We start from the raw sequence: 57,671 nt of genomic DNA on the forward strand, positions 1-57,671 counted from the left end.
GCACTCGCCGCTGCGGTCGACGACGCCGGCGGAACGGTCATCAGCGGACTGTCGATGCTGCTCAACCAGGCCTACGGGCAGGTAGAGCAATTCACCGGTATGTCGGCACCCCGATCGGCCATGCGAGAGGCGCTCGGCGTCGTTCTGTAGCCGCGTCTGTCGTCGCCCGACCGGCAACCTCCATCGGCACCCGTCGATCATCGGCTGTGCACAGGGCATCGGCTGTACACAGGGCGGCGGTTGTCCACAGGTCTTTTCGTGACCTGGACTGTTCGCGCAACTCGGTTCGTCTCGGTGCGACGCTTCGAGCCATGTGGAGTCTGGGTGTTGCGGTCACGGTCGGTGCTGTCGCCGGTGTGGTGCTGCGCGTCGTGTTGCGTCGATGGGAGCCGCGTTTTCTACCGGCGCTGTGTGTCCTCGGATCCGGGTGGGCGTGGTGGAGGTTCGGGGACAGCCCGCATGCCGCGTCGTGGGGGCTGATCACCTGGTGCGTACTGACGTGGTGGTTCGCAGCGCTGATCGCCGTCGACGTGCGGTGTCGCCGGCTGCCGAACGTGTTGACCGTTCCCGGTGCGGTCGTGGTTCCGGCAGTGCTGGTGGCGACGGGTTCGGCTCAGGCTCTGCTGGGCGGCGGGCTGCTGTTCGGCATCTACCTCGTGGTTCATCTCGGTGCGCCGAGGGCGTTCGGCGCGGGTGACGTCAAGCTCGCCTGGTCGGTGGGTTCGATCGCTTGCCTGGGCGGTACAGCCGGGTGGACCGTCGCGGCGTTGGCGGCGCCGGTGGCCACAGCCGTGGTGGGGTCGATCGCGGCGGTCTGCGGATACCCCGGTGCGCGCATCGCGCACGGGCCGTCCATGTGCGCGGCCACCCTGCTGGCAGTTGCGGCGGCCACGACGTGAAAAGATGTTCGAGTGCTGCGCTGGATAACTGCCGGAGAATCCCACGGACCCGCTCTCGTCGCCATCCTCGAAGGAATGGTCGCGGGAGTCGAGGTGACCTCGGACGACATTGCTCGCCAACTCGCTCGCCGCCGCCTCGGTTACGGCCGCGGTGCTCGCATGAAGTTCGAAGCGGACAAGGTGACCCTCACGGGCGGCGTTCGTCACGGCCGGACCATGGGCGGGCCGGTGGCGATCGAGGTCGGTAATACCGAATGGCCGAAGTGGGAACAGGTGATGTCGGCCGACCCCGTCGACGAGGCCGTCCTCGCCGATCTGGCTCGCAACTCTCCACTGACTCGACCACGACCCGGGCATGCCGACTTCTCCGGGATGCTCAAGTACGGTTTCGACGACGCACGTCCGGTGCTCGAGCGTGCCAGTGCGCGTGAAACCGCGGCGCGGGTGGCGATCGGAACGGTCGCGCGGCTGTTCCTGAAGCAGGCGTTCGGCATCGACGTCGTCTCGCACGTGATCTCCATCGGTGCCTCGGATCCCTACGTCGGCCCGCCGCCCGCGGGCGCGGACATCGATGCCATCGACGAGTCTCCGGTGCGGGCCTTCGACAAGGCCGCCGAGGAGTCCATGATCGCCGAGATCGAAGCCGCCAAGAAAGACGGCGACACCCTCGGCGGCATCGTCGAGGTCGTCGTGCACGGACTGCCGGTCGGCCTCGGCTCGTTCGTCTCGGGTGAACGCAAGCTCGACGCCAGACTGGCGGCTGCGCTGATGGGCATCCAGGCGATCAAGGGTGTCGAGGTGGGCGACGGTTTCGAGACCGCGCGCCGACGCGGCAGTGTCGCACACGACGAGATCAAGCCGGGGCCAGACGGAGTTCTCCGCTCGACGAACCGTGCGGGCGGGATCGAAGGCGGAATGACCAACGGTGAGGCTCTGCGGGTGCGTGCCGCGATGAAGCCCATCTCCACGGTTCCCCGCGCCCTGTCGACGGTGGACATGTCGACCGGCGACGAAGCGGTCGCCATCCACCAGCGCTCGGACGTATGCGCTGTTCCGGCCGCCGGGGTCGTGGCAGAGACGATGGTTGCCCTCGTGCTCGCGCAGGCAGCGTTGGAGAAGTTCGGTGGGGATTCGCTGGCGGAGACGACGAGCAACGTCGACCACTACGTGAAGGGCACCGCCGCCCGACCTCCGCGATGAGCCCGTACGCGGTCCTCGTCGGACCGCCGGGTGCAGGAAAATCGACCATCGGACGGCGACTGGCCCAGGCGTTGAATCTGGATCTGTTCGATACCGACGTGGCCATCGAACGAAAAACCGGGCGAACCATTGCGGATATCTTCTCGCACGACGGTGAGCCTGCATTTCGCGAGATCGAAGAGCGGATCGTCGCCGATGCCCTGGCCTCGCACGACGGCATTCTTTCCCTCGGCGGCGGAGCCGTGTTGTCGGCTGCAACCCGGAAGCTGCTTGCTGCGCACACTGTGGTCTATCTGGAAATCAGTGTGTCGGAGGGGCTTCGGCGAACGGGAGCCAACACGTCTCGGCCACTGCTCGCGGGCCCGGACCCGCGCGCCAAGTACCAGGAATTGATGCGTCACCGCCGCCCCCTCTATCGCTCGGTTGCCACCGTGCGAGTGCGGACGGACAGTCGTAGTCCGGCCCGAGTCGTGAATCAGTTGGTGGCCAAGCTCACTGCTCTCGCACCGGTGCCCGTTCGCGAAGTGAACGACGAAACCCCCAGTAGATGAAGGTGATTCGATGACAGAGCCCGTACGCGTCCAGGTCGAGAGTGCCAACCCGTACCCGGTGATCATCGGCCGAGGCCTGTTGACGGACCTCGTCGACGAGCTCGCCGGAACCGCGACGGTCGCGATCTTCCATCAGCCACCCCTGGCCGAGACGGCCGAAGCAGTGCGAGCAGCATTGGCGGACAAGGGGATCGATGCACACCGCATCGAAATTCCGGACGCCGAGGACGGCAAGGACCTCGCGGTCGCCGGATTCTGCTGGGAGGTGCTGGGACGCATCGGCCTGACCAGAAGTGACGCCATCGTCTCGCTCGGCGGCGGCGCGGCCACCGATCTCGCCGGTTTCGTTGCGGCGACGTGGATGCGCGGCGTTCGAATCGTCCACGTTCCGACGACTCTGCTGGCCATGGTCGATGCCGCCGTCGGTGGAAAGACCGGAATCAACACCGATGCCGGCAAGAACCTGGTCGGCTCGTTCCACGAACCGGCCGCGGTGCTGGTCGACCTCGCGACACTCGAGACAGTGCCGAAGAACGAGATCGTGTCGGGCCTGGCCGAGGTGATCAAGACCGGCTTCATCGCCGACCCGGTGATTCTGGACATCATCGAATCAGACCCCGCTGCGGCGCTCGATCCGACCGGCGACGTACTGCCGGAGCTCATCAGACGGTCCGTGGAAGTCAAGGCCAGGGTTGTGGCCGCCGATCTGCGGGAATCGAATCTACGGGAGATCCTGAACTACGGGCACACCCTCGCCCACGCCATCGAGCGACGCGAGCAGTATCGCTGGCGGCACGGAGCTGCGGTGTCGGTCGGGCTCGTGTTCGCCGCCGAGCTCGGTCGTCTGGCGGGCCGGCTCGACGACGCGACCGCGGACCGCCATCGGGCGATTCTCGAATCGGTCGGGCTGCCGGTGACCTACGACGAGCACGCGTTCGCGGATCTGCTCAAGGGAATGCAGACGGACAAGAAGAACCGCGCAGGTCTGCTTCGATTCGTCGTCCTCGACGGATTGGCCAAGCCCGGTCGACTCGAGGGCCCGGACCCGGCTCTGCTCGTCGCGGCTTTCTCGGCTGTGGGGCGCGAGGCTCCGGCGGCCGGTGGTTCCGCCATCATGTTGTAGATCCAGGTGTTGTACGCCTGCGACACACTTTGAACACACAACGGGCGGTGGTCGATGCATCGGTGCATCGACCACCGCCCGTTGGACGTGTGCCGCGTGGATCAGGAGCCGTCGGCGCTCCCGTGACGGTTGCCGCGCTTGTCCATCCGGGGCTTGCCGTCGGCGTCGACAGCCGAGAACACCTCGGTGTCGGCCTCGCCGTGCTCGGGTGCCCATTGCGGTTCGGCCTGCGACCGTGTGCCCGCCTGGTCCGCCCGCTCGGCCGAGCCCGCGTTCACCAGCTGGCGCTCGTGTGCTCGCTCGGCGTCGGAGGTGGCCAACTTCTTCTTCGCCTCGCGGTTGACGATCTGCCTGCCGACGAACATCGCGATGCTCGCGACGACGAACACCGTCAGGATCGTGAACGCTGCGCCCGAGGTCAGCTCGAAGATCAGTCCGTTCTGGCCCAGGCTGAAGTCGACGAAGAAATCGATGATCCAACTGATCAATCCGGCAAGCAGGCCGCCGACCACAGCAGCCTTCAGCCAGACCATCGTCAGGTCCTCGCCCTTGTCCGGGTCGGGGTTCCTGCGTCGGTCGCGGATCCCGTCGATGCCGGCCCAGACGGCGATGACGAGCACGACGAGGGCATACGCCACCCATCGCAGCGCCGAACCGCTCAGAGGCCACATCGACACCGCTGCCCCCAGCAGCAGTCGAGCGACGACGTTGATCAAAGCCATACCTATGCCACGCACTGCCCACCCAGTCATGCGGCACAGCATATCCGCACGTGGCCGATTGTGTGTCGGGGCCCACAGGTTCGCCGTGGGGGCGGCGCAGCCGAGGCTCCCGATCCGTTGACGGCCGACCAGTAATGTCGGGAACATGTCTGCTGATTTCGGCGCCCGCCGCGGTGCCTTGCGAGAGCTGTTGATCCAGGACGGCCTCGACTCGATTCTGATCACCGACCTGCTCAATGTGCGCTATCTGACCGGCTTCACCGGCTCGAATGCCGCGCTGCTCGTGTCGACCGGAGGTGACGAGCGAACAGTGATCTGCACCGACGGCCGCTACGTCACCCAGGTCGCCGAGCAGGTTCCCGATCTGCGCGCAGAGATCGACCGCGCGTCGGCGCTGCACCTGCTCGGTGCTGGTATTTCCGGTCGCGGCACCCGTGTCGGCTTCGAGAGTCATGTGGTCACGGTCGACGCCCATCGCGCGTGGGCCGAGCTCGACGGCGGCCTCGAACTGGTGCGCGCGCCGGGAGTCGTGGAATCGCTGCGCATGGTCAAGGACGAGTACGAGGTGGGTGTGCTTCGAGACGCGTGCCGCGCCGCCGACGACGCGCTCGCCGAGCTTCTGAGCGGCGGCGGGATTCGCGCGGGCCGGACCGAGCGTGAGGTGGCTCGCGAGCTCGAATCGCTGATGCTCGATCACGGTGCCGACGCCGTCTCGTTCGAGACCATCGTTGCCGCCGGGGCGAACTCCGCGGTGCCGCATCACCGCCCGACCGACGCCGTCCTGGCCGAGGGGGACTTCGTGAAGCTGGACTTCGGCGCGCTGGTGGCCGGGTACCACTCGGATATGACGCGCACCTTCGTCATCGGTGCGCCGGCGCAGTGGCAGCGCGAGCTGTACGACCTGGTGCAGCGGTCGCAGGCTGCAGGCCGAGAGGCGCTGGCACCCGGTATCGAGACCGCTTCGGTCGACGCCGCATCGCGGTCGGTCATCGAGGAGGCAGGGTACGGCGAGTACTTCCTGCACGGGCTCGGTCACGGAGTCGGCCTCGAAATTCACGAAGCGCCGGGAATCGCGAAGTCGAGCACCGGTACACTGCTGAGCGGTGCAGCGGTCACCGTCGAACCGGGTGTCTACTTCTCCGGCCGCGGCGGCGTTCGGATCGAGGACACACTCGTCGTTCGCGACGAGGGTCCGGAACTGCTCACCCTGACAAGCAAGGAACTCACGTCCGTCTAGCGCGCGGGCGGGAGCGAATCCCGCACGTGACCGACGGCGCGTCACGCGCACAAACGATTGAGGAGACGCGAAGCAAGTGGCTTCCACCAGCGATTTCAAGAACGGACTGGTTCTCAACCTGGAGAACCAGCTGTGGTCGATCATCGAATTTCAGCACGTCAAGCCCGGTAAGGGGCCTGCGTTCGTGCGAACCAAGCTCAAGAACGTGCTGTCGGGCAAGGTCGTCGACAAGACGTTCAACGCCGGTGTGAAGGTCGAGACCGCAACGGTCGACCGACGCGACATGACGTACCTCTACCACGACGGTAGCGACTACGTGTTCATGGATGCCGACACCTACGACCAGCTTTCCATCGGTGAGGCGACCGTCGGCGACGGCGCGCGATTCCTGCTCGAGAACCTTCGCGTCCAGGTCGCGATGCACGAGGGCGTCCCGCTGTACGTCGAGCTTCCCGTCACCGTCGAGCTCGAGGTCAAGCACACCGACCCCGGCCTGCAGGGAGACCGCTCGACCGGTGGCACCAAGCCGGCCACGCTCGAGACCGGAGCCGAGATCTCGGTGCCGTTGTTCATCAACACCGGCGACAAGCTCAAGGTCGATTCCCGTGACGGCAACTACCTCGGGCGTGTGAACTCCTAACGTGTCATCGAAGAAGTCGACATCCTCCGGTTCGCAGAACGGCGTCCCCGGCGCGAAGAAGCTGGGTGCGCGCCACAAGGCCCGCAAGCGTGCCGTGGATTTCCTGTTCGAGGCAGAAGCGCGCAACGTCGACCCGGTGAATCTGACCAGCGAACGGATCGAACTCGCGCGCGGCGACGACACGATCGCACCGGTCAGTGAGTACACCTCCGCGCTGGTCGAGGGGGTGGCAGAGAACCTGGACCGACTGGACGGCGTGATCGCCGATCATCTCAAGGACTGGACGATCGGTCGCCTGCCCGCAGTCGATCGGGCGATCTTGCGGGTCGCGGTGTGGGAGCTCTTCCACGCCACCGACGTCCCACCGGTCGTTGCTGTCGACGAGGCCGTCGAGCTGGCCAAGCAGCTGTCCACCGACGATTCGCCGGGCTTCGTCAACGGTGTACTCGGCCAGATCGTGCTCGTGGCACCGCAGGTTCGCGCCGCTGCGGCTGCTGTGTCGTCGCGTCCCCAGGCCGCAGGCCCGGACGATGCGACGGTCGACTCCGATCTGTGACACACCCGTCCACGGCAGTGTGACCGAACGCTCTGCGAGCCTGGTGGGTTCGGTTCGCAGAGCGTTGCTAGGCTTTACGCAGTTCTAGTGCCAGACATCCTTTAACGATCCGTCCAGAGAGGCGGAGAAGGAGGTCGTAGTTTGCCTGCGCCCGAAAGTTCATCCGCCGATTCTGCCGTCCGTGAGCTGCTGTCCGCAGCCGATGTAGGTCGGACCATCTCTCGCATGGCTCACCAGATCATCGAGAAGACCGCGCTCGACGCTCCCGACTCGCCGCGTGTCGTGCTACTGGGCATTCCCACTCGCGGTACCACCCTGGCCGAGCGTCTCGCCGAACGTATCGAGGCGTTCTCCGGCGTGCGGCCCCCGCTCGGCTCGCTCGACATCACCCTGTACCGCGACGATCTGCGCAACAAACCGCACCGTCCACTCGAACGCACCTCGGTGCCGACCGGCGGAGTGGACGATGCCCTGGTCGTTCTGGTCGACGACGTGCTGTTCTCCGGCCGTACCGTCCGGTCGGCGCTCGACGCGCTGCGCGATCTCGGACGCCCTCGCGCCGTCCAACTCGCGGTCCTGATCGATCGCGGCCACCGCGAACTTCCCCTCCGGGCGGATTACGTGGGCAAGAACGTGCCCACGGCCCGCTCCGAGGACGTCTCGGTGCTGCTCTCCGAGCACGACGGGCGGGATGGCGTCAGCTTGTCCGAGGGAGGATCGACGCGATGAAACACCTGCTGTCGGTCGCCGACCTCACTGCGGAATCCGCCACCGAACTGCTCGACGAGGCCGAGCGTTTCGAGCAGGCACTGCTCGGTCGCGAGGTCAAGAAGCTGCCGACGTTGCGCGGCCGGACGATCATGACCGTCTTCTTCGAGAACTCCACCCGAACTCGGGTGTCGTTCGAGGTCGCGGGCAAATGGATGAGCGCCGATGTGATCAACGTCAGTGCCAGCAGTTCGTCGGTATCCAAGGGGGAGTCCCTCCGCGACACTGCGATGACCCTGCGCGCGGCCGGTGCCGACGCACTCATCGTTCGCCACCCTGCGTCGGGTGCCGCGCACCAGATCGCCCGGTGGACCGCCGACCAAGGGGCTGGCCTCGATGGTCGTTCCACCGGTGCCGGTCCGGCGGTCATCAATGCGGGCGACGGTACCCACGAACACCCCACACAGGCGTTACTCGATGCCCTGACGGTTCGGCAACGCCTGGGCGATATCTCCGGTCGCCGGATCGCGATCGTCGGCGATGTTCTGCACAGCCGGGTAGCGCGATCGAATGCGATTCTCCTGTCCACCCTCGGAGCCGACGTCGTGCTGGTAGCGCCGCCGACTCTGCTGCCGGTCGGTGTCGAGGGCTGGCCGGTTCGGGTCTCGCACGACATCGACGCCGAGCTACCCGGGTTGGACGCGGTGTTGATGCTTCGGGTGCAGGCCGAGCGGATGAACGGCGGGTTCTTTCCGTCGGCGCGGGAGTACTCGATCACGTACGGACTTTCGCAGCGCCGACTCGACTTGTTGCCCGAGCACGCCGTGGTGCTGCATCCGGGGCCGATGCTGCGCGGTATGGAGATCGCGTCCTCGGTGGCCGACTCACCCAAAACTGCAGTCTTGCAACAGGTTACGAATGGAGTTCACGTGCGGATGGCAGTCCTGTTCCGATTGCTGGTCGGTTCGGACGGGGGAGCATCATGACCGCTCCGGCACCGTCGGTACTGCTGCGTGGAGTCCTGCTGTACGGCGAGGGCCCCGAAACGAACGTCCTGATCACTGGCGAGGAGATCGTCGAGATCGGGCCCGACGTCGACGCCGACGGCGCCGACGTGGTCGAGGCGCGCGGCCAGGTTCTGCTGCCCGGCTTCGTCGACATGCACACCCATCTGCGGGAGCCCGGTCGGGAAGACACCGAGACCATCGAAACCGGCTCCGCCGCAGCCGCTCTGGGTGGGTACACCGCCGTGTTTGCCATGGCCAACACCTCGCCGGTCGCGGATTCGGTCGTCGTGACCGACCATGTGTGGCGCCGCGGACAGGAAGTCGGGCTCGTCGACGTGCACCCCGTCGGGGCCGTCACCGTAGGGCTCGAAGGCAAGCAGTTGGCCGAGATGGCCACGATGGCTGCCGGGGTCGGTCGGGTCAAGATGTTCTCCGACGACGGCCACTGCGTCGACGACCCACTGATCATGCGTCGCGCACTGGAGTACTCGAGTTCGCTCGGAGTGTTGATCGCCCAGCATGCGGAAGAACCGCGATTGACCGTCGGTTCGGTCGCTCACGAGGGTCCCAACGCCGCCCGGCTCGGTCTCACCGGCTGGCCGCGTGCCGCCGAGGAATCGATCGTCGCGCGCGATGCCCTGCTCGCTCGGGACGCGAATGCGCGGGTGCACATCTGCCATGCCTCCACTGCCGGCACCGTCGAGTTGCTGAAATGGGCTCGGGGGCAGGGAATTTCGATCACCGCCGAGGTAACGCCCCATCACCTGCTCCTCGACGACTCGCGTCTGGAGACATACGACGCCGTCAACAAGGTGAACCCGCCGTTGCGCGAGAAGTCCGACGTGGACGCGTTGCGCAAGGGTCTGGCCGACGGCGTGATCGATTGCGTGGCAACCGACCACGCACCGCATGCCGAGCAGGACAAATGCTGTGAGTTCTCCATCGCCCGGCCCGGGATGCTCGGACTGGAGACCGCGCTGTCGATCGTCGTCGACACGATGGTGAACCCGGGTCTGCTGGACTGGCGCGGTGTGGCGAGGGTCATGAGCGAACGTCCGGCCGAGATCGTCGGCCTGGCCGATCAGGGCCGTCCGATCGAGGTGGGCGAAATCGCCAACCTGACGCTGGTCGATCCGAAGGCCGACTGGACGGTGTCGGGCAAGAAGCTCGCCAGCGTCGCACACAACACACCGTTCGAGGACATGAGCTTCTCGTCCAAGGTGACCACCACCGTGTTCCGTGGACGTATCACCGTCCGCGACGGAGTCGTGGCGAACAGGGCAGGGGAGTAGAGCCGTGGACAGAGTTCTCATCGTCATCGGCTTCATCCTGTTCTGGGCGCTGATGATCGCGCTGATCTTCTGGGGTTGGCGCGGGCGTCAGAAGCGTCAGGAAGGACGCATCGGCGAGTTCCCGGCCGTGCCGGACGACCTGGGTGCCAACCGAATCCAGCCGGCCACCGGGCTCTACGTCGGCAGCACCATTGCGCCGAGTTGGCAGGACCGGATCGCCGTGGGCGACATCGGCCACCGCGCCACCGGCGAGCTGTCACGACACGAGAAGGGAATCCTCCTCGATCGGGACGGCGAGTCACCCATCTGGATTCCGAACGAATCGATCCGGGCGATCCGTACCGAGCGCGGACTCGCAGGCAAGGTCATGACCAAGGACGGTCTCCTGGTGATCCGATGGGAGTTGCCGACGGGGACCGAAATAGACACCGGCTTCAGGGCCGACGACAAGCAGATCTACCCGGTGTGGACAGAGGGTTTCACCGGAGAAACCAAGGAGGAAACCGCGTGAGCAGCGCAGTTCTTGTTCTGGAGGACGGCCGGACGTTCCGCGGCACCACGTTCGGGGCCCAGGGGCGCACGCTCGGCGAAGCCGTCTTCTGCACCGGTATGACCGGATACCAGGAGACGCTGACCGATCCGAGCTACCACCGCCAGATCGTGGTGGCCACGGCTCCGCAGATCGGCAACACCGGCTGGAACCAGGAGGACGGCGAGGCGGCCAGTGCCCAGGATCCCAACAAGATCTGGGTCGCCGGTTACGTCGTCCGAGATCCAGCGCGCCGGACGTCGAGCTGGCGCTCGACCGGAACGCTGCAAGACCAGCTCGAGGCGCAGAACGTCGTCGGCATCGCCGGAATCGACACGCGCGCTCTCGTCCGCCACCTGCGTACGCGCGGCTCGATGCGAGCGGGAGTGTTCTCGGGCGACGCACTCGGCACCTCGGACGAGATGCTCGAGCAGGTGACCGGTCAGCAGTCCATGCTCGGCGCGGACCTCGCCGGCGAGGTGACCACCGGTGCCGGGTACACCATCGAACCGACCGGCGACGCTCGATTCACCGTCGTGGCAGTCGATCTCGGCATCAAGACCAACACTCCGCGAATGTTCGCCGAGCGCGGTATCCGCGTGCACGTGGTGCCGTCGAACACCAGCATCGAGCAGGTTCTCGAACTGAACCCGGACGGTGTGTTCCTGTCCAACGGCCCGGGAGACCCGGCCACGGCAGACACGAGTGTCGCGCTGACCAGGCAGGTACTCGAACGAGAGCTGCCGCTGTTCGGCATCTGCTTCGGCAACCAGATCTTCGGGCGGGCACTCGGTCGCGGCACGTACAAGATGAAGTTCGGCCACCGCGGCATGAACATCCCGGTCATCGAGCACACCACCGGTCGCATCGCGATTACCGCGCAGAATCACGGGTTCGCACTCGAAGGTGAAGCAGGCGAGGAATTCGACACCGACTTCGGTCGAGCACGAATCAGCCACACCTGCGCCAACGACGGCACCGTCGAGGGCGTCGAGCTGATCGGCGGCAGCGCCTTCTCGGTGCAGTACCACCCCGAGGCCGCGGCCGGCCCGCACGACGCCGCCTACCTCTTCGACCGTTTCACCAGCGTCCTTCAGGAGAAGAAGTAATGCCACGCCGCACAGACCTGAACCACGTCCTGGTGATCGGATCCGGCCCGATCGTCATCGGCCAGGCCTGCGAGTTCGACTACTCCGGCACCCAGGCGTGTCGAGTGCTTCGTGAGGAAGGACTGCGGGTCAGCCTCGTCAACTCGAACCCGGCCACGATCATGACCGACCCGGAGTTCGCCGACGCGACGTACGTCGAGCCGATCACCGCGGAGTTCATCGAGAAGATCTTCGCTCGCGAGGCCGAGCAGGGCCACCCCATCCAGGCCGTGCTCGCGACCCTGGGCGGACAGACGGCTCTCAATGCAGCTGTCGCTCTGCACGATCAGGGCATTCTCACCAAGTACGGCGTCGAACTGATCGGTGCCGACTTCGACGCGATCCAGCGCGGCGAGGATCGCCAGAAGTTCAAGGACATCGTCGCCAAGGTCGGTGGAGAATCCGCCAAGTCGGCCGTCTGCTACACGATGGACGAGGTACGCGAGACCGTCGCCGAGCTCGGTTTCCCGGTCGTCGTCCGGCCGTCGTTCACGATGGGTGGGCTCGGTTCGGGATTGGCCTACAACGACGAGGATCTGACCCGGATCGCGGGAGGCGGCCTGGCGGCGTCCCCGACGGCCAACGTGCTGATCGAGGAGTCCATCCTCGGCTGGAAGGAATACGAGCTCGAGCTCATGCGTGACGGCCGCGACAACGTGGTCATCGTGTGTTCCATCGAGAACGTGGATCCCGTCGGCGTGCACACCGGCGACTCGGTCACCGTTGCGCCGGCGATGACGCTCACCGACCGCGAGTACCAGAAGATGCGCGACCTCTCCATCGACATCCTGCGTGAGGTGGGCGTCGACACCGGCGGCTGCAACATCCAGTTCGCGATGGATCCGGCCGACGGCCGACTGGTCGTCATCGAGATGAACCCGCGAGTGTCACGCTCGTCGGCTCTGGCGTCCAAGGCCACGGGCTACCCGATCGCCAAGATGGCCGCCAAGCTGGCCATCGGGTACACCCTCGACGAGATCGTCAACGACATCACCAAGGAGACGCCGGCCTGCTTCGAGCCGACGCTGGACTACGTGGTCGTCAAAGCACCGCGATTCGCGTTCGAGAAGTTCCCCGGTGCCGACGGCACACTGACCACGACGATGAAGTCCGTCGGCGAGGCGATGTCCATCGGCCGCAACTTCACCGAGGCCTTCGGCAAGGTGATGCGCTCGCTCGAAACCAAGCGCGCGGGCTACTGGACCGGCCCCGAGGTCGAGGCAGAAAGTCTGGACGCGTTGCTGAAGGACCTGTCCGTACCGCAGGACGGTCGGATGTACGGGATCGAGAAGGCATTCGCTCTCGGTGCCACCCTCGAGCAGCTGTTCGAGGCGACCAAGATCGACCCGTGGTTCCTCGACCAGTTCCAGCAGATCCACGAACTCGGCGTCCAGGTTCGCGAGGCGGCCGAATTCGACGAGGCGCTGCTGCGTCAGGCCAAGTACCACGGTCTGTCCGATCGCCAGATCGCCGCTCTGCGACCCGAACTCGACGGTGAGGACGGAGTGCGGGCGCTGCGCGACGAGCTCGGTGTGCACCCGGTCTACAAGACTGTCGACACCTGTGCGGCGGAGTTCGAGGCCAAGACCCCGTACCACTACGGCACCTACGAGCTCGACCCCGAAGCCGAGACCGAGGTTGCCCCGCAGCCGGACCGGCCCAAGGTCCTGATCCTCGGATCCGGTCCCAACCGCATCGGTCAGGGCATCGAATTCGACTACAGCTGTGTGCATGCGGCGCTGACGCTGTCCGAGGCCGGCTACGAGACGGTCATGGTCAACTGCAACCCCGAGACCGTCTCCACCGACTACGACACCGCCGATCGCCTGTACTTCGAGCCGCTGACGTTCGAGGACGTGCTCGAGGTGTACCGGGCCGAGGCCGCCTCGGGAACGGTGCGCGGGGTCATCGTGCAGCTGGGCGGACAGACCCCGCTCGGTCTGGCGAAGCGACTGAAAGCCGCAGGCGTACCCATCGTCGGAACCTCTCCCGAGGCCATCGACCTCGCCGAGGACCGCGGAGAGTTCGGCAAGGTACTGGACGCGGCAGGACTGCCGGCAGCCAAATACGGCACCGCGACGACGTTCGACGGGGCCCGTGAGATCGCCGCAGGAATCGGTTACCCGGTGCTGGTGCGCCCGTCGTACGTGCTGGGCGGACGCGGTATGGAGATCGTCTACGACGAGGCATCCCTGGCGACCTACATCTCCAATGCGACGGAGATCTCGGACGACCGACCGGTGCTGGTCGACCGGTTCCTGGAAGATGCCGTGGAGATCGACGTCGACGCGCTGTGCGACGGCACCGAGGTGTACATCGGCGGCATCATGGAGCACATCGAGGAGGCCGGCATCCACTCCGGCGACTCCGCATGTGCACTCCCGCCGATCACGCTCGGCAAGACCGACCTGGAGAACGTGCGTCGATCGACCGAAGCCCTCGCGAAGGGAATCGGTGTCCAGGGCCTGCTGAACGTGCAGTACGCCCTCAAGGACGACATTCTGTACGTCCTCGAGGCCAACCCTCGAGCCAGCCGGACGGTGCCGTTCGTGTCCAAGGCGACGGCCGTGCAGCTGGCGAAGGCTTGCGCCCGAGTGATGTTGGGGGAGAGCATCGCCGAACTTCGGACTGCGGGAATCCTGCCGGAGACCGGAGACGGTGGCACCGTCCCGGCGGGTGCGCCCATCGCCGTCAAGGAAGCGGTGTTGCCGTTCAACAGGTTCCGCCGCGCGGACGGAACCGGCGTCGACACACTGCTCAGCCCGGAGATGAAGTCCACCGGTGAGGTGATGGGTATCGACTTCGATTTCGGCACTGCCTTCGCCAAGAGTCAGACCGCCGCGTACGGTTCGCTGCCCGCCGGCGGTGCAGTATTCGTATCGGTGGCGAACAAGGACAAGCGGTCGTTGATCTTCCCGGTGAAACGACTCGCCGATCTCGGGTTCGACATCCTGGCCACCGAAGGAACCGCAGATGTGTTGCGGCGCAACGGAATCAAGTGCGAGCAGGTGTACAAGCAGTCGGGCGAGGATGTCCCGGAGGGTGAGCAGACGATCGTCGACCGAATTCTGGCCGGCGACATCGCGATGGTCATCAATACCCCGTACGGCAACTCCGGTCCCCGCGTCGACGGATACGAGATTCGTAGTGCCGCTGTGGCGCAGAACATTCCGTGCATCACCACGGTGCAGGGTGCGTCGGCCGCAGTGCAGGGCATCGAGGCAGCCATCGCCGGTGGAATCGGTGTTCGTTCCCTGCAGGATCTGCATGCGGGTCTGAAGGAAGGCCTGGTTCTGCCGTGAGTCATCACCACAGTTGGTCGGACCGGCTCCGGGCAGCGGTCGCCGCGCGCGGTCGGCTGTGCGTCGGCATCGATCCGCATCCGGCTCTGCTCCAGGCGTGGGGCCTGCCGCGCTCGGCGGACGGTCTCGAGGTCTTCGCCGAGCTGTGTGTGGAGGCGTTCGTCGGTGAGGTGGCTGTCGTCAAGCCTCAGGTGGCGTTCTTCGAGTCGTACGGTTCGGCCGGCTATGCGGTTCTCGAGCGCACTGTCGGGGTGTTGCGGGACGCAGGCACGTTGGTGATCGCCGATGCCAAGCGCGGCGATATCGGAACGACGATGGATGCGTACGCGCAGGCGTGGCTGGAGCCGGGTTCTCCGCTGTCGTCCGATGCCGTCACGGTGTCGCCGTACCTGGGGTTCGACTCGTTGGGTGCGGCAATCGACCGAGCTGTCGCTCACGACCGCGGCGTGTTCGTCCTTGCCCGGACGTCGAATCCGGAAGGTTCCGCGCTGCAGCACGCGTCGATGTCGACGGGTGGGTCCGTTGCGCAGTCGATCGTCGACGCGGCGGCTGCGCGCAACCGTGTCGATGCAGACACGGTCGGCCTGGTGGTCGGCGCCACCCGCGATCACGGCCTCGATCTGTCGGGCTACCGCGGGCCGGTGCTCGCGCCCGGCCTGGGTGCCCAGGGTGCCACGGTGAACGATCTGGCAGAGATCTTCCGTGATTGCCGAGAGCTGCTGTTGCCGAACTCTTCTCGGAGTGTGCTGGCGGCGGGTCCGTCGGTGACGGCGTTGCGTGCGGCGGCGACGCAGTTGCGTGACGAGATCGAAGCGGGTCTCGCATAGTCCATGGTCGCGTCGGCGAGCGTGTGGGGGTGGGTTAGCGGTGAGCGCCCGTCGTCGGTACGGTCGCTAACGCTGCCGACGACAATGCGAATCGACCGGGAATCCCTGCACGGATGGTCCTCGGCAGGCACCTACCGATGAGCGGCGAACCGATCCTGATCGGACCGGTCGCTCGCCCCGAAACGAGAAGACGGAGGAACCGACAGTGGCCCTTCCCCAGTTGACCCCCGAGCAGCGCGCTGCTGCCCTCGAAAAGGCAGCTATCGCCCGCAAGGCTCGCGCCGAGCTCAAGGAGCGCCTCAAGCGCGGCGGCACCGACCTCAAGCAGGTTCTCAAGGACGCCGAGACGGACGAGATTCTCGGCAAGATGAAGGTATCCGCATTGCTCGAGGCGTTGCCGAAGGTGGGCAAGGTCAAGGCCGCGGAGCTGATGACGGAGTTGGAGATCGCGCCCACTCGTCGACTGCGCGGACTCGGGGATCGGCAGCGCAAAGCGCTGTTGACGAAGTTCGATTTCGAGGCCTGACGACGGTGAGTGACACTGCGGCGACGTCCGTGCCGGAGAAGAAGCGGGGCCGGTTGGTGGTGCTGTCCGGCCCTTCCGGCGTCGGCAAGTCCAGTGTCGTTCGGCTCGTGCGCGCGGCGCTACCGGAGCTGGTCTTCAGTGTGTCGGTCACGACGCGATCGCCGCGGCCTGGCGAGGTGGACGGTCAGGACTACCACTTCGTGTCGTCCGAGGAGTTCGACCGGATGATCGCCGACGGTGAGCTGTTGGAGTGGGCGAGTATCCACGGCGGCCTGCAGCGATCGGGAACACCTGCCGCCGCAGTGGACGCGGCCTTGGAGGCCGGCAGCCCGGTGCTGCTCGAGCTCGATCTGGCCGGTGCCCGCGCCGTTCGGGTGTCCAAGCCGGAAGCTCTGCTGGTGTTCATGGCACCGCCCACGTGGGAAGACCTGGTCTCTCGTCTGGTCGGTCGAGCGACGGAGGAGAGCGCCGCCACCGAGCGACGATTGGAAACGGCGAGAGTGGAATTGGCGGCGCAGGACGAGTTCGACACGGTCGTTGTCAATACCGATGTCGACCATTCGTGCGAACAGTTGGTATCCTTGTTGGTCGGTAGGTCGTCGGTCGGCAACAGCTGACCATTTTCACGGCGCATGAGGCCCCGACCAGCTAGTTCGTAGCACCAACGATGCAATTTCAGGAGATCATCAGTGAGCAGCACTTCAGCGGCCGTTTCCGACTTCGACGGACGCAGCGCTCTGCCGGCCTACGACACGCCGCTCGGCATCACCAATCCACCCATCGACGAATTGCTTGCGCGCACCTCGTCCAAGTACGCGCTCGTCATCTACGCAGCCAAGCGCGCACGCCAGATCAACGACTACTACAACCAGCTCGGTGACGGCATCCTCGAATACGTGGGACCGCTGGTCGAGCCCGGTCTGCAGGAAAAGCCGCTGTCCATCGCGCTTCGCGAGATCCACGCCGACCTCCTCGAGCACACCGAAGGCGAATAAGAACCCGACAGGGGACACCTGACGTGCATGTGGTCGTCGGAGTAGGCGGCGGTATCGCCGCCTACAAGAGTTGTGCGCTCATTCGAAAATTCACCGAGAACGGCCATCAGGTTCGAGTGATTCCGACTGCGTCGGCGCTCGAATTCGTAGGCCGCGCAACATTCGAGGCATTGTCCGGCCAGCCGGTGCACACCGGCGTGTTCGCCGATGTGCCCGAAGTGCCGCACGTCCGGCTGGGGCAGGAAGCGGATCTCGTCGTCGTCGCGCCGGCCACCGCGGACCTGATGGCTCGAATTGCGGGCGGGCGGGCGGACGATCTGCTCACCGCGACGTTGCTGACCGCTCGGTGCCCCGTCGTGTTGGCCCCGACCATGCACACGGAGATGTGGGAACACCCGGCCACCGTCGCGAACGTCACTACGCTCCGATCGCGCGGTACCCAGGTGATCGAGCCTGCGTCCGGCCGGTTGACCGGACGCGACACCGGTTCGGGCCGACTGCCCGAGCCCGAGGAGATCTTCGCTCTCGCCATGCTGCTGACCGAACGTGCGGACGCGATGCCGCGCGATCTCGAGGGACGGCGAATACTGATCTCGGCCGGTGGTACGCGGGAACCCCTTGATCCCGTTCGTTTTCTGGGGAATCGGAGTTCCGGCAAGCAGGGGTACGCGTTGGCTCGAGTCGCAGCCCAGCGCGGTGCCCACGTGACCTTGATCGCCGGCTACACCAGCGACCTCGAGGCACCCGCGGCGGTCGATGTGGTCCACGTGAAGACCGCGTCCGATATGCAGGACGCGGTGCGCTCGCATGCGACCGACGTCGACGCAGTGGTGATGGCGGCTGCGGTCGCCGACTTCAGACCCGAGTCCATCGCGAGCAGCAAGATCAAGAAGGGCTCGAACGAACCGTCGTCGATTCCTCTGGTCCGCAACGACGACATCCTCGCCGGTCTCGTGTCGGCTCGGCACAGCGGAGACGTCCGATCGTCGACGGTGATCGTCGGATTCGCCGCCGAGACGGGCGACGCCGACGGTGACGTGCTCACCTACGCGCGAGCCAAGCTCGAACGCAAAGGCTGCGATCTGCTCGTCGTCAATGCGGTGGGTGACGGCAAGGCCTTCGAGGTCGACCACAACGACGGCTGGTTGTTGGGATCCGACGGCTCCGAGGCCGCGCTGGGGGAGGGCTCGAAAGCTCTGCTCGCCAGCAGGGTGTTGGATTCGGTCGCCCAGATGCTTCGTTCCCGCGATACGCCGCCCACTTCGGACACCCGCTGATGTCGAGGGTGCACGATCGATGTCGTAGCAGCTAGCGTTCTGGGTACCAGGGCGACAGCGCCGTAAAGGTTTGCGTGGCTCCCACAGGGGCGATAACACCGAGGGAACATCAATTTTCGTGGAGTGCTCGGCCGGCATCATCCGTCGGGTCGGGCAAGAACATGCGTCGAGAGGAAGTCCGTGAGCAAGTCCGGTAGTCGGCTTTTCACCAGCGAGTCCGTTACAGAAGGTCATCCAGACAAGATCTGTGACGCCATCAGCGATTCCATCCTCGACGCTCTTCTCACCGAGGATCCGCGAGCCCGAGTGGCGGTGGAGACGCTCGTCACCACGGGCCAGGTCCACGTCGCAGGTGAGGTGAACACCACCGCCTACGCGGACATCCCGAAGATCGTGCGCGAGAAGGTGCTCGAAATCGGGTACGACTCGTCCGCCAAGGGATTCGACGGAAACTCCTGTGGTGTGAACGTCGCCATCGGCGCGCAGTCACCCGAGATCGCGCAGGGCGTCGACCATTCGCACGAGGCCCGCGTCGAGGGATTGTCCGACGACGAGATCGACCGTCAGGGTGCCGGCGACCAAGGATTGATGTTCGGCTACGCCAACACCGATACACCCGAGTTCATGCCGCTGCCGATTGCGTTGGCACACAGGCTGTCTCGGAGACTGACCGAGGTTCGCAAGAGCGGTGTGCTGCCGTATCTGCGTCCGGACGGCAAGACTCAGGTCACGATCGAGTACGACGGGGACGACGCCGTTCGTCTCGATACCGTCGTGATCTCGACCCAGCATGCAGCAGACATCGACCTCGACAACCTGCTCACTCCCGACATCCGCGAGAAGGTCCTGGGCTCGGTACTCGCAGAGCTGGACGTACCGACTCTCGACACCTCGAACGTCCGGTTGCTGGTCAATCCCACCGGAAAGTTCGTGCTCGGTGGTCCGATGGGAGACGCCGGTCTGACCGGCCGAAAGATCATCGTCGACACGTACGGCGGCATGGCTCGGCACGGCGGCGGAGCATTCTCGGGCAAGGACCCGTCGAAGGTCGACCGCAGCGCCGCATACGCGATGAGGTGGGTCGCCAAGAATGCGGTCGCAGCCGGTCTGGCCGACCGCATCGAGGTGCAGGTGGCCTATGCGATCGGCAAGGCAGCACCGGTCGGTCTGTTCGTCGAGACGTTCGGCACCGAGAAGACCGATCCCGCGCGTATTCAGGCGGCGATCAGCGAGGTCTTCGACCTCCGTCCCGGTGCGATCATCCGCGACCTCGACCTGCTGCGCCCGATCTACGCGCAGACGGCCGCGTACGGTCACTTCGGACGTACCGACATCGATCTTCCGTGGGAATCCACCGATCGCGCCGACAAGCTCCGGGACGCGGCAGGCCTGTAGGTCCCTCCACTCCGGCAGCGATGCTGCCGCACGTACCCTGTTCGCACCGGCTCGGTGCTCCCACGACGAGTGTGGGGTGACGATCGAGAAGGAGGTGCGGTGGCTGGTGTGACGCCGGTAGCGGCAGCCGATCTGCCGATCGCGCGCATTCTTCCGATGCTTCCGCTGCCGCACCTCGACCGCGAGTTCGATTACCTCGTTCCCGAGGACGCCAGCGACGATGCCCAGCCCGGTGTGCGGGTACGCGTTCGTTTTGCCGGCCGGCTCGTCGACGGGTTCGTACTCGCCAGGCTGGCCGAGACCGACCATCCCGGTCGTCTCGGCTGGCTCGACCGGGTCGTGTCCGCCGAGCGCGTACTGACTCCCGAGATCGCCGAGTTGGTGTCGGCGGTGGCCGATCGCTACGCAGGAACGCGAGCGGATGTGCTGCGTCTGGCGGTTCCGGCTCGCCACGCACGGGTCGAGGCAGAGCCCCCTCCGGTCGTCGACGAGGCAGCAGAGCCGGTCGTCGATCGCACGGGCTGGGCGGCGTATACCCATGGCTCCAATTTCCTCGATGCCCTTGGCGAGCACCGTGTTCCGCGTGCGGTGTGGCAGGCCCTACCCGGCGAGGTGTGGCCCGCTCGATTGGCCGAATTGGCTGCCGTCACAGTGGGGAGCGGACGGTCCGCAGTGGTCGTGGTGCCCGACCAACGGGATCTCGATCGTCTGGAGGGCGCGTGCGCTGCGGCAGTCGGGGCCGACCGTGTGGTGGCGCTGTCGGCCGGTTTGGGACCGGCCAAGCGGTACCGGCAATGGTTGCGCTGTCTGAGGTCGGGCCCCGTTGTCGTGGTGGGCACACGCAGTGCGGTGTTCGCGCCCGTGTCGAACCTCGGCCTGATCGTGATCTGGGACGACGGCGACGACAGTTTCGCCGAACCACGCTCACCGTATCCGCATGCACGTGAGGTGGCGTTGCTCCGCGCGCACGTGTCGGGAGCCGCGGTCGTCGTCGGCGGACATTCCCGGACGGCCGAGGCCGAGGCTCTCGTCGATTCCGGCTGGGCCCACGACCTGGTCGCCCCACGTGAGCTGGTGCGTGAACGGCAACCTCACGTGGTCGCGCTGGCCGACTCGGACCACGCGCTCGCTCGGGATCCGGCAGCCCGGGTCGCGCGGCTACCGGCGATCGCTTTCGAGGCCGCACGTGCGGCGCTGAAAGCGGATACCCCTGTGCTGGTTCAGGTTCCACGCGCCGGTTATGTTCCGTCGCTGGCGTGTGCGAAGTGCCGCCATCCGGCTCGGTGTCGACGCTGCAACGGTCCGCTCGCCCTGCCCTCGGCTCCGGGCAGCGACGGCGCGGGCAGCCCGACGTGTTCCTGGTGCGGAATCGCCGATGCCGCACACCGCTGCACGGTCTGCGGGTCGCGCAACCTGCGCGCCGTGGTGATCGGAGCGGGACGCACGGCCGAGGAGCTCGGCCGCGCCTTCCCTGGCGTGCCGATACACAACTCCGGTGGGGCCACCGTCCTCGATACCGTGCGCCCCGGTGGTTCGCTCGTGGTGTCGACCGTCGGTGCCGAGCCGACCGTGGACGGCGGATACGGCGCCGCGCTGCTGCTCGACGGTTGGGCGCTGCTGGGCCGGGCGGATCTGCGTGCGGCAGAAGAGACACTGCGCCGCTGGATGACGGCTGCGTCGATGGTTCGGCCCGGGGCGGCTGGGGGACGTGTGGTCGTGGTGGCCGAGTCCGAGATCCCCACCGTCCAGGCCCTGGTGCGCTGGGATCCGCTGTGGCACGCGCGCAGTCAGCTGGACGAACGAGTCGAGGTTCGGTTTCCACCGGCCGTTCACGTGGCGGCGATCGACGGGACCACCGACGCGATAACAGCGTTGGTCGACAGTGCAGATCTACCCGAGACGGTCGAGGTACTGGGTCCCGTCGATCTCCCGGACGGTCAACGCGCACCTGCGGGTAGCGGCGAGGACGGGTTGTCCGGAGACGTGCAGCGGCTCCTGATCCGGGTTCCGCGAAGCACCGGAGCAGCGCTGGCGCGAGCGCTGTCGACTGCGCAGGCGTCCCGAAGCGCCAAGAAGCTCGGCGCGGGCGTACGGATTCAGATCGATCCCATTCGGATCGGGTGATGGGCTTTCTCTGTCCTGTTGCGTTCCCGTCGTCCAGATAGAGAGGCAACCTGAGGGACTTGTCAAAGTTGTATTGCCGATATATCGTCGACTTGTTCAATCGATACGAAGGAGAACGAGATGAACTACGCATTCGAAGGCTTTGCACACGAATTCGGACGCCGCGGAGGTCCCCGGATGGGACTCGCAGGCAATCGGCACGGAGACCCGCGCCGACGCGGCGCGCCGTTCCAGATGTGGGTTGCGCAGGACGATGAGCACGGCCCGGCAGAAGACGGAGAACCAGACGGCGGAGAACGACACGAGAGAGGTCGGGGAAGGAGAGGTCACGGAGAACACGGCAGACGTCGGGGAGCTCCTGTCGGGCGGGGGCGTGACGGTATGTGGCCCGGTGGTGTCGGGGCCGGCGGTTTCGGGCCGAATGCCGACTTCGGTCGTGGTCGGGGCCGAGGCGGTCGGGGCCGACGTGGCGATGTCCGCGCTGCGATCCTCCTGCTGCTCGAGGACCGGCCGATGCACGGTTACGAACTCATCCAGCAGATCGCCGAGAAGAGCAACGGAACCTGGAAGCCGAGTCCGGGATCGATATACCCGGCCCTGTCGCAGCTCGAAGACGAGGGCTTGGTGCTGATCGACAAGGTGGCCGGCCGGAAGACGGCAGCACTGACGGCCGAGGGCAGGCGTCATGTCGACGACCATCGAGCAGATCTCGGCAGTCCTTGGGACGACGTAGCCGATTCCGTCGGCATCGATGCGCGTGATCTTCGGGCACTGATCGGACAATTGATGGGAGCGGCCGGTCAGGTGGCCGGAGTCGGAACCGTGCGTCAGGTCGACCAGGCAGCCGAGGTGCTCATCGAGGCACGCCGATCGCTGTATCGCATCCTCGCAGAGGACGCTTCCGACAGTTCCGACAGCACCGACGCGACGTGATCGTCGGTGCGGAATCGTCGCACGCTGCCGTGACTCCCTAGGATGGACAACCGACATCGTTTCGTCCATCCCAGGGAGTTGCCTTCAGTGCGCGTCGTCTTCGCCGGAACACCGGAACCTGCGGTCCCGTCACTCGCGCGACTGGTGGAGTCCGAACGGCACGAGGTGATCGCCGTGGTCACCCGGCCCGATGCCGCAGCCGGCCGTGGACGCAAGACCGTGCGCTCGCCCGTCGGAGTGTTGGCGGACGAGCACGGCATCCCGGTGCTCACTCCCGCGAGGCCGTCGGACCCGGAGTTCGTGGCGGCGCTGACCGACCTCGCCCCCGACGTGTGCCCGGTCGTTGCGTACGGCGCGTTGTTGCCGCAACAGGTACTCGACATACCTCGGTACGGCTGGATCAATTTGCACTTCTCACTGTTGCCCGCGTGGCGTGGCGCGGCACCGGTACAGGCCGCGATCGCCGCGGGCGAGGACGTCACAGGCGCATCGACGTTCCTTCTCGACGTCGGGATGGACACCGGTCCGGTACTCGGTGTCACCACCGAACGGATTCGGGATTCCGACACCACGGGTGATCTGCTCGGGCGTCTGGCGTCGAGCGGAGCCCACTTGCTCGCCGCGACGTTGGACGCGATCGAGGACGGAACGGCGGCAGCGCTACCGCAATCCGAGGACGGTGTGTCCTACGCGAGCAAAGTGACAGTCGATGCCGCGCGCATCGACTGGACGAGATCCGCGGCATTCGTCGACCGACACATCAGATCCGTCACACCGGCCCCGGGCGCGTGGACGACCATCGGGGATCTCCGCGTCAAGATCGCTCCTGTTCAGCTGTCGCCGGACACGTTGGAGCCGGGAACGATCGACGTACGCAAGACCGGTGTACACATCGGAACCGGAACCGGCGCAGTCGTTCTCGGTGATATTCAACCTCAGGGCAAGAAGGTCATGAGGGCACTCGACTGGGCGCGCGGCGCTCGGCTGGACGATACGGCGGTGGCACGATGACAGAGCCCGACAGGCCTCGTAAGCGCGAGTCGAGCCAGCCCCGCAAGTACGTCAAGAAGTCACCGGGGGCACGTGGGCCCAAAGGGAACCGGCCGCCGCAGGGCACCGGACCCCGTGCGGTCGACGCGATCGATCCGGCACGGCGTGCGGCCAGAGACGTGCTCAAAGCGGTGCGTGAGCGCGATGCTTACGCGAACCTGGTGCTGCCCGGGTTGCTCCGCGAGCGCAAGTTGGATTCTCGCGATGCCGCGCTGGCCACCGAACTCGCCTACGGCGCATCACGCGCTCGGGGTGTGCTCGACGCCGTGATCGCACACGCGGCCGGGCGGCCTGCCGCAGAGATAGACGGACCACTGCTCGACATCCTTCGGCTCGGGGCTTATCAGCTGCTGCGCACCCGGGTTGCCCCGCACGCAGCCGTCGCCACGTCGGTGGATCTCGCCCGCTCCGAATTCGGTTCCGGCAAGGCAGGTTTCGTCAACGCCGTGCTGCGACGAGTGTCCGAGCGAACCGCAGCGCAGTGGGTCGACGAGCTGGCACCGGCGACGACGGCGGATCCGGTCGGTCACCTGGCATTCGAATACGCCCATCCCAAGTGGATTGCGCAGGCCTTCGCCGATGCGCTCGGAGCCGATGCCGGCGAACTCGCCGCGGTCCTCGAGGCGGACGACGCGCGTCCCTCGGTCCACCTCGTCGCGCGACCGGGAGAGATTTCCGCCGAAGAATTGGCGCTGATCACCGGGGGAGAGGAAGGTCCCTATTCGCCGTACGCGGTGCACCTCGACGGCGGCGACCCCGGCAAGCTCGATGCTGTCCGGGACGGACTGGCCGGAGTCCAGGACGAGGGCAGTCAGCTCGTCGGCCGCGCGCTGACGTTGGCACCGTTGCTCGGCGACGACGGTGGCCGATGGTTGGACCTGTGCGCCGGTCCGGGCGGCAAGGCCGCCCTGCTCGGTGCCCTGGCGGAGATCGACGGCGCACGGGTCGACGCCGTCGAACCGACCCCGCACCGCGCCGACCTCGTGTCCAAGACCACCAAGGACCTACCGGTGACGGTGCACATCGTCGACGGCCGCGAGTCCGGACTCGACGCGGGTTACGACCGCGTGCTCGTCGACGCGCCGTGCACCGGTCTCGGAGCGCTGCGTCGTCGCCCCGAAGCGCGGTGGCGTCGGCAACCGTCCGACGTGGCGGCATTGGTCACCCTGCAGAAGGAATTGCTGGCGGCAGCGATCGATCTGGTCCGGCCCGGCGGGGTGGTGCTGTACTCGACGTGCTCGCCGCATCTGTCCGAGACAGCGGCCGTCGTTGCAGACGCCGTACGCCGGTACGGCGTCGAACAGCTCGACACCCGCGCGCTCGTGCCGGGAGTACCGCAACTGGGTGACGGCCCGTCGGTGCAACTGTGGCCGCATCGGCACGGTACCGACGCGATGTTCATGGCGGCGCTGCGCAAGCCGGTCTGATCACCCTCCGGCCAGGAACGCCTCGGCGACGTCTGCGGGTGCGTACACCAGCCACCCGTTGACGAGGAGTTCGCGCAGTTCGTCGTCCTCGGCGTTGTCGACGTCGATCAGAACGGCAGAGAACCCGTCGAAGTGCGGGATCGTGAAGCACGAGCGCGGATGTGCGGCGAGGATGGCTTCCTTCTCGTGCAGGTCGGCAGTCCTGACGGCCAGGATCGGTCCGGCGGGCGGGGTCTCGTCGCCGAATCGTTTCAGGTCGGCCTTGCTGAACGGTCGTACCCACGCGAACACGTGCTTGCTGATGCCCCAGGCGGGATTCCCGTACCGAACGCTTTCGGTGACTTCGGGCAATTCGGCAAGGACGGCGCTCGCGGAGTCCATGGTGGCCATGTCGGCACCATACCGGCTCGACTAGGCTCACCAGTCGTGGTTTCCCCGATGATCGCTCCCTCGATTCTGTCCGCCGATTTCGCGCGCCTCGCCGCCGAAGCCGATGCCGTCACGGGGGCCGATTGGCTCCACGTCGACGTCATGGACGCACACTTCGTCCCCAATCTCACCCTCGGGCTACCGGTGGTCGAGAGTCTGCTCAAAGCAACGAGTATTCCCCTCGATTGCCACTTGATGATCGAGGATCCGGCGCGCTGGGCCCCGCCGTATGCCGAGGCCGGGGCATACAACGTCACGTTCCACGCCGAAGCAACGGATGACCCCACCGCCGTGGCGCGCGACATCAGGGCCGCCGGTGCGAAAGCCGGCCTGTCGGTGAAGCCGGGTACCCCGATCGAGCCCTACCTCGAGATTCTGCGCGACTTCGACACTCTGCTGGTGATGAGTGTGGAGCCCGGTTTCGGCGGCCAGTCGTTCATGCCCGAAGTGCTGTCCAAGGCCAAAGCGGTTCGGGCACTTGTCGATTCTGGAGATCTACGCTTGGTGGTCGAGATCGACGGCGGCATCAACTCCGACACCATCGAGCAGGCCGCCGAGGCCGGCATCGATTGCTTCGTGGCCGGTTCGGCCGTGTACAACACCGCCGATCCCGCCGCCGCAGTGCGCGATCTCCGTGGCCGGGCCGCCCGCGCATCGCACCACCTGTCGTGACCGACGCCCCGGGCCCGGCCGTGTCGGTCGTCGAGGCGATGGCTCTGGCCGTCGACGCGTCCGAGGCCGCTCGGGGTATCAGCAGCCCCAACCCCGCGGTCGGTGCCGTGATCCTCGACGGCCGCGGCGTCGTCGTGGGCACCGGCTCCACCCGTCCACCCGGCGGCCCGCACGCCGAGATCGTCGCACTCACCGAAGCCGGCGACCGTGCGCGCGGCGGCACCGCGGTGGTGACACTCGAGCCGTGCAACCACACGGGCCGCACCGGACCGTGCTCGCAGGCCCTCGTCGCAGCCGGGGTCGCGTCGGTCGTGTTCGCGGTAGCGGATCCGAACCCGCTCGCGTCCGGCGGGGCAGACACACTGCGGAACGCCGGGATTCGCGTCGAACAGGGCGTCGGTGCGCGCGAGGTACAGCAGGGCCCACTGCGGGCCTGGTTGCACAAACAACGCACCGGACGGCCACACGTCACCTGGAAGTACGCCGCGACACTCGACGGACGTAGCGCGGCTGCCGACGGTACGAGTCAATGGATCACCGGACCCGAGGCGCGGGCGCACGTGCACGCCGAACGGGCCAAGCTCGACGCCATCGTCGTCGGAACCGGAACCGTACTGGCCGACGATCCACGGCTGACCGCCCGTCGCCCCGACGGCACCCTGTCGTCGCATCAGCCGGTTCGAGTTGTCGTCGGATCGAGGCCCGTACCGGCGACCGCCGCGATCCGCGGTCCGGAGGCACCGACGGTGTTTCTGGACACACATGACCCGGCTGCGGTGATCGACGCGCTGAGCGAGTACACCGACATCCAGATAGAAGGTGGTCCGACTCTGGCCGGCGCGTTCCTCGCCGCCGGTCTCGTGGACCGCATTGTCGCCTACATCGCACCTGCGGTGTTGGGGACCGGCCCGGCTGCGGTGGAGAATGCGGGGATCGGAACAATTGCCGACGCAATTCGGTTCCGCACGGAGACAGTCACCATGATCGGCAACGACGTTCTTCTGAGTGTCGTGCCCGAAGGAGCGAAGTAGATGTTCACCGGAATCGTCGAAGAGCTGGGCGAGATCGTGGCCAAGGACGAACTGCCCGACGCCGCTCGCTTCACCGTCCGGGGCCCGGTGGTGACCTCCGATGCCGGCCACGGGGATTCCATTGCGGTGAACGGAGTATGTCTGACCGTCGTCGAAGTACTTCCCGACGGCGGATTCACCGCCGACGTCATGCAGGAGACGTTGAACCGATCGAGCCTCGGCGCTCTGGATATCGGCAGTCGCGTCAACCTCGAACGCGCAGCGGCACTCGGTAGCAGGCTCGGCGGGCACCTCGTCCAAGGACACGTCGACGGAACCGGCACGGTAGCCGGACGCAGCCCGTCCGAGAACTGGACCGTCGTGCGCATCACGATGCCCACGTCGGTAGCGCGCTACGTCGTCGAGAAGGGATCCATCACGGTCGACGGTGTCTCGCTCACCGTGTCCGGGCTCGGAGTCGACGACGGCGGGCACTGGTTCGAGATCTCGCTGATCCCCACCACCCTCGACCTGACCACACTCGGCACGGCCGAGGTGGGTTCACCGGTCAACCTCGAAGTCGACGTCATCGCCAAGTACGTGGAGCGGCTGCAGGCGATCGACGCACAGTAAGTACTGTTGAAGTGCACGCAGGTAACGGTGCATCGGAGACATATCCAGGGCGCTGAGCCAGGCCCGAGACCTATGGAGCGCACTTTCGTGACCAGGTTCGACAGTATCGAGCGCGCAGTTGCGGACATCGCTGCGGGCAAAGCAGTGGTGGTCGTCGACGACGAGGACCGCGAGAACGAAGGCGACCTCATCTTCGCCGCCGAGAAGGCCACCCCGGAACTGGTTGCCTTCATGGTCCGCTACACCTCGGGCTACCTCTGTGTCCCGCTGTCCGGTGAGGATTGCGACCGACTCGGCCTGCCGCCGATGTTCGCCACCAACCAGGACAAGCACGGAACGGCGTACACCGTCACCGTCGACGCACGAGAAGGTATCGGAACCGGTATCTCCGCCTCCGACCGAGCAGCCACGATGCGCCTGCTCGCCGACCCCGACACCGGAGCGAACGACTTCACCCGCCCCGGCCATGTCGTCCCGTTGCGCGCCAAGGAAGGCGGCGTACTGCGCCGCCCCGGCCACACCGAGGCGGCCGTGGACCTCGCCCGCATGGCCGACCTCCGCCCCGCCGGAGTCATCTGCGAGATCGTCAGCCAGAAGGACGAGGGAGCGATGGCGCAGACCGACGAGCTGCGGGTGTTCGCCGACGAACACGACCTCGCACTGATCTCGATCGCCGATCTGATCGCGTGGCGCCGTAAGCACGAGAAGCACGTCGTCCGCGTCGCCGACGCGCGCATCCCCACCAGCCACGGCACCTTCCGGGCCGTCGGTTACCAGAGCATCTACGACGAGGTCGAGCACGTCGCGCTGGTGCGCGGCGACATCTCCGGCCCCGACGCCGACGGCAGCGACGTGCTGGTCCGGGTGCACTCCGAATGCCTCACCGGCGACGTCTTCGGATCGCTGCGCTGCGACTGCGGCCCTCAGCTGGACGCCGCCCTCGAAATGGTGGCGGCCGAGGATCGCGGAATCGTGCTGTACATGCGAGGACACGAAGGACGCGGAATCGGCCTGCTGCACAAACTCCAGGCCTACCAACTCCAGGACGCAGGCTCGGACACCGTCGACGCCAACCTGCAGCTCGGTCTGCCCGCAGACTCCCGCGACTACGGAATCGGCGCCCAGATCCTCGTCGACCTCGGGGTCTCGTCGATGCGCCTGCTCACCAACAATCCGGCCAAACGAGTCGGGCTCGACGGCTACGGCCTGCACGTCACCGAGCGGGTGCCGATGCCGTTGCGCGCCAACGCCGAAAACCTCACCTACCTGCGCACCAAACGCGACCGCATGGGCCACGACCTGGTCGGCCTGGACGACTTCGAGCAAAATGACCCCGCAGGTCATTCCGCAGGCTCCACTCCTGCCCGCGAGAACGGGGTCAACCCATGAGCGGCGACGGCGAACCCACCCTTCAGCTGGCAGGCGCGAGTGATCTGAAGTTGGCTGTCGTGGCCGGTCAGTGGCATCGGACGATCTCCGAGGCGCTGCTCGCCGGTGCGCTCCGCAAAGCCGAGTCCGCCGGGGTACGCGACGTCACGGTCATACGCGTCGCCGGAGCCATCGAACTACCCGTCGTCGCCCAGGCCCTGGCTCGCACCCACGATGCCGTCGTCGCTCTCGGCGTGGTCATCCGCGGCGGCACACCGCACTTCGAGTACGTCTGCGATGCCGTCACCGCAGGCCTGACACGGGTATCGCTCGACGAGGGCACTCCGGTCACCAACGGGGTGCTCACCACCAACGACGAGCAGCAGGCGCTCGATCGCGCCGGTCTGCCCGACTCGTTCGAGGACAAGGGTGGGCAGGCCACCGCGGCCGCCATCGACACGGCCCTGACCCTCAAGCACCTCCGGCAGCCGTGGACCAATCAGGACTTCCAATGACGCGCGACGAATCCCCGTCCGAATGGGACATGGAAGTGAAGTCCCGTAAGTCGGCCCGGTACGCGATCGCTGCCGCGGTGTTGCTCGTCGTCGCTCATTCGACTGTCGCGGTGCTGCTTCGGGTGTCGCCGACCGGGGTGTACTTCAGGACCGCCGATCAGCTGGCGATGGCGGGAATAGGCGTGTTGCTGGCGGGCCTGGCTCTGCTGCTGACCCGCCCGCGCATTCGCGTCGGTCCGGCAGGTGTGGCGGTCCGAAACGTGTTCTCGGAGCGGATGATCGAGTGGGATCTTGTCCGCGGCCTGTCATTTCCCGACGGGGCGATGTGGGCCAGGGTCGACATCCCCGACGACGAGTTCATCAATGTGATGGCCATCCAGTCCAACGATCGTGAGCACGCCGTCGCGGCCGTCCGAAAGTTCCGTGCGCTCGAGCGCGAGTACGCGCCCGCTCGCGTCGATCAGGACTGACTCTCTGCCGCACGCTCTCGGGCACCGCTGCTGAGCTGGAGATGCGGAGAACGTCGGACCCGACCGCTAACGTGGAAGGCGTGTCCGACCCCGCTACCTATCGTCCGGCCACCGGAACCATCCCGGTGGAACCGGGCGTGTACAAATTCCGCGATCCGCACGGTCGCGTCGTCTACGTAGGCAAGGCCAAGAGCCTGCGCAGTCGCCTCAATTCCTACTTCGCCGACGTGGCCTCGCTGCATCCGAGGACCCGGCAGATGGTCACCACCGCGGCGTCCGTGGAGTGGACGGTGGTCACCACCGAAGTCGAGGCACTGCAGCTCGAGTACAACTGGATCAAGGAATTCGATCCACGGTTCAATGTCCGCTACCGCGACGACAAGAGCTACCCGATGCTCGCGGTGACGATGAACGAGGAATTCCCACGCCTGTTCGTGTACCGCGGACCCCGCCGTAAGGGCGTGCGCTACTTCGGTCCCTACGCTCATGCGTGGGCCATTCGCGAGACGCTCGACCTGCTGCTGCGCGTGTTCCCGGCACGAACGTGCTCGACCGGAGTCTTCAAGCGGCACAACCAGATCGGTCGCCCCTGCCTGCTCGGGTACATCGACAAGTGCTCGGCACCGTGCGTGGGACGCGTCAGCGCCGAGGAACACCGCAGTACCGTCGAGGACTTCTGCGACTTCCTGGCCGGCAAGACCGACAAACTCGTGCGGCAGCTCGAGAAGAAGATGCAGGCGGCCTCGGAGGATCTCGACTTCGAGACCGCAGCACGGTTACGTGACGACGTGGGCGCGCTGCGTCGGGCGTTGGAGAAGCAGGCCGTGGTGCTCGGTGACGGTACCGACGCAGATCTGGTCGCGTTCGCCACCGACGCCCTCGAAGCCGCCGTTCAGGTCTTCCACGTCCGCGGTGGCCGTGTACGGGGACAGCGCGGGTGGGTGGTCGAGAAGGCGGGTGAGGTGATCGAGCGGCAGGACGAGGCCGACCTCCCCGCCCTCGTCGAACAGTTTCTCACCCAGTTCTACGGCGAACAGGCGGCGTTGTCCGCGCAGACCCCGGGCACCGACGACGGCGGGTCCAACGCCGTTCCTCGCGAGGTTCTGGTGCCGGTGCTACCGGACAACGCCGACGAAGTGCAGGTGTGGCTCAGCGAGTTGCGTGGATCCAACGTCACGTTGCGGGTTCCGCAGCGCGGCGACAAGAAGGCACTGGCCGAGACCGTCGAACGCAACGCCAAAGAGGCTCTGCAGCAGCACAAGCTGAAGCGTGCGGGTGATTTCACATCGAGATCTGCTGCGCTGCAAGGTATTCAGGAGGCGCTCGACCTCGATTCGGCGCCGCTGAGAATCGAATGCATCGATATCTCGCACGTACAGGGCACCGATGTGGTCGCGTCACTGGTCGTGTTCGAGGACGGATTGCCTCGCAAGAGCGACTACCGCCACTACGCGATCAAGGAAGCGGCGGGCGACGGGCACTCCGACGACGTCGCCAGCATCGCCGAAGTGACCCGCCGTCGTTTCCTCCGTCATTCCGCAGACGGAGCCAATGCTGTCGGGAGCGGTGGCGATCTTGCTCCCGAAGCCGCGCTCGATCCCCAAACCGGGAGGCCACGCAGGTTCGCTTATCCGCCCAACCTGTTCGTCGTCGACGGCGGTGCACCGCAGGTCGCAGCTGCCGCAGCAGTGCTGGACGAACTCGGTGTCACCGACGTCGCCGTCGTCGGGCTCGCCAAACGACTGGAAGAAGTGTGGGTGCCGGGGGAGGAGGATCCGGTGATCCTGCCGCGTACGAGCGAATCTCTGTACCTCCTGCAGCGAGTGCGCGACGAGGCGCACCGATTTGCCATCACCTTCCATCGGAGCAAGCGATCGCGCCGTATGACTGCGTCGGCCCTCGACTCGGTGCGCGGGCTCGGCGAGTCGAGGAGAACCGCGCTGGTGGCGCACTTCGGATCGGTGGCCAATCTCAAGAAGGCAACGGTCGAAGAAATCGTCGAGGTCCCCGGAATCGGCACCACTACCGCCAAGTCGGTGCTGGCCGCATTGGGTTCCGACCCGAGCGGGGCCGATGTAGGCGATGATGGCAGCGCAACGGCAACGACACCGGGCGAGAACACGGCCGACCATGCGATCGAACCGCGTGTGGAATCGGCGGGACAGGCTTCGTAGTGAGCGAACACCAGACACAGGCACACCCTCCGTCCGAGCCGCACCCCGGAAACCCCGACGAGCGGGCAGATTCGCCGCGCGACGGCATCGAAGTGGCGTTGGTCACGGGCGTGTCCGGCGCCGGGTTGCGCACGGCCGCCAAGATTCTCGAAGATCTGGGTTGGTACGTGGCCGACAACCTGCCGCCCGAGCTCATTTCCAAGATGGTCGATCTCGGGCTGGAGTCGCAGCCCCGTATCGAGCGTCTCGCCTTGGTGATGGACGTGCGCAGCCGCCTGTTCACCGGCGATCTGGGCTGGGTGGTCAAGGAACTCGACTCCAAGGGTGTGCGCAATCGCGTGCTGTTCCTGGATGCGTCCGACGCCGTGCTGGTCCAGCGGTTCGAATCGAATCGGCGCAGTCACCCGTTGCAGAACGACGGCCAGGACGGAACTCTGACCGAGGGGATCACCGCCGAGCGACTACGGCTCGCGCAGGTCAAGGCGGCCGCCGACCTGACCGTCGACACGACCTCGTTGTCGGTGCACCAGCTTCGGCGCAAGATCGAAACGGTCTTCGGGGCCTCCGACACTGTCGGCGTCGGCGTGACGGTCCAATCCTTCGGCTTCAAGTACGGCTTACCGATGGATGCCGACCTGGTCTGCGACGTGCGTTTTCTGCCCAATCCGCACTGGGTGCCCGAACTGCGCGAACACACCGGTCAGGACGCGGATGTGCGCGACTACGTCCTCGGACAGAACGGGGCGCACGACTACCTGCAGACGTACACGCACCTGTTGAATCTGACCATCGAGGGATACGTGCGGGAAGGCAAGCGATACATGACGGTGGCCGTGGGCTGCACCGGAGGAAAACACCGAAGCGTCGCGATGACGGAGGCCCTGGCCGGTATTCTCGCCGAACAGGGGGACGTATCGGTCCGCGTCCTGCACCGTGATCTGGGCCGCGAATGAGCGATACTCCGCACCGTCCGGTATCGGGATCGGGTCCCAAGATCGTCGCTCTGGGCGGCGGCCATGGTTTGTACGCGACGCTGTCGGCAGCTCGGCTGCTCAGCAGCGATGTCACTGCAGTCGTGACGGTCGCCGACGACGGCGGGTCCTCGGGTCGTCTGCGGGCAGAACTCGGCGTCATCCCGCCCGGCGATCTCCGGATGGCGCTGGCTGCCCTGGCGCGCTCGGACGCCAGGACCCAGCTGTGGACCGACGTCATTCAGCACCGATTCGGGGGCACCGGTGCCTTGGCCGGCCACTCGGTGGGCAATCTGGTGCTCGCCGGGCTCACCGAAGTACTCGGCGACCCGATAGCTGCCCTCGACGAGATGGTGCACATGCTCGGTATCGACGGACGAGTGCTGCCGATGTCACCGATTGCGCTCGACATCGAAGCCGATGTGTCCGGCCTCGAGGACGACCCACGCGTGAGTCGCGTCATTCGCGGTCAGGTCGCCGTCGCCACGACGCCCGGCAAGGTTCGACGCGTGCGTCTGTTGCCACCGGATCCGCCTGCAACGCCGGCGGCGCTGGCCGCCATCGCCGCGGCGGACCTGGTCGTGCTCGGTCCCGGATCGTGGTTCTCGAGTGTCATTCCCCATGTTCTGGTGCCGGATCAGCTCGCTTCACTGGCGCGCACGAGCGCGCCCAAGGTACTGGTCCTCAACCTGGCACCGGAGCTGGGGGAGACCACCGGATTCTCCGCCGAGCGACATGTCCACGTACTCTCCCAACACGCACCTGATTTGGGAATCGACCACGTGTTGGTCGATTCTGCCTCGGTCCCGGAGGGCAGCAACCGCGAGCACGTTGCGCGCGCCGCGGCCCGGCTCGGCGCTGGGGTCGTCTACGTCGACGTTGCCGAAACCGGCACTCACGCACATCATTACGGAAAGCTGGCTGCTGCTCTCGGAGCCATCGTGTCGTCCACCGACGGCTCGGTACCGACAGCGGCGCGCAGAGAGGGGATCACTTCGTGGCCATGACAGCGGAGGTCAAGGACGAGCTGAGCAGGCTCACCGTCAGTCAGGTCAGCTGCCGCAAGGCCGAGGTGTCCGCCCTGCTGCGTTTCGCCGGCGGGTTGCACATCGTCGCGGGTCGAGTGGTGGTGGAGGCCGAGGTGGATCTCGGCTCCATCGCACGGCGGCTGCGACGCGAGATCTTCGAGCTGTACGGCTACTCCTCGGATGTCCACATGCTCAGTGCCGGAGGCCTGCGCAAGACGTCTCGGTACGTGGTGCGCGTGGCCAAGGACGGTGAGGCTCTGGCCCGCCAGACCGGGCTGCTCGACCTCCGTGGACGTCCCGTGCGTGGCCTGCCCGCTCAGGTCGTGGGCGGCACGGTCGGCGACTCCGAGGCCGCGTGGCGCGGCGCGTTTCTCGCCCACGGCTCGCTCACCGAGCCGGGCCGGTCGTCCGCGCTCGAGATCAGCTGCCCCGGGCCCGAAGCAGCGCTCGCCCTCGTCGGTGCCGCTCGGCGCCTCGGAGTGGCAGCCAAGGCACGTGAGGTGCGCGGCACCGATCGAGTCGTCGTACGAGACGGCGAAGCAATCGGAGCGTTGCTCACGCGCATGGGCGCTCAGGACACCCGGTTGGTGTGGGAGGAGCGCCGGATGCGCCGCGAGGTGCGGGCCACCGCCAACCGTCTGGCCAACTTCGACGACGCCAACCTGCGCCGGTCCGCTCGGGCCGCGGTTGCGGCCGCCGCTCGCGTCGAGCGGGCTCTGCACATTCTCGGCGACGACGTACCCGATCATCTCGCTGCGGCAGGTTCGCTTCGGGTTCAGCACCGCCAGGCCTCACTGGAGGAACTCGGTCAGTTGGCCGACCCGCCGATGACCAAGGATGCGGTGGCCGGTCGGATCCGGCGTCTGCTGTCCATGGCCGATCGGAAAGCGAAGGAGACCGGGATACCCGACACCGAGTCGGCGGTCACCGCAGAGCTGCTCGACGAGGCGTAGAGCGCCTCGATCGAGTGATGCGCGCGCTCCGCCGGAGCGCACACTAGGGTAGGAACCGCGTGTGGCACCCCGCATGCAGGCACGACCAGACATCTGTTTTCACAACTTTTAGGAGCGAACAGTGACGATCCGGGTAGGCGTCAACGGCTTCGGCCGCATCGGGCGTAACTTCTTCAGGGCTGTCGACGCGCAGAAGGCGCTCGGTACCACCGACATCGAAATCGTTGCTGTCAACGACCTGACCGACAACGCATCGCTCGCACACCTGCTCAAGTACGACTCGATCCTGGGCCGCTTGCCGCACGACGTCTCGCTCGAAGGCGAAGACACCATCGTCGTCGGCGGCCAGAAGATCAAGGCTCTGTCGCTGCGTGAGGGACCGTCCGCACTTCCGTGGGGTGACCTGGGTGTCGACGTCGTCGTCGAGTCCACCGGCATCTTCACCGATGCTGCGAAGGCTCAGGGTCACATCGACGCCGGTGCCAAGAAGGTCATCATCTCCGCGCCCGCCAAGGGCGAGGACATCACCATCGTCATGGGCGTCAACGACGACAAGTACGACGGCAGCCAGAACATCATCTCCAACGCGTCGTGCACCACCAACTGCCTCGGCCCCATCGCCAAGGTTCTCGACGACGAGTTCGGCATCGTCTCGGGTCTCATGACGACCATTCACGCGTACACGCAGGATCAGAACCTGCAGGACGGCCCGCACAGCGATCTGCGTCGTGCACGTGCCGCAGCTCTGAATGTCGTCCCCACCGGTACCGGTGCAGCCAAGGCCATCGGCCTGGTTCTCCCGCAGCTGCTCGGCAAGCTCGACGGCTACGCACTTCGGGTGCCGATCCCCACCGGCTCTGTCACCGACCTGACCGCTCTGCTGAAAAAGAAGGCCAGCGCCGAGGACATCAACGCCGCGATGAAGGCTGCCGCGGAGGGCCCGCTGAAGGGCATCCTGAAGTACAACACCGATCCCATCGTGTCCTCGGACATCGTCACCGATCCGCACTCGTCGATCTTCGACGCGCCGCTGACCAAGGTCATCGACGACCAGGTGAAGATCGTCTCCTGGTACGACAACGAGTGGGGCTACTCCAACCGCCTCGCCGACCTCATCGGTCTCGTCGGCAAGTCCCTCTGACACCGATGGCTGTCAAGACACTGCAGGATCTGCTCGATGCCGGTGTCGAAGGACGTGGCGTCCTCGTGCGATCGGACTTTAACGTCCCGCTCAAGGACGGCACGATCACCGACCCCGGCCGCATCCAGGCGTCGATTCCGACCCTTCGTGCACTGGTCGAAGCCGGAGCGAAGGTCATCGTCACCGCTCACCTCGGTCGCCCCGACGGCAAGCCCGATGCGAAGTACAGTCTGGCTCCGGTCGCTGCCAAGCTCGGCGAACTGCTCGGCCGGCACGTCCAGCTCGCGGGAGACGTTGTGGGTCAGGACGCCGAGGCACGCGCCGAGGGCCTGACCGACGGCGACGTACTGCTGCTCGAGAACATCCGCTTCGATCCGCGTGAGACCAGCAAGGACGAGTCCGAGCGAGCCGCACTGGCTCGCGAGCTCGTTGCTCTCGCCGGCGACGATGCGGCATTCGTCTCCGACGGATTCGGCGTCGTGCACCGCAAGCAGGCGTCGGTCTACGACGTGGCGCAGCTGCTTCCGCATTACGCGGGCACACTCGTCGCGGCCGAGGTCGAGGTGTTGGCCAAGCTGACCGAGGATGCGGCTCGTCCGTACGCGGTGGTGCTCGGCGGCTCCAAGGTCTCGGACAAGCTCGGCGTCATCGAGGCGTTGGCTCCCAAGGTCGACACCCTCGTCATCGGCGGCGGCATGGCGTTCACTTTCCTTGCGGCGCAGGGCTATTCGGTCGGTAACTCGCTGCTTCAGGAGGATCAGATCGGGGTCTGCAAGGACCTGCTCGAGCGCTTCGGCGACGTGATCCACCTTCCGGTCGACATCGTCGTAGGAGACAAGTTCGCGGCCGACGCCGAGTCGAAGACCGTGAAGGCGTCCGAAATTCCGGACGGCTGGATGGGTCTGGACATCGGACCGGACTCGGTCAGTCGTTTCGCCGTCGTGCTGTCCAATGCGAAGACGATCTTCTGGAACGGACCTGCAGGCGTCTTCGAGTTCGACAAGTTCTCGGCCGGTACCAAGGGCATCGCAGAGGCGATCATCGGAGCCACCGAGAAGGGCGCGTTCAGCGTGGTCGGTGGTGGTGATTCCGCGGCTGCGGTACGCACCCTCGGGCTGCCCGACGACGGCTTCTCGCACATCTCCACCGGTGGCGGTGCATCCCTCGAATACCTCGAGGGCAAGCAGCTGCCCGGTCTATCCGTCCTGGAGGCGTAACGCATGGCACGTAAGCCGCTCATCGCGGGCAACTGGAAGATGAACCTCAACCACCTCGAGGCCATCTCGCTTGTGCAGAAGATCGCCTTCTCGCTGCCCGAGAAGTACTTCGACAAGGTGGACGTCACGGTCATTCCGCCGTTCACCGACATCCGCAGCGTCCAGACGCTCATCGAAGGCGACAAGCTCCTGCTCACCTATGGTGCGCAGGACGTCTCCGCCGAGGACAGCGGCGCATTCACGGGCGAGATCAGCGGGTCGATGCTGGCCAAGCTGGGATGCACCTTCGTCGTGGTCGGCCACTCCGAGCGACGCACGTTGCACCGCGAGGACGACGCCGTCGTTCTGGCGAAGACGAAGGCTGCCTTGAAGAACGGGCTCACACCGATCGTGTGCATCGGCGAGGGTCTGAACATCCGTGAGGCCGGTGAGCACGTGGCCTACAACGTGGCTCAGCTCCGCGGTTCGCTCGACGGCCTCTCGGCCGACGACATCGCCAAGGTCGTCATCGCCTACGAGCCGGTATGGGCCATCGGCACGGGACGCGTGGCCTCGGCGTCGGACGCTCAGGAAGTGTGCGGTGCCATTCGGGAGGAATTGAAGGAATTGGCGTCGGCCGAGGTCGCCGCGGGCGTCCGCGTGCTGTACGGCGGTTCGGTCAACGCCAAGAACGTCGGCGAGATCGTCGGCCAGCCCGACGTCGACGGCGCGCTGGTCGGTGGCGCTTCGCTCAAGGCGGACGAGTTCGCCACATTGTCGGCCATCGCCGCAGGGGGACCGTTGCCCTGATCGGCCATCGTCACCGCTGCACAGAACTGGTTTCGGACACCTCGCTTCGGCGGGGTGTCCGAAGTCGTTCGTGGGGCCAGGTAGGCTGCTGAGGGCATCGAATCGAGTTTGAGGTGGACATGGATCTGTTTCTGGATATTCTGCTGGTCATCACCAGCCTGGCGCTGATCTTGCTGATCCTGCTGCATCGCGGCAAGGGTGGCGGTCTGTCCAGCCTGTTCGGTGGCGGCGTGCAGTCCAGCCTGTCCGGCTCCACGGTCGTCGAGAAGAACCTCGACCGCCTCACCGTATTCACCGGCCTCATCTGGCTCATCGCGATCCTCGGGATCGGTCTCGAGATCAAGTACACCTGATCCGTCCCGGCTCCGAGTGCGAGTTGACGGCCGAGCGACGATACTGGGGGGATGAGCGAATCCTCTTACGAGTCAGTCGGTTCCCCGGCATTCGTCACACCGACAGCTCGCGGGCGAGAGTTGACCGAGCCACTGCGGGAGGACATCCGCTATCTCGGCGGCATCCTCGGTGAGATCATTCGGGAACACGAGGGCGACGAGGTCTTCGAGCTCATCGAGTCCGCGCGAGTGGAATCCTTCGCGGTGCGCCGCTCGGAGATCGAACGCGACGACTCTGTCGGCCGGTACACCGATGTCGAAGTGGCTCAAGCTGTTCCGTTGATCCGCGCGTTCAGCCACTTTTCGTTGCTGGCGAACCTGGCCGAGGATCTTCACCGTGAGCGCCGGAGAGCCATTCATCTGGACAACGGAGACCCGCCGCAGGACAGCAGCCTGGACGCCACGTGGTCGAAGATCGACGCCGCCGCTCCGTCGCGCGAGCAGGTCGCCGCCGCGCTGACCGACGCGTTGGTGGCCCCGGTCATCACCGCGCACCCCACCGAAACGCGTCGTCGAACGGTGTTCGACGTCCAATCGAAGATCACCGCACTGATGCGTCGGCGCGAGGTCGCGTCGGCTGCCCCGGAGGGCAAAGCCGCCGGAGCCGCCAAGGAATTGGCCGTGATCGACGTGCAGATTCGCCGGCAGGTGCTGACGCTGTGGGAAACCGCCCTGATTCGGCTGTCGCGATTGCGCATCCAAGACGAGATCGAAGTGGGTCTCCGATACTTCGAGTCCTCGCTGTTCGATGTCATGCCCGCCCTCAATGCCGATGTCCGCGCGGCGCTGCGAGCGCGATGGCCGGAGGACGACCTGCTGCCGCGGCCGATACTTCGGCCGGGGTCGTGGATCGGAGGAGACCGCGACGGTAACCCGAACGTCACCGGCGAGGTGGTGCACACGGCCACTCATCAGGCCGGTTACGTGGCGTTCGAGCACTACCTCGACGAACTGGTTGCGTTGGAGAAAGAGTTGTCGATGTCCGCGCGGCTCGTCGCGGTCACCGAGGAACTGGAGGCTCTGGCCGAGGCGTCTGCGGAACCGGACGACCGCCGGGCCGACGAACCGTACCGTGTTGCCGTTGTCGGTATCCGGGCCCGGCTGACAGCAACGGCACGGGCGGTGCTCGACGCGGTTCCGGTGTCCGGAATCGATCTCGGTGCCAACCCGTATGCGAGCCCGCAGGAAGTCCTCGACGATCTCGACACTCTGGACCGCGCGCTCCGGGCCGACGGAGACGGTCTGATCGCCGACGATCGGCTGCTTCGACTGCGGCAATCGGTCGAGACGTTCGGATTTCATCTCCAGGCTCTGGACATGCGGCAGAACTCCGAGACCCACGAGGAAGTGGTCGCGGAGCTGTTGGCCTGGGCCGGGGTTCATCAGGACTACCGGTCTCTCGACGAGGACGAGCGCGTGTCGGTGCTGTCCCACGAACTCGCCACTCGGCGTCCCTTGATCGGGCCCACCGCGCAACTTAGTGACCTCGCTGCGAAGGAACTGGGCATCGTCAAGGCGGCCAAGGAGGCCATCGACCACCTGGGCCCGGACACCGTTCAGAACTACATCATCAGCATGTGTCAGTCCGTCAGTGACATGCTCGAGGCGGCCCTGCTGCTCAAGGAAGCGGGGATCTTCGATCCCGGCGTCGACGGTTCGGCACCTACGTCGACGGTGGGTGTCGTGCCGCTCTTCGAGACGATCGAGGACCTGCAGCAGGGTGCCGCGACGCTGCTCGCCACTCTCGACGTTCCGATCTATCGAGCTCTCGTCGCCGGTCGAGGCATGAACCAGGAGGTCATGCTCGGTTACTCGGACTCGAACAAGGACGGTGGCTATCTCGCGGCCAACTGGGCGCTGTATCGGGCAGAACTCGACCTGCTCGAAGCGTCCCGTAAGACAGGAATTCGGTTGCGACTCTTCCACGGTCGCGGTGGCACCGTCGGGCGCGGCGGCGGCCCCAGTTACGACGCGATTCTGGCGCAACCGCCCGGCGTGGTGCAGGGATCGCTTCGTCTCACCGAGCAGGGCGAGATCATTGCAGCGAAGTACGCCGAACCGTCGATGGCGCGGCGCAACCTCGAATCGTTGGTCGCGGGCACACTCGAATCGACGCTGCTCGACCTCGAAGGATTGGGTGACGGCGCCGAGGCCGCCTACGACGTTCTGGACGATCTCGCGGCCAAAGCTCGGGCAGCGTACGGCCGGCTGGTGCACGAGGAGCCCGGGTTCGTCGAGTACTTCCGCACGTCCACGCCCGTTGCCGAGGTCGGCGAGTTGAACATCGGGTCGCGTCCGGCGTCGCGTAAGCCGACGAATTCCGTGTACGACCTGCGTGCTATCCCCTGGGTGATGTCGTGGAGTCAGTGCCGCGTCATGCTGCCCGGCTGGTACGGCACCGGATCGGCGTTCGAGGAGTGGGTCGGTGACGACGACTCCAAGCTGGAGGTACTCGCGGATCTGTATCGAAAGTGGCCGTTCTTCCGCACTGTGCTGTCCAACCTGGCGCAGGTCATGGCCAAGTCCGATCTGGGCATCGCCGCTCGGTATGCGGAACTCGTTCCCGACGCCGACCTCCGCGCACGCATCTTCGGCATGATCGAGGCCGAACACGCCACCACCGTTCGGATGTATCTGAAGATCACCGGTCACAGTCGACTGCTTGAGGACAACCCGGCGCTGGAGCGATCGGTACACAACCGGTTCCCGTACCTGGAACCTCTCAACCAGATGCAGGTCGAGATGTTGCGTCGATACCGCAACGGCGACGACGACGAACGGGTCAAACGAGGAATCCTGCTGACGATGAACGGCCTGGCCACGGCACTACGCAACAGCGGCTAGCACCGTACGTCTCGCTGCGCTGCCGCGGAACCGGTGGCCGACAGTCTGCGTCCAACCGGGTATGAGGACGTGCAGAAACACTCTCGACGCGTGGCGGGACGGGACGGCGTATCGGGTGATCGCTCGATCGCGGTATGCGGACTTCCGAGGCGGACTCGGTGACGACGGCGAGTCCATGCGTGGTTCGGACGGCAGTGCTTCGGACGGCGTCGGTTCGAACGACTACGGCGTCGATTCAGGGGAGTGAATCTCCTGAATCGACGCCGCAGTACGTCTGCTGTCAGCTGTGGCTCGAGCCGATCACCGGTCCAGCTGTGAGGCCGCTGCCTCGTCGACGAACCAGACCGTCGATTCCGCGCCGATGGCACCGGCCGACGGCCAGTCGTCGGACGCTGCTCCGCCGACGGCGGCGGCAACGGCCTCGGCCTTCCCTGCACCGGACACCAGCAACCACACGTGCTTCGCCCTCCGGACGGCGGGCAGGGTGAGTGTGATGCGTACCGGCGGCGGCTTGGGGGAGTCCTCGACGGCCACGACAAAGCGATGCTGTTCGCGCACCGCGTCGGTGTGCGGGAAGAGCGAGTTGATGTGGCCCTCGCCGCCCATACCCAACAGGTGGATGTCGAAGTCGGGGCATTGACCGTCGTCGGCCCGTGAGTGCAGCGTCTGTGCGTACGCCGCCGCAGCCGTTTCCGGGTCGGAGCCGTAGGCACCGTCCGACGTCGCCATCGTGAACAGTCGATCCGGGTGCACGTCCACGTGCTTCAGCAGCGCGTCCGATGCCTGGACCTCGTTGCGCTCGGGGTCGCCCGAGGGCAGAAAGCGCTCGTCACCGAAGTAGATATCCACCCGCGACCAGTCGATGGCCCCGGAATCCGCGCGCAATGCCTCGAGGAGGGCGATTCCTGTCCCGCCTCCGGTCAACACCACCGACGCGACACCGCGCTCGGCCTGCGCCGCGACGACAACGTCGACGAAGCGAGTGCGGGCGGCATCGACCAGCCCTTGTGCGTCGAGGTATCGGAGGACCGACTGATTACTCATAGCTCACTTTCGACAGACCGTGGAGGGCGAGTTCGTAGATTTCGTCCGTATCGAGCCGCCGCAGTTCCTCGGCCAGGCACTCGCGGGTGTTGCGACGTGCCAGAGCAACCTGAGCGTCGGGCTGACCGGTACGCCGCAGTGTGGCGGTTTTTCCGGTCTGCGGACGGGTCAGCGAAATACTGCTGTTCTCCCTGGTCAGCTCGACCTTGAGCTCGCCGGCTCGCCGGTAGACCGGCACGTCGAGCTTCGCCGCCAACCAGCCGGCCAGAATGTCGAGTGCAGGCTCCGCTGCCAGTCCCGACACGGTGGCCGAGGTGACGGCCTCGAACGGTGCCTGATCGAGGGCAGTCGCCAGCAGGCCGCGCCAGTAGGTGATTCGGCTCCACGACAGATCCGTATCACCCTCGGTGTAGCTGCTCAGCCGTCCCTTGATCGCTGCGGTGGTATCCGACGAATTGGTGGCGTCGGTGATCCGCCTGATCGCCAACCGGCCCAGTGGATCCTTCGCCGGTACCGTCGGTGCCTCGTCCGGCCACCAGGCGACGATCGGCGTATCGGGCAGCAGGAACGGAATGACGACGCTGTGTTCGTGATCGGCGAGCTCGCCGTTCAGTCGTAGTACGACGACCTCGGACGCGCCGGCGTCTCCACCGACGCGGATCTGGGCGTCGAGACTCGACTCGGCGGACCGATCACCGTGGATGAGGACGATGACGCGACAGGGATGTTCCCGGCTCGCCTCGTTGGCGGCATCGATCGCCCGTTCGGCCTTGCTCGCATCACGGCTTGCGACGATCAAGGTCAGTACACGGCCGATGGTGACCGCGCCACCTGCTTCACGAACCTCGACGAGCTTCTTGCCGACCTCGGCCGTCGTGGTGGCGGGAATGTCGACAATCAAGGCCTTCTCCATTCGCGTCCGGTGCGGTGCATCATCTCGTCACCCGAGGACGGACCCCAGGTGCCGGCCTCGTACGGTTCGGCGGTGCCGCCCGAGGCCCAGTACTCGAGAATCGGGTCGAGAATCTTCCACGACAGTTCCACTTCGGCGTTGACCGGGAACAGTGAGGGCTCACCCAGGAGTACGTCGAGTATCAGTCGCTCGTACGCCTCGGGAGATGACTCGGTGAACGCCTGGCCGTAGCTGAAGTCCATGCTGACGTCGCGCACCTGCATGCTGGACCCGGGAACTTTGGAACCGAAGCGCATCGTGACGCCCTCGTCCGGCTGGACTCGAATGACCAGTGCGTTCTGCCCCAGTTCCTCGGTCATGGTGGCGTCGAACGGCAGATGGGGGGCACGCTTGAACACCATTGCGATCTCGGTGACTCTGCGGCCCAACGCCTTTCCCGTACGCAGATAGAACGGAACTCCACCCCAGCGCCGAGTGTCGACCTCGAGGGTGATGGCGGCGTAGGTTTCGGTGTTCGACTCGGAGTCGAACCCCTCTTCCTCCTTGAGCCCCTTCACTTTCTGGCTGCCCTGCCACCCGGCGGAGTACTGCCCGCGGGCGGACGTGCGATCGAGCGGCTCGGCGAGCTTGGTCGCCGAGAGCACCTTGATCTTCTCGGACTGCAGCTCGGTGGGGTTGAAACTCACCGGCTCCTCCATCGCAGTGATCGCGAGCAACTGGAGGAGATGGTTCTGAATGACGTCGCGGGCTGCCCCGATTCCGTCGTAATAGCCTGCGCGGCCACCCAATCCGATGTCCTCGGCCATCGTGATCTGCACGTGGTCCACATAGTGCGCGTTCCAGATCGGATCGAACAACTGGTTGGCGAAGCGCAGCGCGAGAATGTTCTGCACCGTCTCCTTGCCCAGGTAGTGATCGATCCGAAAGACGGTGTCCTCGGGGAACACTCGGTTCACGATCGCGTTGAGCTCCTTGGCGCTCTGCAAATCGTGACCGAACGGCTTCTCGATGACGACGCGTCGCCAGTTGCCGTCCTGCGCCTGGGCCAGTCCGGAGCGTGAAAGTTGTTGCAGTACAACAGGGAACGCGCCGGGTGGGATCGAGAGGTAGAAGGCATGGTTTCCGCCGGTGCCGCGGGTGGCGTCGAGCTCGGTGAGAGTCCGCGACAACTCGTCGAACGCGGCATCGTCGTCGAACGAACCCTGAACGAACCGGAAGCCCTCGGCAAGGGTGTTCCACACCTCTTCGCTGAACGGAGTTCGAGCATGATCGCGTACCGAGTCGTGCACGATCTTCTCGAAATCCTGGTTCTGCCACTCACGGCGAGCGAAGCCGACCAGGGCGAAACCGGGGGGTAGGAGCCCCCGGTTCGCCAGGTCGTACACCGCAGGCATGAGCTTCTTACGCGCGAGGTCACCGGTCACCCCGAAGATGACCATGCTGCACGGCCCGGCGATGCGGGGGAGCCGCTTGTCTCGCGCGTCGCGAAGTGGATTACGCCAGTCCGCGGAATTCAGGTTTTCTGTGTCTGCGGTGGGCACAGGTCAGCTCTTCTGACCTGCTTGGCGGAGCTGCTCCTCGGTAGCTTCGAGCAGCTCGTTCCACGCAGCCTCGAACTTCTGGACGCCCTCGTTCTCCAACGTCAGGAAGACGTCGGTGAGGTCGATTCCCAGGGCGGAGATGCGGTCGAAGATCTCCTGCGACTCCGGTCCCTTACCCGAGACGGTGTCGCCGACGATCTCGCCGTGGTCTGCGACCGCGTCCATGGTCTTCTCCGGCATCGTGTTCACGGTGTTCGGAGAGACGAGCTCGGTGACGTACATGGTGTCCGGGTAGGCGTCGGACTTGACGCCCGTCGAAGCCCACAGTGGCCGCTGCGGACGTGCACCGTTGCCCGCGAGTTCGCGGAACCGAGGAGCCACCTCGAAGACCTGCTGGTACGCCACGTACGCGAGGCGCGCATTGGCCAGCGCGGCCTTGCCCTTGAGGGCCTCGGCGTCGGGGGTGCCGATGGCGTCCAGGCGGGAGTCGATCTCGCTGTCCACGCGGGACACGAAGAACGACGCCACGGAATGGATCTTGTCGAGGTCGTGACCGGCGGCGCGGGCGGCCTCGAGACCCTCGAGGTACGCGTTCATGACCAGCTCGTAGCGCTCGACGGAGAAGATCAGGGTCACGTTGACGCTGATTCCCTCACCGATCACCTTGGCAATGGCGGGGATGCCTTCTTCGGTTGCCGGAATCTTGATCAGGAGATTCGGACGGTCGACGATCTTCCAGAGTTCGACGGCCTGCTCGTACGTCTTGTCCGCGTCGTGCGCCATGCGGGGGTCGACCTCGATCGACACGCGGCCGTCGACGCCCGCGCTGGCCTCGTACTGCGGTACGAGGATGTCGCACGCCTCACGGACGTCGTCGGTGGTGACGGTGCGAATCGTGGTCTCGACATCGGCACCTTCGCCGGCGAGCTTGGTGACCTGCTCGTCGTAAGCATCGCCCTTGCTCAATGCGGCCTGGAAGATCGACGGGTTGGTCGTCACGCCGACGACGCTCTTGGTGTCGATCAGGTCCTTGAGGTTGCCCGACCGAATGCGGTCGCGGGACAGGTCGTCCAGCCAGACCGAAATTCCGGCGGCGGACAGCTCGGCAAGGTTTTTGTTCTGGGTCATGAGTTATCCCTTCACGTTGGTGATGGAGCGCTGCGCGGCCGCGACGACGGCGTCGGCCGTGAAGCCGAACTCGCGGAAAAGTGTTGCCGCATCGGCAGATTCGCCGTAGTGCTCGAGCGAGATGATCTCGCCGAAACCGCCGACGATCTTCCACCACGGCATCGCGATGCCGGCCTCGATGGACACCCGCGCCTTGACGGTGGGCGGAATGACCTGGTCGCGGTAGTTCTGGTCCTGGCTCTCGAACCACTCGACACACGGCATCGACACCACGCGTGCCGCGATGCCCTGCGCCTCTAGCAGTTTCTGGGCCTCCACTGCGTACTGCAGTTCGGAACCGGTGCCGATCAGGACGACGTCAGGGCTGGCCTTCGACGATTCGGAGAGGATGTAGCCACCCTTCGAGACGCCCTCGAAGCTGGTGCCTTCCAGGATCGGGATGCCCTGACGCGTCAGCGCCAGGCCGACGGGCCCGCTGCTGCTCGACCTGGCGAGCACCGACTGCCAGGCGTAGGCCGTCTCGTTGGCGTCACCGGGGCGTACGACAGACAGGTTGGGAATCGCACGCAGGGCCGCGAGGTGCTCGACCGGCTGGTGCGTCGGGCCGTCCTCGCCGAGGCCGATGGAGTCGTGGGTCCATACGTAGATGGGATCGATGTCCATCAGCGACGCCAGGCGAACCGACGGCCGCATGTAGTCGCTGAACTGCATGAACGTTCCGCCGTACGCGCGGGTCGGACCGTGCATGACGATGCCCGACAGGATCGCACCCATGGCGTGCTCGCGGATACCGAAGTGCAGCGTGCGGCCGTAGGGCTCGGCGTCCCAGTCGTCGGTGGAGATCGACGTGGGGCCGAAGGACTTCGCACCCTTGATCGTGGTGTTGTTGCTGCCTGCGAGGTCGGCCGAGCCGCCCCACAGTTCCGGAAGAACGGGTCCGACGGCGTTGAGGACCTCGCCCGACGCCGCACGCGTGGCGACGGCCTTGCTGCCGGGCTCCCACGTGGGCAGCACGTCGGTCCAGTTCTCGGGCAGCGTGCCCTGCTGAAGACGGTCGAGCAACTGCTTGCGCTCGGGCTCACGGGCTGCCCAGGACTCGAACTGCGTCATCCACTCGTTGTGTGCCGCGCGGCCGCGTTCCTGGAGCTTGCGAGTGTGGCCGATTACCTCGTCGCTGACCTCGAACGTCTTGGCCGGGTCGAAGTCCAGGGCCTGCTTGACCTTCGCGACCTCGTCGTCGCCCAGCGCGGCACCGTGGACGGCACCGGTGTTCATCATCGTCGGAGCCGGGAACCCGATGATGGTCCGCAGCACGATGATCGACGGCTTGTCGGTGACGGCCTTGGCGGCCTCGATGGCGTCCTCGATCGCGGTGACGTTCTCGCCGCCCTCGACGACCTGTACGTGCCACCCGTAGGCCTCGTACCGCGCGGCGGTGTTCTCGGACAGGGCGATGTCGGTCGAGTGCTCGATCGAGATCTTGTTGTCGTCGTAGAACAGGATCAGGTTGCCGAGCTGCTGGGTGCCAGCGAGCGACGACGCCTCGGACGTGACGCCCTCTTCGATGTCGCCGTCGGAGGCGATCACATAGATGAAGTGATCGAACGGGCTCTCGCCGAGCGCAGGTTCGGGATCGAACAGTCCGCGTTCACGGCGCGATGCCATTGCCATTCCCACAGCGGATGCCAGTCCCTGGCCGAGTGGGCCGGTGGTGATCTCGACGCCGTCGGTGTGGCGGAACTCGGGGTGCCCCGGGGTCTTGGACTTGTAGGTCCGCAGTGCTTCGATGTCTGCGAGCTCGAGACCGAAACCGCCCAAGTAGAGCTGCAAGTACAGGGTGAGGCTCGAGTGACCGCACGACAGTACGAACCGGTCGCGGCCGATCCAGTGGGTGTCGGTGGGGTCGTGGCGCATGGTGCGCTGGAAGAGGGTGTACGCGAGGGGAGCCAAGCTCATCGCGGTTCCGGGGTGGCCGTTGCCGACCTTCTGCACTGCGTCCGCTGCCAGGACACGAACGGTGTCGACCGCCCGGGTGTCCAGGTCCGTCCAGTCGCTGGGGTGGTGCGCCGTGGTGAGGACGTCAATATCGTCTGTGATCGACACGAGCAGAAATCTCCTGACATTCGTTCGAGTTGTGGCTCCGAGGATTCGTCGCTCGGCGGTAACTGCACAGCGCCTGCGTGAGGCGCGAACGTAGTCGATGCCGAAGGACGTCCCCCACCAGCCTAGTTCCGACCGACGCTACTGTCGTGCCTTCCCCCGTCGGAGCACGAACGTGTGTGGCGTCGCCGCATCGTTCTTCGGTTTGGGTGCCCTGCGAATTGGACGTGCAAACCCCGCCGTCTACCATCGTCTGTAGTAGGCGCATGCTCGACGGCTCCCGGGGGCAATTTCCGAACCGGGACCATCCGCGTGCGCGTCGGTGGCCGAGGTCCTCGTGAGGGTTCTCCCAGGATCGGTCGGCCGCCAGGAACGAACCCGCGTGCCCGACGGCGCGTGGCAAGTGGCCGAGCGCCAGAGAACGACAGTCGTGCGAGGAGACGCAGTGCGAATTGGGCAGCAGCCGGGCGGACACGGTTTCGCCGGCGGCCCCGGATTCGGAGCAGACGACCAGGGCGACACCGAACACGCCGCGCCGGCGTCGGCGCCGCGCAGAGCGTGGGCTCTCTTCCTGGCCTATGTCGCGCTGACGAAGCCTCGGGTCATCGAACTACTTCTCGTCACGACCATTCCCGCGATGCTGCTGGCAGATCGCGGTCACGTGGACCCGTGGCTGATTCTCACCACACTGTTCGGTGGAATGCTGGCCGCGGCGAGCGCGAACACCTTGAACATGGTGGTCGACGCAGACATCGACAAGGTGATGAAGCGCACCGAGAAGCGGCCGTTGGCCCGCGGCGCGATGCCTGTGTCGCACGCACTGGTGTTCGGTCTCGTCCTCGGGGTGTTCTCGTTCTTCTGGCTCTGGGCGACGACCAACCTCCTCAGCGGCGTGCTGGCCGTCGTCACGATCTGCTTCTACATCTTCGTCTACACCCTGGTGCTCAAGCGCCGAACTTCGCAGAACGTGGTGTGGGGCGGTGCCGCCGGCTGCATGCCGGTCATGATCGGCTGGTCCGCCGTCACCGGCACGATCGGCTGGCAGGCGCTGGTGATGTTCCTCGTCATCTTCCTGTGGACACCGCCGCACACCTGGGCCTTGATGCTTCGCTACAAGGAGGACTACCAGGCGGCCAACGTCCCGATGCTTCCTGCCGTCGCGTCGGAGACCAAGGTGACCAAGCACATCGTGCTCTACGCGTGGGCCACGGTTGCTGCGACGTTGGCACTGGCCCCGGGCTCCGGCGTCGTCTACGCGGTGATCGCGGTGGCATCGGGAATTTGGTTCCTCGTCGTGGCGCATCGCCTGTACGCAGGCGTGCGGGCTGGAACACCGGTCAAGCCTCTCAAACTGTTCATCCTGTCCAACGAATACCTGGCGCTGGTGTTCTGCGGCCTCGCCGTCGACTCTGTCCTCGGCTGGCAGACGCTCGCCCAGCTGGTCTCCTGAGCGAGCGCCTCCTCACATCTGCACCCGATCAGGGGACGAGAACGATCGAACCGGTCGTCTTACGTCCTTCCAGGTCCATATGTGCCTGCGCGACATCTTCGAGCGCGTAGCGAGCGCCGACCTCGACCGTCAGAGCGCCGCTCGACAACGCCTCGAACACATCGCCCGCACGCCATTCGAGCTCGGCCCGGTCCCGTATGTGATGCGCCAGCGTGGGTCTGGTCAGAAACACCGATCCGGCCCCGTTGAGCCGTTGTGGGTCGAACGGCGGTACCGGTCCGCTCGCAGCACCGAACAGGGCCAGCGTGCCTCTGATGCGCAGCGACGCCAGACTGGCCTCGAACGTGTCGGCTCCGACACCGTCGTAGACGGCATGGACGCCCTCGCCGCCGGTGAGCTCGCGAACCTGGGCCGCAATGTCGTCGTCGTACCGCAGTACGTGGGCGGCACCGGCCTGGGCCGACCGCTCTGCTTTGGCATCGGTGGACACCGTCGTGATGACCCGTACCCCCTTTCCGACCGCCATCTGGGTCAGCAGTAGTCCGACGCCTCCCGCGCCCGCGTGCACGAGGACCGTGTCGCCGCTGCGCGCCGGGTAGGTGGACTCGATCAGGTAGTGCGCAGTCATGCCCTGGAGCAGCGCCGACGCCGCCTGATCGGCCGGAACGCCGTCGGGAACGGATATGGCGGACGAGGCGTCCACGACGACGAACTCGGCATAGCTACCCGGCGCGGCCGCCCAGGCGATGCGGTCCCCAGGAGCGAACGCGGTGACGTCAGGGCCGGCCTCGTGGACAACTCCGGAACCCTCGTCGCCGGGGATGTAGGGCAGGGACCGTGGATACAGGCCGCGGCGGAAGTAGGTGTCGATGTAGTTGATCCCGATGGCGTCGACGCGCACGAGAACCTGCCCCGGTCCGGGCTCGGGAATGGGCACGTCCACGACGACCATGACCTCGGGTCCGCCGGTGTTGTCTACTCGAATGGCACGCATATCCCTGTTCTACACGGGAGCGATGTGAGTTCGAGAGCGGACGCACGCTTCCACGACGGGTGCGACAAGTTACCGATCAGTAGCGATTCGGCGGGCCGATGCCGCCACGGTGGACGACCTCGGTATCGTGTCTGCATGGCTACCGAAATCGACAGTGCGGGCAACGAGAAGGACACGTCCAACGAGGTTCCGAAGGGAACTCTCGCGGCTGTGAAGGCTTTTCTCGCCGATCACGGCAACTCGGCAAGTGTGGTGATCCAACCCATCGGTCGGGCCGGAACCCGGCTCACGCTGGTCGGCGCAGACGGAGTGCTCGGAGACCAGGTGGTTCCGTCCACAGCGGTCGCACACGCGATAGTCGCCAGGTTCGACGAACTGACCGAGGCGGAGTGGGACCGCGAGCTGGTCAGTTCGGTCAATCCGGCACCGGGCCATTACGAGAAGATGGCCGGCTGGGTCGCTCGGCAGAAGAAGTTCCCCAAGGCCCGCAACCAGGCCATCGTCGGGTAGGACGAGAGTCGCAAAGTTTTTTCGACTCGACGGGAACCGTCTCGCGGTCCTATGCGTCGAAATCAGTGGAGGGGCAGTCGGCCATCTGAGGGGGAGGTCGGCTGCCCCTCCACTGCGATTCGAAACTGCTGTGCTCGGACACGCGCGTGTCGAGCCGGCTGAGGAGCCGACACCCGAAGACTGCCGGGCCTCAGGACGCTGCGGCGACCCTGTCCACGTCGGCTTCCCGATCGGCAACCGCAGGCCCGCGTGTTCTGCACGATGCCCACAGCGCAGCCGTGGCAGCCGTGCAGGCACCGGCACCGGCAACGTGGAACGCGACGAGTACTGCGGGAACGCCCGTGAAGTACTGCACCAGGCCGATCAGGGACTGGGCCAGCACGATCGCCACCAGAACGTGCAGCCGCTGCTTGACGGCAGTCGGCGCTCCGACCGCGTACAGAGCGAAACCGAGCCCGACGAGCAGCGCGAGATACCCGACCAGGAATTGCGAGTGGGCGTGCACCAGCGTGACGATCTCGATGCCCAGGCGCGGTACCGGCTCGTCGATGCTCTTGTCGCCGGCGTGCGGGCCGGCACCGGTCACCATCGTCCCGGCGATCAGTACGCCGGTCAGCGCGACGCCGGACAGGGCAGTGAGCCCGCGTAGCGCGGCGGGGACGGTGGGCAGCGACTTCGGCGCGGCGTCGGTTTCACCCACCTTGACGAACAGCAGGGTAGCCAGCCAGACCATTGCCATCGACACCACGAGGTGAATGGCCACTGTCCACCACAGCAGGCCGGTCAGCACGGTGACGCCACCGATGACGGCCTGCACGACGGTTCCCAGCGGCATGAACCACGCGAAGAGCAACACCTCGCGCCGCCGGGCCGCGCGAGTGACAGCGAGAACGACCGCCGCAGCGGCGATGACCACCACGAAGGTGAGCAGTCGATTGCCGAACTCGACTGCCTGATGCAGCACCGGAACCTCGGATACTCCGACCGGCGTGAAGCTTCCGGGGAAGCACTGTGGCCAGGTGGGGCACCCGAGCCCGGAGCCGGTCACTCGGACCACCGCACCGGTGACGGCTATGCCGCCCTGGGTGAGGATGGCGATGAACGCCAGCACCCGCTGTACCCGCAGCGAGGGCAGGGGCAGGTAGGCCACGAGGCGCAGGAACACGCCGTAGAGCTTCCGTAGGAGGTAGGGCACTCCACGATGGTAAACGCCGATCAACTACACAGCGTCGTTGGGTAGAGCGACCGGCGGAAAGCCTCGCTCAGGTGAATTTGAAGGTTCGGACCGCAAGAGTGCCGCAGACCGCAGCCCAGACGAGCAGCACGGCGATCCCGAAGAGGTCGAACGACGAGGCCACACCGCGGTTGAGCGCCTCGCCGAGTGCGCCGGACGGGACTATCCGTGCGACGATCTGCAGGCCCTGCGGAATCTGGTCGTCGACGAACACCGCGCTGCCGATCCCGAGCATCACGAACCAGGCGACGTTGGCCAATGCCAACACGATCTCCGCCCGCAGGGTGCCGCCGAGTAGCAACCCCATCGAGGCGAACGTGACCGTCCCCAAAGCGATGACGACCGCTCCCAGCAGCAGACCTGCCGGACTCGGTCGCCAGCCGAGGGCGACGCCGATCGAGCCCAGCAGAACCGACTGCATGATCACCACGATCACGACGGCTACCGACTTGCCGCCGATGATTCCCCACCGTGGGAGCGGCGTGGCACCGAGTCTCTTGAGGGCGCCGTAGCGTCGATCGAACCCGACGGCGATCGCCTGTCCGGTGAATGCCGTCGACATGATGGCCACCATCATCACCGCCGGCACGACCCGCGCGACGCGGTCGTCGCCGAGCTCACCGAACGGCAGCAGAGTGAGTCCGATCAGCAGCGTGATCGGAATGAACATCGTCAACAGCAGCTGCTCACCGTTGCGCAGCAACAACTTCAGCTCGAGACGCGACTGCGCGAACAGCATCCGGGCGGCCGACGCCGGCTGTGGGCGCGGCGCGAACAGTCCTGTCTCGAAACGGTTGTCGGCGAGCCGGGCTTCTCTGCGCACCGTCACATCCTCAATTCTCTGCCGGTCAGTTCGAGGAAGACGTCCTCGAGCCGCCGCTGATCGACCTGCAACTCCGTCGCAAGCACGTTCTGTTGTGCGCACCAGGAGGTGACGACCACCAGGATCTGCGGTTCGATCACTCCGGTGACCACGTACGACCCCGGTGACGTCTCCGACGGTACGTAACCGGAGGGCAGGGCCGCGTCGAGCAGGGACAGATCGAGACCTGGGGGAGCGGAGAAGCGCAGCTGTCCCTCGGCTCCCTGCTTGGTGAGCTCGGACGGGGATCCGGAGGCGACGATGCGGCCGTTGTCGATGATCGTCAACCGATCCGCCAGCTGCTCGGCCTCGTCCATCAGATGTGTGGTCAGTAGAACGCCGACGCCGTCGCGTCGAAGTGCGTCGATCAATTCCCACACCAGCAGTCGGGCCTGGGCGTCGAGTCCGGCTGTCGGTTCGTCGAGAAACACCAACTCGGGGCGGCCGACGATGGCACAGGCCAACGCCAGTCGCTGCTGCTGGCCACCGGACAACCGCCGATAGGGTGTGCGGACCGCCGAGGTCAGGCCCAGACAGTCGAGCAGCCACGTCGTGTCGAGAGGGTCGGCCGAGTACGAGGCGACGAGCTCGAGCATTTCGCCTGCCTTGGACCCCGGGTAGGCACCGCCTCCCTGCAGCATGACGCCGATGCGGGGTCGGAGCTGGGCGGACTCGGCGATGGGGTCGAGGCCGAGAATTCTGACCGTGCCGCTGTCGGGTACGACGAAGCCTTCGCACATCTCGACGGTGGTGGTCTTTCCGGCTCCGTTCGGGCCGAGCAGCGCGAGAACTTCACCCGCACCGATGCTCAGGCTCAGTCCGTCGACGGCGGTGGTGCCGTCGTAGGACTTGCGCACGTCGGTCAACTGCACGACAGGTTGCGCCGCATTCGACGTCCCGGAGATCACGAGGACTCAGCGTATTCGTCGGTGTGCCGCTCGGGTGCCGGTGGTCCGATGCGCGTGGGCCACGGCAGCCGGTTCCGTGTCAGCAGATACAACACGACGATGGTCAGGATGGTCATCACTGCGGCCTGCACGATCTGGAACGGCTGGTATTCGCTGCCGTTCGGCATGAGGATCACGCTGACCAGAGACGAGAAGGCAATGGCGGGACGCCGGAAGGACGGAGTGGTGGCCCATGCGGCCAGCGGAATCACCGCCCACAGCAGGTACCAGGGCTGGACTACCGGGAACAGCAGAACCACTGCTCCCAGCGCCACCCCCAGCGCTCCCACCGAGTGCAGTCGGCCCCTCAGAACAGCGACCAGCATGCGGATGACGATGACGCCGGCGACGACGGCTGCGATCGGCCGAGTGAGACTCAACACAGCGGTGGTGTGATCGCCGAGGCCGAGCAGCACGCCGACGAATCCGGTAGCCAGGCCGAGAATCGTGGGAATCGACATCCAGCTGCGCACCACCCCCGCGGTACCCAGAGTGTGGATCCAACCGAATCCGAGTCCGCTACCCAGGCTCACGGCGACTTGGACGGCAACGGCGATCGTGCCGAGCAGCAGCGCAGCGTAGACGACCGATCTCAGAGTGCCGCCCCACCGTCTCGACAGCGCCATGCCGACGAACCCCAGCGCTATCAGCGACGGGATCTTGATCGTCGACGAGAGTGCGATCACACCCGCTCCGCCGACGAGGAACGCGATATCGGTGCTGCGCAACGCACCCGGGCGCTCGATCGCACGCAGCGCCAGTTCGGTACCCGCGAGCATGAGACCGATCATCAGGGCCTCGTTGTGAATTCCGGCGACCAGGTGGAACAGCAACAGCGGATTCGCTGCACCGAGCCACAGTGCCGTGACCGACGCGACCCCGCAACGGCGTGCGAGACGCGGCAGCGCCCAGACGATCAGCGCGACTCCCGCCAAGGCGAGCAGTCGGTGCAGGAAGATGCCGGCGACGATGTTCTCGCCGGTCAAGTACGTGATCCCGCGCCCCATCCACAGGAACAGCGGACCGTAGGGTGCCGGAGTCTCTCGCCAGATGTTGGGCACCGTCCGGGTCAGGACGTTGTCGGCCCCCAGTGCATCCACGGGGCCGATCTCGTAGGGGTCGAGACCGCGGGCCGTGATCTCGCTCTGGGCCAGGTAGGAGTAGACGTCGCGCGAGAACATAGGCGGTGCGACGCTCAGCGGCAGGATCCACAGCAGCAGAGTTCGGTCCATCTGCGATCGGGACAGGCGGCGGGGAGTCGCGCCCGATCGCGTCCGCCCCAGCGCGAACCTGCCGAGCAGTAGCCACGCGAGGACCACGACGACGGTTCCCGTCATGGTCACCGTCAGAGCCGACGTGGCCATGCGCGACGGCAGGCTCAGTAACCGGACGCCCGCGATCGGGTTCTGCAGTACCGGCTGCGCACCCGCGCCGAGCGCGCCGATCGCCATCAGCAGCGCGCCCGCGGCTCCGAAACGGCGAATGTTGCGTAGTTGAACGGTCTCGGCGGGATCGAGACCGGGTGCCTCCGGCTCGTCGCCGTGCAACGTGGCGACACCGGCACCCGGTGGGGTCGGTTCCAGGCCGAACACGCGCCGAGCAGGGGTGAGAATCATCCTGTGCAGCAGCGTGCCGCGCGCGGATTCGGGGTTCTCGGGATCGGGGGACGAGCTGGCACCGGTCGCGGAAGGCGAGTTCTCGGAACTCTGCTCACTCTCGGTCGATGGCACAGTGGGAGCGTAGCTGTGTGCAATAGCGCGATTCACCCGGTCCTCCGGACTCCGCGGCCTGCGTAGCTCGGCTCGGATTCACCTGAGGGATAGGGCACCCTTGCTGGACCAGGTGAAACAATTCCGTCACACTGGTGTTGTGAAAACAACCGAGAGCTCGCTCGTGCGTCCGGAAAGCGTCGATCCATCGACCGCCGGAGCAGGCGCGTCGTCGGTGCGACCGGCATCGGCCCCCGAGGGGCAGACGCGGGGCGCAGTGGTCACCCTACTGCTCGAAGAGGGCCCCATCACCGCGTCCGATATCGGCACTCGCCTTGGATTGAGCGCGGCCGGTGTCCGGCGCCACCTCGATGCGCTCATCGATGCAGGCGAGGCCAGGATCACCACCCCGGCCGGAGCACGTCAGCGTGGACGCGGGCGACCGGCCAAGCATTTCCAGCTCACCGCAGCCGGCCGCAATCGGCTGGGCCACACCTACGACGATCTGGCCGGAGCCGCCATGCGGCAGCTGCGCAAGATCGGTGGCAACGACGCCATCGAGACGTTCGCGCGGCAACGCGTCAACACCATCGTTGCCGACGTCGAACCCGCGACCGGTTCCGACGCACATGCCGTGGAAACGGCGGCGGGAAGAATTGCCGACGCGTTCAGTGCGGCGGGATTCTCGGCCACCACGCGGCAAGTCGGCAACGGAGTGCAGATCTGCCAACACCATTGCCCGGTGTCGCACGTCGCAGCAGAGTTTCCCGAACTGTGCGAGGCCGAACAAGCAGCGTTCGCCGAGATCCTCGGCACGCATGTGCAGCGTCTTGCCACCATTGCGAACGGCAACTGCGCTTGCACCACACACGTACCGCTCACCTCGACGCGATCGAGGAGCGGTCGATCCGATACCGACGTATCGACAGATAGTTCACACAAGATGACGTCCGACACGCAGCCCCGTGTCGGAGAACGCACACGCCTCCGGAAGGAGCCCGCATGACCGTCACACCAGACCAGGTGACACCCGCCGCGCCGCTGACTCAGGACGAGACCATCGCATCGCTCGGCACCTACGGATACGGCTGGGCCGATTCCGACGTGGCCGGCGCGAGCGCCAAGCGCGGCTTGTCCGAGGCTGTCGTCCGTGACATCTCGGCCA

Annotated in this window: 57 protein-coding genes (2 of these 57 running past the window's edge); 44 read left to right on the plus strand and 13 right to left on the minus strand. The window is 66.1% G+C overall.

The window, feature by feature from the left end; genetic code table 11:
• The 5 genes from RFA01S_RS11820 to aroB form a co-directional block, all read left to right on the plus strand.
• On the plus strand, window positions 1-150 hold the 3' end of the coding sequence (locus RFA01S_RS11820; RefSeq protein WP_032408287.1) for a shikimate dehydrogenase. It extends 663 nt beyond the left edge of the window; the window shows 150 of its 813 coding nt (coding positions 664-813); its start codon lies beyond the left edge, outside the window; its stop codon occupies window positions 148-150.
• Between the two features lie 161 nt (window positions 151-311).
• Window positions 312-899: a prepilin peptidase gene (locus RFA01S_RS11825; RefSeq protein ID WP_081371325.1), complete on the plus strand. Its 588-nt coding sequence runs from the start codon at window positions 312-314 to the stop codon at window positions 897-899.
• A gap of 12 nt (window positions 900-911) precedes the next feature.
• Window positions 912-2,099: a chorismate synthase gene (gene aroC, locus RFA01S_RS11830; RefSeq protein ID WP_027496973.1), complete on the plus strand. Its 1,188-nt coding sequence runs from the start codon at window positions 912-914 to the stop codon at window positions 2,097-2,099.
• Entirely contained in the window at window positions 2,096-2,650 is a 555-nt protein-coding gene (locus RFA01S_RS11835; RefSeq protein ID WP_027496974.1) for a shikimate kinase, read from the plus strand. The genes aroC and RFA01S_RS11835 overlap by 4 nt, the downstream gene beginning before the upstream one ends.
• Window positions 2,651-2,660: 10 nt before the next feature.
• Entirely contained in the window at window positions 2,661-3,773 is a 1,113-nt protein-coding gene (gene aroB, locus RFA01S_RS11840; protein WP_032365738.1) for a 3-dehydroquinate synthase, read from the plus strand.
• 101 nt (window positions 3,774-3,874) lie between these two features.
• Here the strand turns inward: aroB and RFA01S_RS11845 are convergent, their stop codons facing one another.
• Complete coding sequence (locus RFA01S_RS11845) at window positions 3,875-4,525, minus strand: B-4DMT family transporter (protein WP_027496976.1); 651 nt, start codon at window positions 4,523-4,525, stop codon at window positions 3,875-3,877.
• A 115-nt stretch (window positions 4,526-4,640) separates the two neighbouring features.
• Between RFA01S_RS11845 and RFA01S_RS11850 the strand changes: the two genes are divergently transcribed.
• The 16 genes from RFA01S_RS11850 to RFA01S_RS11925 all read left to right on the plus strand — a co-directional run bounded on the left by RFA01S_RS11850 (window position 4,641) and on the right by RFA01S_RS11925 (window position 22,058).
• Complete coding sequence (locus RFA01S_RS11850) at window positions 4,641-5,732, plus strand: M24 family metallopeptidase (RefSeq protein WP_032408286.1); 1,092 nt, start codon at window positions 4,641-4,643, stop codon at window positions 5,730-5,732.
• Between the two features lie 76 nt (window positions 5,733-5,808).
• The gene (efp, locus tag RFA01S_RS11855) at window positions 5,809-6,372 is read left to right on the plus strand and encodes an elongation factor P (RefSeq protein ID WP_027496978.1); all 564 of its coding nucleotides are present in this window, start codon (window positions 5,809-5,811) and stop codon (window positions 6,370-6,372) included.
• Between the two features lies 1 nt (window position 6,373).
• On the plus strand, window positions 6,374-6,928 hold the full coding sequence (nusB, locus tag RFA01S_RS11860; protein WP_032408285.1) for a transcription antitermination factor NusB: 555 nt from the start codon (window positions 6,374-6,376) through the stop codon (window positions 6,926-6,928).
• A 141-nt stretch (window positions 6,929-7,069) separates the two neighbouring features.
• Window positions 7,070-7,657: a bifunctional pyr operon transcriptional regulator/uracil phosphoribosyltransferase PyrR gene (gene pyrR / locus RFA01S_RS11865; RefSeq protein ID WP_027496980.1), complete on the plus strand. Its 588-nt coding sequence runs from the start codon at window positions 7,070-7,072 to the stop codon at window positions 7,655-7,657.
• Window positions 7,654-8,622 carry an aspartate carbamoyltransferase catalytic subunit gene (locus RFA01S_RS11870; protein WP_032408284.1) on the plus strand — a complete coding sequence of 323 codons (969 nt, stop codon included), beginning with the start codon at window positions 7,654-7,656 and terminating at the stop codon, window positions 8,620-8,622. Before pyrR ends, RFA01S_RS11870 begins: the two co-directional genes overlap by 4 nt.
• Window positions 8,619-9,935, plus strand: a complete 1,317-nt coding sequence (locus RFA01S_RS11875; protein WP_032408283.1) for a dihydroorotase — start codon at window positions 8,619-8,621, stop codon at window positions 9,933-9,935. Before RFA01S_RS11870 ends, RFA01S_RS11875 begins: the two co-directional genes overlap by 4 nt.
• Window positions 9,936-9,939: 4 nt before the next feature.
• Window positions 9,940-10,446 (plus strand): PH-like domain-containing protein, encoded by a 507-nt coding sequence (locus RFA01S_RS11880; protein ID WP_027496983.1) that lies wholly within the window; start codon window positions 9,940-9,942, stop codon window positions 10,444-10,446.
• Window positions 10,332-11,573 (plus strand): glutamine-hydrolyzing carbamoyl-phosphate synthase small subunit, encoded by a 1,242-nt coding sequence (gene carA / locus RFA01S_RS11885; RefSeq protein WP_371829098.1) that lies wholly within the window; start codon window positions 10,332-10,334, stop codon window positions 11,571-11,573. The genes RFA01S_RS11880 and carA overlap by 115 nt, the downstream gene beginning before the upstream one ends.
• Window positions 11,573-14,914 carry a carbamoyl-phosphate synthase large subunit gene (gene carB, locus RFA01S_RS11890; protein WP_032365742.1) on the plus strand — a complete coding sequence of 1,114 codons (3,342 nt, stop codon included), beginning with the start codon at window positions 11,573-11,575 and terminating at the stop codon, window positions 14,912-14,914. Before carA ends, carB begins: the two co-directional genes overlap by 1 nt.
• A complete protein-coding gene (pyrF, locus tag RFA01S_RS11895; RefSeq protein ID WP_032408281.1) occupies window positions 14,911-15,741 on the plus strand; it encodes an orotidine-5'-phosphate decarboxylase in 831 nt (276 codons plus the stop codon). The genes carB and pyrF overlap by 4 nt, the downstream gene beginning before the upstream one ends.
• Window positions 15,742-15,946: 205 nt before the next feature.
• Window positions 15,947-16,267, plus strand: coding sequence for an integration host factor, actinobacterial type (mihF, locus tag RFA01S_RS11900; protein WP_027496987.1), 321 nt, complete (start codon window positions 15,947-15,949; stop codon window positions 16,265-16,267).
• A gap of 5 nt (window positions 16,268-16,272) precedes the next feature.
• Window positions 16,273-16,884 carry a guanylate kinase gene (gene gmk / locus RFA01S_RS11905; protein WP_032391446.1) on the plus strand — a complete coding sequence of 204 codons (612 nt, stop codon included), beginning with the start codon at window positions 16,273-16,275 and terminating at the stop codon, window positions 16,882-16,884.
• A 72-nt stretch (window positions 16,885-16,956) separates the two neighbouring features.
• On the plus strand, window positions 16,957-17,262 hold the full coding sequence (gene rpoZ, locus RFA01S_RS11910) for a DNA-directed RNA polymerase subunit omega (RefSeq protein ID WP_008716576.1): 306 nt from the start codon (window positions 16,957-16,959) through the stop codon (window positions 17,260-17,262).
• Window positions 17,160-18,539, plus strand: a complete 1,380-nt coding sequence (gene coaBC / locus RFA01S_RS11915) for a bifunctional phosphopantothenoylcysteine decarboxylase/phosphopantothenate--cysteine ligase CoaBC (RefSeq protein WP_503629768.1) — start codon at window positions 17,160-17,162, stop codon at window positions 18,537-18,539. Before rpoZ ends, coaBC begins: the two co-directional genes overlap by 103 nt.
• 180 nt (window positions 18,540-18,719) lie before the next feature.
• Entirely contained in the window at window positions 18,720-19,934 is a 1,215-nt protein-coding gene (metK, locus tag RFA01S_RS11920) for a methionine adenosyltransferase (protein ID WP_032365746.1), read from the plus strand.
• A gap of 156 nt (window positions 19,935-20,090) precedes the next feature.
• Window positions 20,091-22,058: a primosomal protein N' gene (locus RFA01S_RS11925; protein ID WP_174557248.1), complete on the plus strand. Its 1,968-nt coding sequence runs from the start codon at window positions 20,091-20,093 to the stop codon at window positions 22,056-22,058.
• A gap of 96 nt (window positions 22,059-22,154) precedes the next feature.
• On the opposite strand, the gene RFA01S_RS28525 is transcribed toward RFA01S_RS11925, so the two are convergent.
• The gene (locus RFA01S_RS28525; protein WP_032408279.1) at window positions 22,155-22,577 is read right to left on the minus strand and encodes a hypothetical protein; all 423 of its coding nucleotides are present in this window, start codon (window positions 22,575-22,577) and stop codon (window positions 22,155-22,157) included.
• On the opposite strand from RFA01S_RS28525, the gene RFA01S_RS28530 reads away from it, so the two are divergent.
• From RFA01S_RS28530 to RFA01S_RS11940, 3 genes are all read left to right on the plus strand, one after another.
• Window positions 22,572-22,991 (plus strand): PadR family transcriptional regulator, encoded by a 420-nt coding sequence (locus RFA01S_RS28530; protein ID WP_032365748.1) that lies wholly within the window; start codon window positions 22,572-22,574, stop codon window positions 22,989-22,991. The genes RFA01S_RS28525 and RFA01S_RS28530 overlap by 6 nt on opposite strands.
• Before the next feature lie 87 nt (window positions 22,992-23,078).
• Window positions 23,079-24,002, plus strand: coding sequence for a methionyl-tRNA formyltransferase (gene fmt / locus RFA01S_RS11935; RefSeq protein ID WP_032408278.1), 924 nt, complete (start codon window positions 23,079-23,081; stop codon window positions 24,000-24,002).
• Window positions 23,999-25,468 (plus strand): RsmB/NOP family class I SAM-dependent RNA methyltransferase, encoded by a 1,470-nt coding sequence (locus tag RFA01S_RS11940; RefSeq protein WP_032388415.1) that lies wholly within the window; start codon window positions 23,999-24,001, stop codon window positions 25,466-25,468. The genes fmt and RFA01S_RS11940 overlap by 4 nt, the downstream gene beginning before the upstream one ends.
• On the opposite strand, the gene RFA01S_RS11945 is transcribed toward RFA01S_RS11940, so the two are convergent.
• Window positions 25,469-25,858 (minus strand): MmcQ/YjbR family DNA-binding protein, encoded by a 390-nt coding sequence (locus RFA01S_RS11945; RefSeq protein WP_032408277.1) that lies wholly within the window; start codon window positions 25,856-25,858, stop codon window positions 25,469-25,471. It abuts the gene before it with no gap.
• Between the two features lie 36 nt (window positions 25,859-25,894).
• Here RFA01S_RS11945 and rpe point away from each other — a divergent pair, with 36 nt between their 5' ends.
• The 16 genes from rpe to RFA01S_RS27445 all read left to right on the plus strand — a co-directional run bounded on the left by rpe (window position 25,895) and on the right by RFA01S_RS27445 (window position 42,321).
• A complete protein-coding gene (rpe, locus tag RFA01S_RS11950) occupies window positions 25,895-26,569 on the plus strand; it encodes a ribulose-phosphate 3-epimerase (protein ID WP_032391441.1) in 675 nt (224 codons plus the stop codon).
• Window positions 26,570-26,607: 38 nt separating this feature from the next.
• Window positions 26,608-27,600 carry a bifunctional diaminohydroxyphosphoribosylaminopyrimidine deaminase/5-amino-6-(5-phosphoribosylamino)uracil reductase RibD gene (gene ribD / locus RFA01S_RS11955; protein ID WP_032391612.1) on the plus strand — a complete coding sequence of 331 codons (993 nt, stop codon included), beginning with the start codon at window positions 26,608-26,610 and terminating at the stop codon, window positions 27,598-27,600.
• A complete protein-coding gene (locus RFA01S_RS11960) occupies window positions 27,601-28,212 on the plus strand; it encodes a riboflavin synthase (protein ID WP_032391440.1) in 612 nt (203 codons plus the stop codon).
• An 87-nt stretch (window positions 28,213-28,299) separates the two neighbouring features.
• The gene (locus RFA01S_RS11965) at window positions 28,300-29,601 is read left to right on the plus strand and encodes a bifunctional 3,4-dihydroxy-2-butanone-4-phosphate synthase/GTP cyclohydrolase II (RefSeq protein ID WP_052053351.1); all 1,302 of its coding nucleotides are present in this window, start codon (window positions 28,300-28,302) and stop codon (window positions 29,599-29,601) included.
• On the plus strand, window positions 29,598-30,095 hold the full coding sequence (ribH, locus tag RFA01S_RS11970; RefSeq protein ID WP_032382074.1) for a 6,7-dimethyl-8-ribityllumazine synthase: 498 nt from the start codon (window positions 29,598-29,600) through the stop codon (window positions 30,093-30,095). Before RFA01S_RS11965 ends, ribH begins: the two co-directional genes overlap by 4 nt.
• On the plus strand, window positions 30,092-30,565 hold the full coding sequence (locus tag RFA01S_RS11975) for a PH domain-containing protein (RefSeq protein ID WP_027497001.1): 474 nt from the start codon (window positions 30,092-30,094) through the stop codon (window positions 30,563-30,565). Before ribH ends, RFA01S_RS11975 begins: the two co-directional genes overlap by 4 nt.
• Window positions 30,566-30,645: 80 nt before the next feature.
• Window positions 30,646-32,739: an excinuclease ABC subunit UvrC gene (uvrC, locus tag RFA01S_RS11980; RefSeq protein ID WP_052053350.1), complete on the plus strand. Its 2,094-nt coding sequence runs from the start codon at window positions 30,646-30,648 to the stop codon at window positions 32,737-32,739.
• An 86-nt stretch (window positions 32,740-32,825) separates the two neighbouring features.
• Window positions 32,826-33,692 (plus strand): RNase adapter RapZ, encoded by an 867-nt coding sequence (gene rapZ, locus RFA01S_RS11985; protein WP_032365838.1) that lies wholly within the window; start codon window positions 32,826-32,828, stop codon window positions 33,690-33,692.
• A complete protein-coding gene (locus tag RFA01S_RS11990; protein ID WP_052053305.1) occupies window positions 33,689-34,717 on the plus strand; it encodes a gluconeogenesis factor YvcK family protein in 1,029 nt (342 codons plus the stop codon). Before rapZ ends, RFA01S_RS11990 begins: the two co-directional genes overlap by 4 nt.
• Entirely contained in the window at window positions 34,708-35,691 is a 984-nt protein-coding gene (gene whiA, locus RFA01S_RS11995; protein ID WP_027497005.1) for a DNA-binding protein WhiA, read from the plus strand. Before RFA01S_RS11990 ends, whiA begins: the two co-directional genes overlap by 10 nt.
• 121 nt (window positions 35,692-35,812) lie before the next feature.
• On the plus strand, window positions 35,813-36,832 hold the full coding sequence (gene gap, locus RFA01S_RS12000) for a type I glyceraldehyde-3-phosphate dehydrogenase (protein ID WP_008716538.1): 1,020 nt from the start codon (window positions 35,813-35,815) through the stop codon (window positions 36,830-36,832).
• 5 nt (window positions 36,833-36,837) lie between these two features.
• On the plus strand, window positions 36,838-38,049 hold the full coding sequence (locus RFA01S_RS12005) for a phosphoglycerate kinase (protein WP_032408276.1): 1,212 nt from the start codon (window positions 36,838-36,840) through the stop codon (window positions 38,047-38,049).
• 3 nt (window positions 38,050-38,052) lie between these two features.
• The gene (gene tpiA, locus RFA01S_RS12010; protein WP_032372465.1) at window positions 38,053-38,838 is read left to right on the plus strand and encodes a triose-phosphate isomerase; all 786 of its coding nucleotides are present in this window, start codon (window positions 38,053-38,055) and stop codon (window positions 38,836-38,838) included.
• Window positions 38,839-38,957: 119 nt separating this feature from the next.
• Window positions 38,958-39,191, plus strand: a complete 234-nt coding sequence (gene secG / locus RFA01S_RS12015; RefSeq protein ID WP_027497008.1) for a preprotein translocase subunit SecG — start codon at window positions 38,958-38,960, stop codon at window positions 39,189-39,191.
• Between the two features lie 51 nt (window positions 39,192-39,242).
• Window positions 39,243-42,074 carry a phosphoenolpyruvate carboxylase gene (gene ppc, locus RFA01S_RS12020; RefSeq protein WP_032372464.1) on the plus strand — a complete coding sequence of 944 codons (2,832 nt, stop codon included), beginning with the start codon at window positions 39,243-39,245 and terminating at the stop codon, window positions 42,072-42,074.
• A 61-nt stretch (window positions 42,075-42,135) separates the two neighbouring features.
• Window positions 42,136-42,321: a hypothetical protein gene (locus tag RFA01S_RS27445; protein WP_139278435.1), complete on the plus strand. Its 186-nt coding sequence runs from the start codon at window positions 42,136-42,138 to the stop codon at window positions 42,319-42,321.
• Between the two features lie 53 nt (window positions 42,322-42,374).
• Here RFA01S_RS27445 and pgl read toward each other — a convergent pair whose 3' ends face one another.
• The 5 genes from pgl to tkt are packed head-to-tail and all read right to left on the minus strand — an operon-like array spanning window position 42,375 to window position 48,803.
• Window positions 42,375-43,118, minus strand: coding sequence for a 6-phosphogluconolactonase (pgl, locus tag RFA01S_RS12025; RefSeq protein ID WP_027497010.1), 744 nt, complete (start codon window positions 43,116-43,118; stop codon window positions 42,375-42,377).
• Window positions 43,111-44,019 carry a glucose-6-phosphate dehydrogenase assembly protein OpcA gene (gene opcA / locus RFA01S_RS12030; protein ID WP_337588084.1) on the minus strand — a complete coding sequence of 303 codons (909 nt, stop codon included), beginning with the start codon at window positions 44,017-44,019 and terminating at the stop codon, window positions 43,111-43,113. The genes pgl and opcA overlap by 8 nt, the downstream gene beginning before the upstream one ends.
• Window positions 44,016-45,572: a glucose-6-phosphate dehydrogenase gene (gene zwf, locus RFA01S_RS12035; RefSeq protein ID WP_032372462.1), complete on the minus strand. Its 1,557-nt coding sequence runs from the start codon at window positions 45,570-45,572 to the stop codon at window positions 44,016-44,018. Before zwf ends, opcA begins: the two co-directional genes overlap by 4 nt.
• 3 nt (window positions 45,573-45,575) lie before the next feature.
• On the minus strand, window positions 45,576-46,700 hold the full coding sequence (gene tal / locus RFA01S_RS12040) for a transaldolase (RefSeq protein WP_027497013.1): 1,125 nt from the start codon (window positions 46,698-46,700) through the stop codon (window positions 45,576-45,578).
• Window positions 46,701-46,703: 3 nt separating this feature from the next.
• Entirely contained in the window at window positions 46,704-48,803 is a 2,100-nt protein-coding gene (gene tkt, locus RFA01S_RS12045) for a transketolase (protein ID WP_032372782.1), read from the minus strand.
• A 442-nt stretch (window positions 48,804-49,245) separates the two neighbouring features.
• Here tkt and RFA01S_RS12050 point away from each other — a divergent pair, with 442 nt between their 5' ends.
• A complete protein-coding gene (locus RFA01S_RS12050) occupies window positions 49,246-50,250 on the plus strand; it encodes a heme o synthase (protein ID WP_027497015.1) in 1,005 nt (334 codons plus the stop codon).
• A gap of 28 nt (window positions 50,251-50,278) precedes the next feature.
• Here the strand turns inward: RFA01S_RS12050 and RFA01S_RS12055 are convergent, their stop codons facing one another.
• Window positions 50,279-51,244, minus strand: a complete 966-nt coding sequence (locus RFA01S_RS12055) for a quinone oxidoreductase family protein (protein ID WP_032372461.1) — start codon at window positions 51,242-51,244, stop codon at window positions 50,279-50,281.
• A gap of 135 nt (window positions 51,245-51,379) precedes the next feature.
• Here RFA01S_RS12055 and RFA01S_RS12060 point away from each other — a divergent pair, with 135 nt between their 5' ends.
• Window positions 51,380-51,754, plus strand: a complete 375-nt coding sequence (locus RFA01S_RS12060; RefSeq protein WP_027497017.1) for a hypothetical protein — start codon at window positions 51,380-51,382, stop codon at window positions 51,752-51,754.
• A 190-nt stretch (window positions 51,755-51,944) separates the two neighbouring features.
• Here the strand turns inward: RFA01S_RS12060 and RFA01S_RS12065 are convergent, their stop codons facing one another.
• The 4 genes from RFA01S_RS12065 to mptB form a co-directional block, all read right to left on the minus strand.
• Complete coding sequence (locus tag RFA01S_RS12065) at window positions 51,945-52,949, minus strand: COX15/CtaA family protein (RefSeq protein ID WP_094622132.1); 1,005 nt, start codon at window positions 52,947-52,949, stop codon at window positions 51,945-51,947.
• A 67-nt stretch (window positions 52,950-53,016) separates the two neighbouring features.
• Window positions 53,017-53,817, minus strand: coding sequence for an ABC transporter permease (locus RFA01S_RS12070; RefSeq protein ID WP_032372459.1), 801 nt, complete (start codon window positions 53,815-53,817; stop codon window positions 53,017-53,019).
• Window positions 53,814-54,758 carry an ABC transporter ATP-binding protein gene (locus RFA01S_RS12075; protein WP_032372458.1) on the minus strand — a complete coding sequence of 315 codons (945 nt, stop codon included), beginning with the start codon at window positions 54,756-54,758 and terminating at the stop codon, window positions 53,814-53,816. Before RFA01S_RS12075 ends, RFA01S_RS12070 begins: the two co-directional genes overlap by 4 nt.
• Window positions 54,755-56,413, minus strand: coding sequence for a polyprenol phosphomannose-dependent alpha 1,6 mannosyltransferase MptB (mptB, locus tag RFA01S_RS12080; RefSeq protein ID WP_230595128.1), 1,659 nt, complete (start codon window positions 56,411-56,413; stop codon window positions 54,755-54,757). Before mptB ends, RFA01S_RS12075 begins: the two co-directional genes overlap by 4 nt.
• 172 nt (window positions 56,414-56,585) lie before the next feature.
• Here mptB and RFA01S_RS12085 point away from each other — a divergent pair, with 172 nt between their 5' ends.
• Complete coding sequence (locus RFA01S_RS12085; RefSeq protein ID WP_371828217.1) at window positions 56,586-57,512, plus strand: helix-turn-helix transcriptional regulator; 927 nt, start codon at window positions 56,586-56,588, stop codon at window positions 57,510-57,512.
• Window positions 57,509-57,671, plus strand: the beginning of a protein-coding gene (gene sufB / locus RFA01S_RS12090) for a Fe-S cluster assembly protein SufB (RefSeq protein ID WP_027497021.1). It continues 1,283 nt past the right edge of the window; the window shows 163 of its 1,446 coding nt (coding positions 1-163); its start codon is at window positions 57,509-57,511; the stop codon falls past the right edge of the window. The genes RFA01S_RS12085 and sufB overlap by 4 nt, the downstream gene beginning before the upstream one ends.

It is taken from the genome of Rhodococcoides fascians NBRC 12155 = LMG 3623 (genome assembly GCF_001894785.1).
Taxonomy (GTDB): Bacteria; Actinomycetota; Actinomycetes; order Mycobacteriales; family Mycobacteriaceae; genus Rhodococcoides; species Rhodococcoides fascians.

Excerpts from the sequence above, each read along its gene's own strand:
- RFA01S_RS11825 (WP_081371325.1), top strand. The coding sequence starts at position 312 with ATGTGGAGTCTGGGTGTTGCGGTCACGGTCGGTGCTGTCGCCGGTGTG.
- RFA01S_RS11835 (WP_027496974.1), top strand. The coding sequence starts at position 2,096 with ATGAGCCCGTACGCGGTCCTCGTCGGACCGCCGGGTGCAGGAAAATCG.
- aroB (WP_032365738.1), top strand. The coding sequence starts at position 2,661 with ATGACAGAGCCCGTACGCGTCCAGGTCGAGAGTGCCAACCCGTACCCG.
- RFA01S_RS11845 (WP_027496976.1), bottom strand. The coding sequence starts at position 4,525 with ATGACTGGGTGGGCAGTGCGTGGCATAGGTATGGCTTTGATCAACGTC.
- RFA01S_RS11850 (WP_032408286.1), top strand. The coding sequence starts at position 4,641 with ATGTCTGCTGATTTCGGCGCCCGCCGCGGTGCCTTGCGAGAGCTGTTG.
- RFA01S_RS11870 (WP_032408284.1), top strand. The coding sequence starts at position 7,654 with ATGAAACACCTGCTGTCGGTCGCCGACCTCACTGCGGAATCCGCCACC.
- RFA01S_RS11875 (WP_032408283.1), top strand. The coding sequence starts at position 8,619 with ATGACCGCTCCGGCACCGTCGGTACTGCTGCGTGGAGTCCTGCTGTAC.
- carA (WP_371829098.1), top strand. The coding sequence starts at position 10,332 with ATGGGAGTTGCCGACGGGGACCGAAATAGACACCGGCTTCAGGGCCGA.
- carB (WP_032365742.1), top strand. The coding sequence starts at position 11,573 with ATGCCACGCCGCACAGACCTGAACCACGTCCTGGTGATCGGATCCGGC.
- RFA01S_RS11925 (WP_174557248.1), top strand. The coding sequence starts at position 20,091 with ATGCTTCCGCTGCCGCACCTCGACCGCGAGTTCGATTACCTCGTTCCC.
- RFA01S_RS28530 (WP_032365748.1), top strand. The coding sequence starts at position 22,572 with ATGCACGGTTACGAACTCATCCAGCAGATCGCCGAGAAGAGCAACGGA.
- RFA01S_RS11940 (WP_032388415.1), top strand. The coding sequence starts at position 23,999 with ATGACAGAGCCCGACAGGCCTCGTAAGCGCGAGTCGAGCCAGCCCCGC.
- RFA01S_RS11945 (WP_032408277.1), bottom strand. The coding sequence starts at position 25,858 with ATGGCCACCATGGACTCCGCGAGCGCCGTCCTTGCCGAATTGCCCGAA.
- ribD (WP_032391612.1), top strand. The coding sequence starts at position 26,608 with ATGGCTCTGGCCGTCGACGCGTCCGAGGCCGCTCGGGGTATCAGCAGC.
- RFA01S_RS11960 (WP_032391440.1), top strand. The coding sequence starts at position 27,601 with ATGTTCACCGGAATCGTCGAAGAGCTGGGCGAGATCGTGGCCAAGGAC.
- ribH (WP_032382074.1), top strand. The coding sequence starts at position 29,598 with ATGAGCGGCGACGGCGAACCCACCCTTCAGCTGGCAGGCGCGAGTGAT.
- RFA01S_RS11975 (WP_027497001.1), top strand. The coding sequence starts at position 30,092 with ATGACGCGCGACGAATCCCCGTCCGAATGGGACATGGAAGTGAAGTCC.
- RFA01S_RS11990 (WP_052053305.1), top strand. The coding sequence starts at position 33,689 with ATGAGCGATACTCCGCACCGTCCGGTATCGGGATCGGGTCCCAAGATC.
- RFA01S_RS12005 (WP_032408276.1), top strand. The coding sequence starts at position 36,838 with ATGGCTGTCAAGACACTGCAGGATCTGCTCGATGCCGGTGTCGAAGGA.
- tpiA (WP_032372465.1), top strand. The coding sequence starts at position 38,053 with ATGGCACGTAAGCCGCTCATCGCGGGCAACTGGAAGATGAACCTCAAC.
- secG (WP_027497008.1), top strand. The coding sequence starts at position 38,958 with ATGGATCTGTTTCTGGATATTCTGCTGGTCATCACCAGCCTGGCGCTG.
- ppc (WP_032372464.1), top strand. The coding sequence starts at position 39,243 with ATGAGCGAATCCTCTTACGAGTCAGTCGGTTCCCCGGCATTCGTCACA.
- RFA01S_RS27445 (WP_139278435.1), top strand. The coding sequence starts at position 42,136 with ATGAGGACGTGCAGAAACACTCTCGACGCGTGGCGGGACGGGACGGCG.
- pgl (WP_027497010.1), bottom strand. The coding sequence starts at position 43,118 with ATGAGTAATCAGTCGGTCCTCCGATACCTCGACGCACAAGGGCTGGTC.
- tal (WP_027497013.1), bottom strand. The coding sequence starts at position 46,700 with ATGACCCAGAACAAAAACCTTGCCGAGCTGTCCGCCGCCGGAATTTCG.
- RFA01S_RS12055 (WP_032372461.1), bottom strand. The coding sequence starts at position 51,244 with ATGCGTGCCATTCGAGTAGACAACACCGGCGGACCCGAGGTCATGGTC.
- RFA01S_RS12060 (WP_027497017.1), top strand. The coding sequence starts at position 51,380 with ATGGCTACCGAAATCGACAGTGCGGGCAACGAGAAGGACACGTCCAAC.
- mptB (WP_230595128.1), bottom strand. The coding sequence starts at position 56,413 with ATGATTCTCACCCCTGCTCGGCGCGTGTTCGGCCTGGAACCGACCCCA.